The sequence below is a fragment of the Micromonospora solifontis genome (assembly GCF_003725545.1).
Taxonomy (GTDB): domain Bacteria; phylum Actinomycetota; class Actinomycetes; order Mycobacteriales; family Micromonosporaceae; genus Micromonospora; species Micromonospora solifontis.
The window spans coordinates 1-55993 of sequence record NZ_RJLN01000008.1 but is presented as its reverse complement, the minus strand read 5'-3'; the positions used below and the strand labels follow the sequence as shown (position 1 = coordinate 55993).

Genomic DNA, 55993 nt, shown 5'->3' with positions numbered 1-55993 from the left:
CGCCGCCCGGCCCGGGACCGGGCCCCCGTCTCACCCCGGGGCGTGCGACCATCCAGCACTGATGGACACCCCGACCACCCCCTGGCGGGCGCCGCTGCTGTGGCGCGCCGCGCAACTGCTCGCCCGTGCCGTCGTCGGCCTGCTCGCCCGCCTCGAGGTCACCGGAGACGTGCCGGACGCGCTGCGGCGCGGGCCGCTGATCCTGGCCGCGAACCACATCAGCCCCTTCGACCCCGTGGTGCTCGCCGCCGCCTGCCGGGCCCGCCGGATCCACCCGCGGATCATGGCCACCGGCGGGCTGTTCCGCGCCCCCGTGGTCGGCCCGCTGATGCGCCGCGCCGGGCACATCCGCGTCGACCGGGGCACCACCTCGGTGCACCAGGCCCTGGCGGTCGCCGCCGGGGCCGTCGCCGGCGGCTCGGTCGTGCTGGTCTATCCCGAGGGACGCATCGGCCTGGACCCCGGGATGTGGCCGGAGCGGGGCAAGACCGGCGCGGCCCGGCTGGCCTTCGCCAGCGCCGCCCCGGTGGTCCCGGTCGCCCAGTGGGGCTCGCACGAGGTGCTGCCGTACCGGACGCCCCGGGGCATGCTGCGCGGCCTCGCCCGGGCGATCGTGCGGCGGCCCGTGATCCGGGTGCATTTCGGCACGCCGGTGGCCCTGCGCGACCTGCACCCGGGCACCCCGGGGGCGGCCCGGCGGGCCACCGACCGGATCATCGACGCGATCACCGACGACCTCGCGCCGCTGCGCCCCGACGAGCCCGGCCGCCCCCGGCACGTCGACCCCGGCCGCCCGGTCGACACCAGCCGGTCGCACCGCCGCCGGCTGGCAGAATGATCAGATGCGCCGCCGTCTCGCCCTCGTCGCCCTGGTGCTGCTCGTGGTCGGCGGGATCGGGTACGCCGGGCTGCGGGCCGCGTACCACCGGGCCGCCAAGGACCAACGGGACGTTGCCGCGCTGACCGGATCGTCGCCGTGGCCGCGGGAGCAACTGCTGATCCCCGACGGGTCGGCCCGCCCCGGCAACGTCGCCTTCGTCAGCGACGACGGCTTGGAGGTGGCCTACCACCTCGACCCCGGCGACGGCCGCAGCGTGCCGGTGCTGTGGGGGCTGCGCGTCCCGCAACCGCGCACCGGGCTGCCCGAGGGGGTCGACTGCGGCTCACCCCGGCTGCGCACCTGCACCGACCTGGGCGGCGGCGAACTGCTGATGGTGACCCGCAAGACCGACAACAGCAACCCGTCGACCGCCCTGTACCGGGCCGACGGGGGCCGGGTGCGCTCGGTCGAGGTGCAGGGGCCGGACCCGGTCGAGGTCGACGCGCTGCGCGCCGCGCTGGACCGGGTGCACCGGCCCACCGACGCCGAACTGCTGGAGCTGCTGCGCCACGAGGGCTACCGGACCGACTGGAGCTGATGCCGCCGATTCGCCGCCGCGCCCGCCCGGACGGTGGGATCGTGGCCGCAGGAGGCACCCGTGAGCGCACCCACCGTGCTGATCACCGGCACGTCCAGCGGCATCGGGCTGGAGATCGCCGTGGGCGCGGCCCGCGCCGGCTGGCGCACCGTCGCCACCCTGCGCGACCCCGCCCGCGCCGGTCCGCTGCGCGCCGCCGCCGAGGCCGCCGGGGTCGCCGACCTGATCGAGGTACGCCGGCTCGACGTCGTCGACCAGGCCTCGGTCACGGCCTGCGTGGCCGACGTGGTGGCCGCCCACGGCCGGCTCGACGCGGTGGTCAACAACGCCGGCGCCGGCCACGTCGGCACCCTGGAACAGGAGACGGTCGAGGACGTCCGGGCGGTCATGGAGGTCAACTTCTTCGGCGTCCTGCACGTCACCCGGGCCGCCCTGCCGCACCTGCGGGCGGCCCGGGGCCGGCTGCTCACCGTCACCAGCGTCGGCGGGGTGATCGGGCAGCCGTTCAACGAGGCGTACTGCGCGGCGAAGTTCGCCGTCGAGGGATTCATGGAGTCCCTCGCCCCGCTGGCCGCCACGCACGGGGTCAGCGTCACCGTGCTCGAGCCGGGCGCGGTGGCCAGCGAGTTCGTCGCCAACGTCGGCATCGACCCGGAGGCCGCGATCGCCGCCGCCGGGGTGTACGGGCCGGCGCTGCGGGCGTACCTGACGCGCAGCGCGACCGCGTTCGCGGCCGCGCAGTCGGCCGCCGACGCCGCGGCCGTGGTGGTCGCCACGCTGACCGACCCGGAACCGGCCCCCCGGGTGCAGACCTCCCCCGCCGCCCGGCGGTTCGTCGCGGTCAAGCTGGCCGACACCGACGGGCTCGGGGTGGCCGCGCTGACCGCCGGCTGGCTGCGCGAACCCCCGGTCTGATCCCCCGGCACCGGCGAAGCGGCCATGCGGCCGGCGCCACGTCCGGCGGGGCGGACCCGCGGGCTCAGCCGGCGGCGGCCAGCCGTTCGTCGAGCGCGGCCAGGTCGGGCACGAACCAGACGTGGTCGTGCCGGTTGGACTCGGCCACCAGGGCCCGCAGCGCGCCGCTGGCCGCCAGGTGGGCCGAGATGTCGCCGACCACGACCAGCCGCAGCCGGTAGTTGACGAACTTCTGCATGACCTCCCCGGCGAAGCGGGTGCCCAGGGAGAAGAAGGCCGGGTCGAACCGGTCGGCCGGCACGGCCACGGCCGTGGCCCCGAGGAAGGCGGCGCCGATCAGGTCCAACGCGTCGCGCTCCGAGGCGATCGGCGGTCCGGCCGGGTCGCACACCAGCACCGGCACCCCGGCCCGGTCCTGCAGCACGTCAGGCATTCCCGGTCCCCCTTCCGGCGAGCAGGCCGTCCGGCCCGTGCAGCACGGCGTCGAGCAGGCGCAGCAGCTCGGCGGTGGCGGCCGCGTCGCCCAGGATCACGATCTTCATGCGGTGGCGCTCCTCGTCGTGGACGGTCTGCACCCGCAGCGGGCGCGCGGGGTCGTGGTGGGTGTTCGCACCGGCCAGCACGAGGGTGGCGAGCCGGTCGGCGGTCGCCCGGTCGACGCCGTCGAGCTGCGCGATGCTGGACACCTCCAGCCCGGCCGGGCCGGCCGGAGCGGCCGGGCCGGGCCGGCCGGTCAGCGCGTCGAGGTCGGCGCGGGCGATCCGGTACTGCTTGCCGATCCGCACCGCCGGCAGCCGGCCGGCGCGGATGTAGCCGCGCACGGTGCGCACGTGCAGCCCGAGCAACGCCGCGACCTGCTCGACCGAGTACATGTCATCACTCATCGTTCCCTATCGTACGCAGGATAGGGAACAATGGGGAAATTGGTTACGGCGACGTCGGCCGGTCACCCGGACGCCACCGGAGCGGGGCATACTTCGGCGCGTGCACCCCCGACACGACTACCTAGACGCCCCCGCGCCGCTGGCGTTCGCCCACCGCGGCGGCGCCGCCGACGGCTACGAGAACACCGCCGCCGCGTTCGCCCGGGCCGTCGCCCTCGGCTACCGGTACGTGGAGACCGACGTGCACGCCACCGCCGACGGCGTACCGGTGGTCTTCCACGACGCCACCCTGCGGCGGGTCACCGGCGAGCCCGGGCGCATCGCCGACCTGCGCTGGGCCGACCTCGCCTCGGTACGCGTCGGCGGCGCCGCCGTCGTACCCCGCCTCGACGAGGTGCTCACCGCCTGGCCGGAGGTCCGGTTCAACATCGACGTCAAGGCCGACGGCGGGGTCGAGCCGGCCGTCGACACGGTCGTGCGGGCCGGCGCCGGCGAGCGGGTGCTGCTCGCCTCGTTCAGCGACGCCCGGTTGGCCCGGCTGCGCGCCCTCGCCGGGCCGAAGGTCGCCACCAGCCTCGGCATGCGCGGGGTGGCCCGGCTGCGGATGGCCTCCCTGCACGGGCGGCCGCTGCGCCTGCCCCCGTCCGTGGTCGCCGCCCAGGTGCCCGTCCGGTACGGGCGCATCCCCGTGGTCGATCGGCGGTTCCTGGCGTACTGTCACCGGCTCGGGTTGCAGGTGCACGTCTGGACGATCGACGAACCCACCGAAATGCACGACTTACTTGATCTTGGTGTGGATGGCATCATGACCGATCACGTCGGCGTGCTGCGCGACGTCTACCGCAGCCGCGGCCACTGGGCCGCCTGAGCCAGAGGACCTCGATGGCCGAAACGGTCGCCCCCGCCGTCGCCGAGCCCGCCCACCCGGGCAGCACCCGTCGCGAACGCACCGGCTGGTACTTCTACGACTGGGCGAACTCCGCCTTCCAGACCACCGTGATCACGGTCTTCCTCGGGCCGTTCCTCACCACCGTCACCGAACTGGCCGCCGGCTGCGAACTGGGCGCGGACAGCTGCACCGGGTCCGTGCACCCGCTGGGCATCCGGGTCGCCGCCGGCTCCTACTACCCGTACCTGATCTCGCTGTCGGTGTTCCTCACCGTGTTCGTGCTGCCGGTGATCGGGGCGGTCGCCGACCGGTCGGTGCACAAGAAGCGGCTGCTGGCCGCCGCCGCGTTCACCGGCGCCGGCGCCACCATCGCGTTCGCGTTCGTCACCGGCGAGCGGTACCTGCTCGGCGGGGCGCTGTTCCTGATCGCCAACATCTCCTTCGGCGCCGCCGTCGTGGTCTACAACTCGTTCCTGCCGCAGCTCGGCGGCCCCGACGACCGCGACGCCATCTCCAGCCGCGGCTGGGCCATCGGCTACCTCGGCGGCGGGTTGCTGCTCGCGCTGAACCTCGTGGCGGTCACCATGCTCAGCGAGGAGGGCAACCCGCAGCGCACCCTCGACCTGGCCCGCTGGTCCATCGTCTCGGCCGGCGTGTGGTGGGCGGCGTTCACCCTGCTGCCGCTGCGCTGGCTGCGCGAGCACCCCACCGCCGAGGCGCTGCACGGCGGCGGCAACGTGCTCACCGACGGGTTCCGGCAGCTCGGCCGCACCCTGCGGGAGGTCAAGACGTACCCGCTGACGCTGTTCTTCCTGCTGGCCTTCCTGGTCTTCAACGACGGCATCCAGACCGTCATCACCCTGGCCAGCCAGTACGGCACCGAGGAGCTGCGCCTGGAGCAGAGCACCCTGATCGTGACCATCCTGCTGGTGCAGTTCCTCGCCTTCGGCGGCGCGCTCGCCCTGGGCGCCCTGGCCCGGCGCATCGGCGCGTGGAAGACCGTGCTGCTGTCCCTGGTGTTGTGGACCGGCGTCATCATCGCCGCGTTCCGGCTGCCCGCCGAGGCGCCGCTGCCGTTCATGATCCTCGGCGGCTGCATCGGCCTGGTCCTCGGCGGCAGCCAGGCGCTGAGCCGGTCGCTGTTCAGCCAGCTCATCCCCACCGGCAAGGAAGGCGAGTACTACGGCTTCTACGAGATCAGCGACAAGGGCACCAGCTGGCTCGGCCCGCTCGCCTTCGGCCTGGTGTTCCAGCTCACCTCCTCCTACCGGGTGGGCCTGGTCTCCCTGCTGATCTTCTTCGTGGTCGGCTTCGCGCTGCTGGCCGCCGTGCCGATCCGCCGGGCCATCGTCGCCGCCGGCAACACCCCGCCCCGGGTGCTGTAGGGGCCGGGGCGGCCCGCGGGTGGATCATCGCGGGCCGGATGCAGCGGCGTCGATCGGCTAGGCTGCCCCGACGTGACCGACGACGCCGCTGCCGCCCCGACCTGCCTGGCCCGCCCCCTGCCGGGGCCCGGGGACGACCGCGCCGGCGGCTGCGCCGCCGCCCGCGCCGTCGACGGCCGGCCGCTGCACGCCGCCGCGCTGAAGTTCTTCTGGGGACCGATGGACTGCGGCAAGTCCACGATGGCCCTGCAGATGAACTACAACCACGGCCGGCAGGGCCGCCGCGGCCTGGTCACCACGCGCATCGACCGCTCGCTCGGCCCGCAGGTCACCACCCGCATCGGCCTGGCCCACTCGGCCATCGAGGTCACCGACGCCCTCGACCTGCGCGACCTGGTCCGCGACGCGTGGGCCGAGGGGGTACGCGTCGACTACCTGATCTGCGACGAGGCGTCCTTCTACAACCTGGAGCACATCGAGCAGATGGCCGAACTGGTCGACAACTACGACGTCGACGTGTACGCCTTCGGCCTGGCCACCGACTTCCGCTCCTGCCTGTTCCCGGCCGCGCAGCGACTGTTCGAACTCGCCGACGAGGTGGCCCGCATCCAGGTCGAGGTGCTGTGCTGGTGCGGCCGGGAAGGGCTGCTCAACGCCCGGGTCGTCGACGGTCGGGTGGTCCGCGAGGGCGAGCAGGTCGTCATCGGGGACACCGTCGACACCGCCGACGTGCGCTACCAGGTGCTCTGCCGCCGGCACTACCGCTCCGGCGACCTCGGCCCGCGCGGCTGAGCGCACTCCGCCGGCACGTCCACCCCTGACACCGCGTCGACCAGGTAGACCTGCCGGCCCGCCCCGGGGATCCCAATCGTGCAGGGTGTGGAACATCGGCGACCCGGAGCCGCCGAGGTCGACCACGGTGGCGCCGGCGCCGGTCACGGCCCGCTCCAGCGCCGGTGGCGCGGTCAGGTCGATGCGGGTCACCACGCCGGGGGTCACCCACACGGGCACCCCGCCCAGCGAGCCGGACACCTGCAGGTGGTAGTGGCCGCAGAGGATCGCCCGCACGTCGGTGCCCGCGACCACGTCGGCGAGCCGCGCGGCGTCGCGCAGGTTGACCGAGGCCATCAGCGGCGACGAGGGCAGCGCGAGCGGCGGACGTGTGCCGACAGCCTAGGGGGCCAGCGGGAGGGCGCGCTGTCCCGGCGGGGTCAGAACGGGTCCCCGCAGACCCGCCACTTGCCGTTCTCCTGCACCACAGGCAGGTCCCGCTCCTCGCTGGCGCCGCCCTCGCGGGTCAGCCGCACCTTCACCGTGGCGCGCGGCCGCCCGCCCCGGGTGGCCACCGACACGTCGACGATCTCGTAGCCGCTGACCTGCGGCGGGGTGCGTACCCAGCTGCCGAAGCCGACCTGGCTCCACTTGTCGCGTGCGGTCCGGCACAGTTTCTCGTACGCCTGGTCGGTGTCCCCGGCGGCGACCTCCCGGAAGAACGTGTCCGCGGTCTCCCGGACCGGGCCGTTGGCCTGCAGCACCACCTGCACGTTCCAGACGGCGAGGCCGGCCACCCCGACCAGGCACATGCCGAGCCCGAGGGCGGCGGCCAACACGCCCGCGCGGGCCGGCCGGCGCCGCCGGGCCGGCCTGGTCCACCCCTGCTCCCTGCCCATCACCACCGACCGTAGAGACAGCGGCCGGCTCCCGCAGGCACTTGTGCCCGGCCGCCGGGTCCGGAAATCCGCGGCAGGTACCTGCCAGAAGGTGTCAGCTTCCCTGGCCAGGATGGGGGGCATGACAGTGCACGCCGACCTCGCGATGGTCAACCTCGACAGCTCCGACCCGGTCGCCCACGCGGCCTTCTACTCCCGCGTCCTCGGCTGGGAGGTCACCCACAGCCAGGCCGAGTACGCGATGATCAGCAAGGACGGGGTCTCGATCGGCTTCGGCCTGGTGCCCGGCTACACGCCGCCGGCCTGGCCGGACGAGACCGCCGGGAAGCGTTACCACCTCGACCTGTACGTCGACGACGTGACCGTCGCCGAGAAGGAGTTCGTGGTGGCCGGCGCGACCCGGCCGGAGTTCCAGCCGGGCGGCGAGCGGTGGACGGTGCTGCTCGACCCGATCGGGCAGCCCTTCTGCCTCTGCCCGCGTCCGCAGGGCTGACGGTGGGCCGGCTCGCCGGGCGGGCGTCCGTCCGGCGAGCCGCTCGCCGCCCCGGCTCACTCCCCGGCCGTCATCCGCAGGTAGTGCTGGTTGTACATGACGCCGAGGAGGTTGCCGAACGGGTCGACCACCGAGGCGGTCACGAAGCCCGGCCCCCGCTCGACCGGCTTCTCGTACGCCGTGGCGCCCAGCTCCAGCAGCCGCGCGAAGGCGGCCTCGACGTCGTCGACGTGCCAGTAGACCAGCGCGCCGCCCGGCCCCGCCGGCCCCGGCTGCGGGGCGAACCGGCGGTCGATGATGCCCAGCTCGTGCTGGTGCTCGCCGACCCGGAACTCGACGTACGCGGGCGTGCCCGCCACCGGCCGGGTGAAGTACGGCTCGATGCCGAGCAGCTCGCTGTACCAGCGGGCGGCGGCGGTGACGTCGTCGGCGAAGAAGCTGACGGTGGTGAGGCCTCGCAGCATCGGTGTTTCCCTCCTGGAAGTGGCGGACGTGACCGATCCTCCGCGGCAAAGTGGTCGTCTCCTGCGCACTTTCCGGGAGAATCTCGAGTCATGCGTGCCGACCGTCTGCTGGCTGTGCTGCTGCTCATGCAGACCCGGGGCCGGGTCACCGCCGCCGAGCTGGCCGGCGAACTCCAGGTGTCGGTCGCCACGGCCCGCCGCGACCTGGCGGCGCTGGCGGCGGCCGGCGTACCGGTGTACCCGCAGGCCGGGCGCGGCGGTGGCTGGTCTCTCGTGGGCGGGGCCCGCACCGACCTGAGCGGCCTGACCGCGGCCGAGGCGCAGGCGCTGTTCCTGCTCGCCGGCCCCGCCGCGGCGGTCTCACCCGAGGCCCGGGCCGCGCTGCGCAAACTGCTGGCCGCGTTGCCGCGCCCGTTCCGGGCCGATGCCGTGGCCGCCGGCGACGCCACCGTCGTCGACCCGGTCGGCTGGGGCGAGCGGGACCGGCCTCGACCGGCCACCGTCGACCTGCTGCGGACCGCCGTGGTCCGCCGCCGAAGGGTGCGCCTGCGCTACGCCGGCCGCGACCGGGAACCGACGGAGCGCCTGGTGGACCCGTGGGGTCTGATCGACAAGGACGACGTCTGGTATCTGCTGGCCGGCACCGACCGGGGCCGACGCACCTTCCGGGTGGACCGGATCGTCCGGGCCGAGGAGACCGACGAGCCCGCCCACCGCCCCGACGACCTGGTGCTGGCCGCCGCGTGGCAGGAGGTGGTCGAGGAACTGGAGCGGCGGCGCTCGCACACCTGGGCGACGGTGCTCATCCCGCGCCGGTTCGCGCCCGTCCTGCACGACCAGTTCGGCCGGCACTGCCACCCCGACGGTGAACCGGTCGACGGCCGCGCCCGGATCCGGCTCGCCGCGCCGACCCCCCGGGACATCGCCCGGCACCTGGCCGGCTGGGGTGAGCTGGTCGAGGTCGTCGAACCCCGGTCGGTCCGGGACGAGCTGGCCCGCATCGGAGTCGAACTCGTGGCCCGCTACCCCGGCCGCGGTCACGCCGGGGACATCACCTCGTAGAGGTTGCCGGCGTCGTCGCGGAAGAACAGGCCACGGGGACAGAGTGGATGGTCGGTGCGGCCGTTGTCGGGCGCGCCCGGCTCGCTGCCGTACGGCACGCCGCCCTCGCGCAGCCGGCCGAGGATCGCGTCGAAGGTGCTCGGGTCGACGTCGAAGGCCAGGTGGTGCCCCTCGGGCGCCGGCACGCTCATGAAGTCGAGGGTGAGCTGCTCGTTGACGCGTACCGGGGCGAAGTGGCCGTGCCGGCCGGCGGGTGGCAGCACCGGCAGGCCCATCACCTCGGCGAAGAACCGGGCGGCGGCGTGGTGGTCCCGGGCGGGGACGATCGTATGGTTGAGGGTGACGGTCACCGGTTCGCCTCCTCGGTGGTCGTGACGAGGGCGCCGTGCAGGAACAGGTCGACCAGCTCGGCGGGGGTGGGCGGGTCGCCCGGCAGCGGGCCGCGGCCGGGCAGCAGGACGGCGAGGAACAGCGCGGCGAGCCGGTCGGCCGGCAGCCGCAGCCGGTCCTGCTCGGGGGCGAGGAGGGCGGCCACGGCCGCCCGCACCGCGGCGGTCGACTCGGCCCGGCCCGATCGTGCGTCCGCGGGACCGTGGTCGGGCCGCGTGCGGGCTTCTCCGGGACCGTGCTCCGGGTGCGAGGGGGCCGCTCCGGGGCCGTGGTCGGAACGGGTGCGGGCCGCTGTCGGGTCCTGGTCCGGGTGCGAGCGGGTGTTACGGCGGGACCGTCCGGGGCGGCCGGCGGAGTGCGCGGCGGCGAGCACCGCGCCGAGCCGCTCCAGATGGGCGCGTAGAGCGGTGGCGGCGGCGGTGAGCCGGTTGGCAAGCGGCTGGTCCAGCCCGACGGAGGCGAGTTCGGCCAGCGCGGTGTCCGGGCGCAGCGCCTCGGCGACGCAGGCGTCGAGCAGGGCGTCCTTGTCGGCGAAGGCGCGGAAGACGGTCGCCTCGCCGATGCCGGCGGCCCGGGCCACCTGGGCGGTGGTGAAGGTGGCGCCCTGCGTGACGAGCAGCGGCAGCGCGGCCCGCACGATCATCGCCCGGCGCTGCTCCGGGCTCATTCCCGGCGCGCGGCGGCGGGTCAGGTCGGTGTCGGTCATGCCATCAGCATGCGGAGTGAGTACTCACTCCGTCAATCGGATTATCCGCGTCGGCGCGCCCGGGCGGCCCAGATGACGTACGCGGGGTCGCGGTCGAGGTTGTGCCGGTCCCGGTCGTAGCGGCGGGTGGTCCGCGGGTCGGCGTGCCCCATCGCGTCCTGCACGTCCTCCAGCGGCACCCCCTCGGCGCGGGCCGTGGTGGCGAACGCATGCCGCAGCGAGTGCGGCGACAGCTTCGCCCAGGCGGCGATGCCGGCGACCCGCGCGAGCCGGCGGACCAGCCGGAACACCGCGTGCCGGTCCAGCCGGGCGCCGGTCGCGGTGACCAGCAGCGGCCCGGTCAGCTCGGGCACGGTCACCGCCTGCGCGGCGGCCCGCGCGGCCAGGTAGGCGTCCACCGCGTAGGCGGTGCCGGGGGTGAGCGCCCGCCGGCGCACCTTGCCGCCCTTGCCGACGAACCGCACGCTGCGGTGCCCGCGCTCCGCGCCCAGGTCGGCCAGGTCAAGGGAGATCAGCTCGCCGACCCGCAGCCCCAGGTCCGCCAGCAGGGCGATGGTGGCGCGGTTGCGTGGCGCCGTCGGACCGGTGTCCGCCTCGGCCGCCGCCAGCAGCGCGTCCACCTCCTCCGGGGTGAGCCCGACGGTGGCGGAGTGGTCCCGGTCGACGCGCGGACGGTCGGCGCCGGCCACCGGATTGGCCTCCACCGCGCGCAGCTTGACCAGGAAGTCGTACCAGCTGGACAGGGCGGACAGCCGGCGGGCGACGGTGGCCGGGGTGAGCGGACGGCCACTGCGCACGCCCAGCGTGGACTCCAGCTCCCGGCCGTAGGCGTTGACGTCGAGGAAGCTGACCCGCAGCGGGTCCAGACCCCGGTCGGCGCACCAGCTCAGCCACCCGGCGACGTCCCGCCGGTACGCGTCGCGGGTGTGCTCCGACAACCGCCGGTTGCGCAGCCACGCCTCGGTGAAGTCGGCCGGCCCGCCGGGCAGCGCGGGGTGGGCCGAGGCGCGGGGCAGGACCTCCGGACGCAGCATGTGAGAAAGGCTCTCAGCCTTCAGGCGGAATCGCGACGAGGCGCGCCCGACGGGCATCACACCGTCTCCGCGGCCGGGCGCGGCGACGGCCGGCGCGCGCCCGGCCGACCGGGCGCGCACCCGCGCGGGTTACCGTCACGGCGTGCGTGCCAGCCGGCTGGTCTCCCTGCTGCTGCTCCTGCAGACGCGAGGGCGGATGACCGCCCAGGAACTCGCCGACGCCCTGGAGGTGTCGGTCCGGACCGTCTACCGGGACGTCGAGTCGCTGAGCGGCGCCGGTGTGCCGGTGTACGCCGACCGCGGGCCGGCCGGCGGCTACCGGTTGCTGGAGGGCTACCGGACCCGGCTCACCGGGCTGACCGCGCCCGAAGCCGAGGCGCTGTTCCTCGCCGGGATGCCCGGCCCGGCCGCGGAACTGGGGCTCGGCCCGGTGGTGGCCGCGGCCGAGCTGAAGGTGCTCGCGGCGCTGCCCGACGAACTGGCCGACCGGGGCGGCCGGATGCGGCAGCGGTTCCACCTCGACGCGCCCGGCTGGTTCCGGCATCCCGAACCCACCCCGCACCTGGCGGCCCTGGCCCGGGCGGTGTGGGAGGACCGGCTGGTGCAGATGCGCTACCGGCGCTGGCGGGCCCCGCGCGAGGTGACCCGGGTGGTCGCCCCGCTGGGCGTGGTGCTCAAGGCGGGGCGCTGGTATCTGGTGGCCCGCTGCGAGGAGCAGCTGCGCACCTACCGCGTCGGCGCGGTCCTCGACGTCGTGCTCACCGAGGAGCGGTACGCGCGCCCGGCCGACTTCGACCTGGCCGGGTACTGGCGGGAGTGGACCCAGCGGTACGAGCGGGACGTCTACCGCGCGCAGGCGCGGGTCCGGATGACCGTGGCGGCGCTGGAGTTCATGCCGTACGTCTTCCCGCCGGAGATGAGCCGGGGCGCCCGGGCGGCGGCCGGCGAACCCGACGAGCACGGCTGGCTGGAGACCACCGTGCCGATCGAGTCGGTGAAGCACGCGCACACCGAACTGCTCAAACTCGGCGCGGAGGTCGAGGTGCTGGAGCCGGCCGAGCTGCGGGAGCAGATCAGCGGCACGGTGCGGGCCCTGGCCCGGCTCTACCCGGAACCGGCGACGGGGGCGTCCGAACCGGACGCCCCCGGATGATCCCCGTCAGGCACTGGATCTCCCGGCCGGTGCCCGATCAGGCGCCGATCTCGCGGCGGCCGTTGCCGTTGGCGGTGGCGGTGACGCTGATCCGGCGCGGCTTGGCCCGCTCGGCGATCGGGATGCGCAGGGTCAGCACACCGTGCTCGTAGCCGGCCTCCAGCTTGTCGGTGTCGAGGGTGTCGCCGAGGAACAGCTGCCGGGTGAAGGTGCCCATCGGCCGCTCGGCCGCGACGAGCTCCACGTTGTCCCCGGTGGGCCGGCGGCGCTCGGCGCGGACGGTCAGCACGTTGCGCTCCACCGTGCAGTCGATGCTGTCCGGGTCGACGCCGGGCAGGTCGAAGGCGGCGTAGAAGTGGTCGCCGTCGCGGTAGGCGTCCAGGTGCATGACCGCCGGCCGGGCGGTGGTGCCGAAGAACTGCTCGGTGAGCCGGTCGATCTCGCGGAACGGGTCGGTACGCATCAACATGGCCGTGCCTCCTCGGTTCTCCTGGCCGAAGGTGTGAGGTTGAGTCGGGGTGACTCAAGTTCCGGTTTCTTGTTTAGCGCGTGAGGGCGGCGTCGTCAACCCGGGCCGGCAGGAGCTTCTCGAACCAGTGCTGGGCGTACCGGTCGTCGTTGTAGGCGGGGATCTCGGCGTAGCCGTGCCGGGCGTACAGGGCGCGGGCCTCCACCAGGTCCGTGCGGGTGTCCAGGCGGATCCGGTCCGCCCCGGCCGCGCGGGCGTACGCCTCGACCGCGCCGAGCAGCGCCGCTCCGCCGCCGGCGCCCCGGTGCCCGGGACGGACGTAGACCCGGGTGAGTTCCGCCCAGCCGGGCCGCCACCGCAGCCCGGCACAGCCGGCGAGCCGGCCGCCGCGGTGAGCCAGCAGGAGCAGCCCGGTGGGCGGCGCCAGGTTGTCGCTGGGCGACTCGGCGAGCGCGGCGTCCACCTCGTCGGGGCGTTCCGGCCGGCGGTGCCAGCGGCGGACCATCTCGGCCAGGTATTCGCGCAGCAGCAGGGCCGCGTCGGCGGTGTCGGGCCGGGTGGGCGTCGTCGTCCAGGTGGTCACCGTCCGATCCTCACCGGACGGTCAACGGCTCTTCCTGCTCAGGGTCGCCAGTAGACGTTGTGCTCGCGGGTCAGCAGCAGGTCGTCCACCAGGTAGCGGCGCAGCGTGACATGGTCGGCTTCGCCGCCGGCGCACCACGCCCGCAGCGCCTCGTCGACGGCCCGCTCCGGGTAGCGCACGCCGGCCTCGAAGGACCGCTCGGTGATGTGTTCGAGCAGCACCCGTCGCCGACCGCGCTGGGCGGGCAGGCGGGTCAGCCGGCCGTCGCGCAGGAAGGTGCGCAGCACCTTCTCCCGGGGGTCCGCCGCGGGAGAAGGGGCCGCCGGTTCGGCGGTGCGGGCGAACTCCCGTAGCCGCTCCCCGTCGACCCGCAGGGTGGTCCCGTGGTCGGCCACGATCTCGGCGTCGACGAGGCGGCGGACGGAGGTGACCACGTCCCGGGCGGACAGCCCGGTCCGGGCCGCGACGGCTGCGACGTCCCCGGCGCCTAGGACGATCGCGGCGAACACGGCACGGCGTCGGTCGTCGGCGAGTGCACCCGCCAGGGCCTGGAACTCATGACCGGCAGCCTGCCAGCCCGCCCGCCGGGCGGCCAGGCGTTTTCCGACGGGGTGCGGAGCCGGCGCGGCTCAGACGCCGGCGGGCGTGGCGGCGAATTCGACGTCGGCGGTGTCGACCGCGCCGGCCGTCCGGCCCGGAGCCGTGTGGTCACGCCAGTAGAGGTTGGTGTGGGCGATGACCTGCTCGGGCGGGGGCGCGCCGTACGCGGTCAGGTCCTCGGTGGTGTGCGCGTCGGCGACCAGGGTGGCGTCGTAGCCCCGGGCGAACGCGCCGTGCAGGGTCGAGCGGATGCACTGGTCGGTCTGCGCGCCGGCGACCACCAACCGGCCGATGCCGCGTTCGGCGAGCACCGCGGCCAGGTCGGTCTCCTCGAAGGCGTCCGGGTACGCCTTGTGCACCAGCGGCTCGTCGTCGCGCCGGGCCAGCTCCGGCACGATGCGCCAGGGCTCGCTGTCGCGGACCAGCTCGCCGCTGTGGTCGGCGACCCAGATCACGGCGGCGCCGGCGGCGCGGGCCCGGTCGACCAGGGTGGCGATGTTGGCGACCACCCGGTCCCGGTCGTGGGCGTGGTTCACCACGCCGTTCTGCACGTCGATGACGAGCAGGGCGGTGTGCGGTCGATCGAGGAGCGTGGTCATGGTGCCTCCTGAGGGTGCCTCGGCCGGTCCCACGGCCAGCCTAGAGCGGCCCACCGACATTCCGGGACGGCGCGGCGGGTGACCGCTCCGCGACCAGGGTGATCCGACGGAGCAGGTCGGACAGGAGCCGCCGCTCGTCCGGGGTCAGCGCGCCCAGCACCCGGTGCTCCTCGTCGCCGACCACCCCGATGGCGCGCCGCCAGTAGGCCCGGCCGGTGTCGGTGAGCTCGACGTCGATCCGTCGCCGGTCGACGGTGGACGGGATCCGCCGCACGAAACCCCGGCGGACCAGCGCGTCCACCCGGGCGGTGATCGAGGCGGGCGCCATCCGCAGGTCGGCGGCGATGTCCGAGGGGGCCGCCCGGCCGCCCCGACCGGCCAGGGCGTGCAGGGTGCCGTACTCCTTCTCCTGCAGGTCCAGCTCGGCCAGGGCCCGGTCCTTCACCGCGCGCAGGTGCCGGGTGAGCAGGGACATCCGCACCACCGCGCCCTCGACATCCGGGTCCAGGTCGGGCAGGACGGGCAGCCAGCGCGCGACGTGCTCGTCAACGGGATCACGCTCGGTCACCCGACCACCGTACGATGCCGGCATAATATTCGTTGTCTAAATATTCGATGTCGAAGTATTCTGCCGGCGTGACGCACCCGCTCCGCCTCCGGGCGTTCCGTCTGCTCTTCCTCGGCCGTACCGTCTCCGCCCTCGGCGACGCCGTGGTGCCCACCGCGCTCGCCCTGGCCGTGCTGCGCGCCACCGGATCCACCGCGGCCCTCGCCGTCGTGCTCGGCTGCGCGATGGTGCCCCGGCTGCTGCTGCTCCCCCTCGGCGGCGTGGTCGCCGACCGGTTCGACGCGCGGCGCGTCGCGCTCGCCACCGACCTGGTGCGCTGCGCCGCCCAACTCGTGGTGGGCGCCGAACTGCTCGGCGCGAACCCGTCCCTGACCCACCTCGCGGTGGCCTCCGCCGTCGGCGGCACGGCCTCCGCGTTCGCCAATCCCACCGCCGCGCCACTGGTCGCCGGCACGGTCGACGCCGACGGCCGGCAGCGGGCCAACGCGCTGATGGGCGTCACGCGCAACGCCAGCCAACTCGCCGGCCCCGCGCTGGCCGGCCTGCTCATCTGGACCGCGGGCCCGGGCTGGGCGTTCCTGCTGGACGCCGCGTCGTTCGCGGTCAGCGCCGCGCTGCTGTCGGTCATCCGCGTCCGCCACGTGCCCGTCCCGCACCACTCGCTCCGCGCCGACCTGATCCTCGGCTGGCGGGAGGTCCGCTCCCGCGACTGGTACTGGTACAGCCTGCTCGCCCACGCCGCGTGGAACGGCGCCGCCGCGGTGCTGCTCACCGTCGGCCCGGTGGTCGCCGTCGACCGCCTCGGCGGGGAGGGCGTCTGGGTGCTGCTCCAGCAGGTCGGCGCGGTCGGCCTGCTGGCCGGGTCGCTGCTCGCCGGCCGGGTCCGCCCGGCCCGGCCGGTGCTGCTGGGCAACCTCGCGCTCGCCACGTACGCGGCGCCGCTGCTGCTGCTCGCCGTCGCGGCGCCCGCCCCGGTGACCGTGACCGCCTACTGCCTCGCGCTGACCGCGCTGGGCTTCCTCAACCCGGTCTGGGAGACCGTGGTGCAGGGCCAGTTCCCGCCCGAGGTGCTGGCCCGGGTCACCTCGTACGACTGGCTGATGTCGCTGGGCGCCATGCCGCTCGGATACGCCCTCGCGCCGCTGGCCGCGCACGCCTGGGGGCCGCCGGCGCCCCTGGCGACGGCCGGGGTGCTGGTCCTGCTCGCCTGCGCCGGCACCGCCGCCGTGCCCGGCGTACGCCGGCTGGGCTGGCCGGCGAGCGTCCCGACCGGCCCCGTGGAACAGGTGCCGGCGGGACGCTGAGCCGACGTCGTCAGAGCCGGTGCCCGGTGGTGGCGTCCACGTGACCGGGCACCTCGTCGTGCCGGTCACCGACGCTCGACGTACCCGACGGCTCGAACATCAGGATCGACGCGCCGTCCGGGGCGGACGGCCGATGCTCCACCCCGCGCGGCACCACGTACACCGCGCCGCGCGGCAGCACCACCTCCCGCTCGACGCCGCCCACGCCATCGCGCAGGGCGATCCGCAGCTCGCCGTCGAGCACCAGGAAGAACTCGTCGGTGTGGTCGTGGGCGTGCCAGACGTGCTCCCCGGCCACCTTGGCGATCCGGACGTCGTAGTCGTTGACGGTGGTGACGATGCGCGGACTCCACAGCTGGTCGAAGCGCGCCAGGGCGGCGGCTAGCTCGACAGGTTCGTCTCTCATGCACCGATCCTCGCGCAGCCGACCCGGCGGGTGGGGACGCGGACCCTCAGCCGGACCGGCCGGTGGTGCCGGCCACCACCGGGTGCACCTCGAGCGCCGAACAACCGTCGGTGGACCACCGCAGTCGCACCGACCGGGTCTCGTCCGGCGCCGTGACCAGCAACGACGCGTACGGTTCGCACGCCCCGCCGTCGCCGGCGCGGAAGGCCAGCGCCTCGACCAGGGCGGAGGCGAGCTCACCCGGGGCGAGCAGCACCCGGGCGGGCTCGTCCCCCCGGATCCCGCCGAGGTAGCCGTGCGGGGTCCGCTTCGCGTGGGCCAGGGTCCGCCCGGCCCGGTCGAGGCCGTCCACGCCCGGGTAGCCCTGCAGCCAGCACGCCTGGTCACCGCGGTTCTGCAGGATGATCCGCACCCCCCCGGTGGCCGGACCCCGCCGCCGGCGTGGTCACCGTGATCTCCGGCGCGGCGGTGTCGCCCGCGTTCCGCAGCCGGGCAACGCCAGCACACCCACGAGCAGTAGGTACGCGCCGCCGGTGCGCGGCCGGACAGACAGGACAGCCATGACGGATCTCCGTTTCCCGTTGCGGGCCCGGGCCGGGGCCGAGTGCCCGGGACCGACGTGCCCTGTCGCCCCACACGCCTGAGCCCGGCATCCGGTTGCGCCACCGGCACGACGGTCGCCGACCCGACAGCATCCTCAGAGGAAGCGGTGCATGACGTGCAGCCCGAGCCGGCTCTGGGTGGGATGCGCGAACGCCTCCGGCACGGTGCCGATCACCGTGAAGCCCAGCCGCCGGTACAGCTCGACGGCCGCGGTGTTGCTCTCCACCACCGCGTTGAACTGCATCGCGGCATAGCCCTCCCGCGACCCGGTATCCCCGACCCGCACGGGGCCCCACGAGATGGCGCGGAGGGACGATGATGGATCCCGTGGCCGAACCCGTCACCGACCTCGACCGTCCCGGGCCGGCACCGTCCCCGGTGGACGGGCCCCCACCGCCGGGGCCACGTTCGACCGGGCCCTGGCTGGTGGGTGTGGCCGTCACCGCCGTCCTGCTGCTGCTCGCCGGCCGGTACGGCTACCACCGCGACGAGCTGTACTTCCTGCTCTGCGGCCGGCACCTCGACTGGGGCTACGTCGACCAGGGGCCACTCGTCCCGGCGCTGGCCCGGCTGGCCGACACCGTCGCGCCGGGCAACCTGGTGGTGCTGCGTACCCCGTCGGCGCTGATCGGCGGTGCGGCCGTGGTGCTGGTCGGGGCCACTGCCCGGGAGTTCGGCGCGGACCGGGCGGCGCAGCTGTTCGCCGCGCTCCTGGCCGCCACCGCCGGGATCGTGCTGGCCCCCGGCCACCTGCTCAGCACCACCACCGTCGACCTGCTGGTCTGGCTGGTCGCGGCGGGGTACGCGGTGCGGATGCTGCGCACCGGCGACACCCGCTGGGCGCTCGGCCTGGGTCTCGCGCTCGGCGTCGGCATGCTCAACAAGCTGCTGCCCGCCCTGCTCGGCGTCGGCCTGCTCGCCGGGGTGACGATCGCCGGCCCGCTCCGGCTGCTGCGGGACCGGTGGGTGTGGGCCGGCGCCGGGGTGGCCGCGCTGCTCGCCGTGCCCAACCTGGCCTGGCAGGCCGCCCACGGGTTCCCGCAGGCGTCGGTGGCCTCGTCCATCGCGGCCGGGGACAGCTCCTACAGCGGCCGGCTCGACGCGACGATGCTGCACCTGGTCATCATCAGCCCGTACGCCGTGCCGGTCTGGGTGGCCGGGCTGGTGGCGCTGCTGCGCCGGCCGGAGTGGGCGGCGTACCGGGCGGTCGGCTGGGCCTGGCCGGTGGTGTTCGCGATCGTGCTGCTCGTCGGCGGCAAGGGCTACTACGACGCGCCGCTGCTGCTGGTGCTCACCGCCGCCGGCGCGGTGGTGACGGCCGGCTGGGCGGCCCGGGGACGGGCGTGGGCCCGCCGGGTGCTGCTCGCCGCCGGCGCCGCGGTCACCGTCGCCGGCAGCGCCGTACTGCTGCTGCCCACCCTGCCGGCGGACCGGCTGCCCGGCTTCGTCGTCGACGTCAACTACGACGCGGGCGAGACCATCGGCTGGCCGGCGTTCGCCGACTCGATCGCCGCCGTGCACCGGGGCCTGCCCCCGGCGGAGCGCGCCCGCGCGGTCGTGCTCACCGGCAACTACGGCGAGGCGGGCGCCCTCGCCCGGTACGGGCCGGCCCGCGGCCTGCCCCGGGCGTACTCGGGGCACAACAGCATGGCCGACTTCGGCCGGCCGGCGGACGGCGCCGACGTGGTGATCGCCGTCGGCTGGGAGCGCGCCGACCGGCTGCGGGCCTGGTTCACCGAGGTGACCGAGGCCGGCCGGGTGGACCAGCGGGTCGCCGTCGACAACGACGAGAACGGGCTGCCGATCTTCGTGTGCCGGGGCATGCCGCGCCCGTGGTCCCGGATCTGGGACACCGAGGTACGCCGCGCCTCCTGACCGGCTTTCCGGTCACCGGCGCCGGCCCGAGCAGGTTCCGGGCGGCCTGAGCCGGCCCGCCATACTTGGCGCCATGCTCTGGGGTGTCAGCGGACCGCTCTTCCTGATCGACTACCTGACCGCGGTCGCCGTGGCCCTCGCGGTCGCCCTGGCGGTCCGCGAGCTGACCGGGCTGCGGGTCCGTGGCGCGCAGCCGGACACCGTCGAGCTGGCGTACCTGACCGACCGGGCGGGGCTGGCCTGCCAGGTGGGCGTGGCCACGCTGCACCGGGCCGGGGTGGTGCGCCGTGGTGAGCTGGCCACCCTCGCCGTGGACGGTCCGCCGCCGCCCCGCGCGTCCCCGCTGGTCCGGGCCCTGCACGCCGCGCTGCGCCGGCCGCAGACCTGGGCGGGCGTGCTCGCCGACCCCGCGGTGGGGCGGGCGCTGCGCCGGCTGGTGGGCCGGCTCGTCCGCGACGGCTGGCTGCTCACCCCGGCGCAGCGACGGCGGGTGGCCCTGGGCACCCTGCCCCTGTTCGGGGTCGCCGCGGTCGGGCTGGCCCGCCTGGTGGACAGCGCGGTCGAGGGCCGCGAGGCGGGCGGCCCCGCCTCGGTGGTGGGGCTGCTGCTGTGCTGCCTGGCCACCGCCCTCGGCGGCTGGTGGCTCTGTGAGGTGCCGGAGACCGGCGCCGCGGCTCGCCGGCTGCTGCGGCGGCTGCGCCGCCGGCACGCCGACCTGGACCCGCAACAGCGGCCGGCGTGGAGCGAACGCGGCACCGACGAGCTGCTGACCGCGATGTCCCTGTTCGGGCCGCGCCCGCTGCTGGCCGTCGACCCGCGTCTCGGGGAGCTGGTCGGCATCGACAGCGAGCGCACCCGCCCGGCCCCGCAGCGCAGGCTCTCCCGCGCCTGACGGTCCGGGTGCCGCGCGGGCGGCACCCGGCGCATCCGTCAGCGCAGCTGGTCGGCCTCGCGGATCACCCGGCCGAGGTCCCGCACCTCCGCGTCCTCGGTGGCGTCGGCCGCCCGGTCCGCGATCGCCGCCAGGTCACTCAGGCGGGCCTCCCCGCCGCCCTGCAGCGCCACCGCGAAGTACGCGGCCGCGTAGCAGGTGCGCAGCCGCGGCGACGCCTCGACGAAGTCCCGGTCCAGGTCGGCGACGGTCACCGACTCGTACGTCTCGGCCGGTTCCCGGTCCTTCGGGTCGGCCCAGCGCACCTGCACCCGGGCCACCCGGGCGGTGGCGGACACCCCGTCGGCGAGGCGGACGGCGTACAGCGCGGTGACGCTGTGCCCGGGGCCGACCTCACCGCCGTCGACCCGGTCGTCGCGGAAGTCCTCATCGGCGATGGCCCGGTTGTCGTAGCCGACGAGCCGGTAGGAGCGCACCGCGGACTTGTCGAAGGTGACCTGCACCTTGGCGTCGAGCGCGCGCAGGCTCAGCGTGGCGGGCAATTGCTGCACGAAGACCTTCCGGGCCTGGTCCCGCTCGCCCACGTACACCGCGAAGCCGTCGCCCCGGTCGGCGAGCTGCTCCATCAGCCGGTCGCCGTACTCGCTGCCGACGCCCACGCCGAGCAGCGCGATCTGCTTCTCCGCCTCGGCGCGTACCCGGCGCAGGATCGGCTCCGACTCGGTGCTGCCGGTGTTGGCCAGCCCGTCGGAGAGCACGATCACCCGGTTGGTCCGCCCCGGGCGGAACCCGTCGCGGGCCACCCGGTAGCCGAGCACCAGGCCGGCCTCCAGGTTGGTGCTGTCCTGCGGGCGCAGCGAGTCGATGGCGGTGTGCAGCGGCCGGGCGTCGGAGACCGGGGTCATCTCCCGGACCACCCGGGCCCGGGTGCTGAACTCGACGATGGCGATGGAGTCGGTGGGACGTAGCTGGTCCACCAGGGTGTGCAGGGCGTCCTGCACCAGGTCGAGCCGGCCGGGTTCACCCATCGACCCGGAGACGTCGATGACGAAGGTGAGCGCGGCGTCCGGGCGGCTGGCCCGGTCCTCGCCGCGGGTCTGCAGGCCGACCCGCATGATCCGCTCGTCCGCCTCGGCCCGGTGGGTCTCCGGCAGGCGGGCACCGTCGACGTGCACGGCGAAGCCGTCGCCGGCCGGCTCGGCGTAGTCCTGCCGGAACGAGTTCACGAACTCCTCCGGGCGCACCTCGGAGCGCTCCGGCAGCCGCCCGTCGCGGATGAGCCGGCGGGCGTAGCCGTACGACGCGGTGTCGACGTCGACGCCGAAGGTGGAGGCGGCGTCCTCCTCGGTGCTGGTGCCGTCCCCGCCCGGGCGGGGCGCCCCGTCGTACGGCCGGGCCGGCCCCTGGGCCGAGTCGGCGCCCCGCCCGGCGTCACCGGCGGTGCAGGCGGTGATGGTCATCGCGGCGGCCAGCACCACCGGCAGCAACAGCAGCGACCGTCTCACGTGGCTCATCGGATCCTCCCGGATGGACGAAGGGGCGGTGATCCGGGCGTCGCCGCGCCGGATCCGTCACGGTCATTGACGCAGGGGCGCCGGCGCGCGGCTCCCGCCGTGGCCGAGCCGAGACCCAAGCGTGAACGTCGTGACCGAGCCGTGCGGAAAGCGTGACCTGAACCGGTCAGCGGGGTGCCCGGCCCTGTGCTGCGTCGCCGCGCGCGGTGCGGCAGAGTAGGCCCCGAATCGGCAGCCGAGACGACCGGGAGGACGGCGACCGTGGAGGGCCCGAGCGGGGTGGTGTTCCCCCAGACCGGCGGTACCCGCAGCACCACCGCGCTGGGCCGGGCGGTGGTGGCCGACGCCCTGCGCGCGGTCGACCCGGTGGGCGCCCGCGCCGCCGAGCACGAGACGAACTGGCGGCACGGCTACCTCCATCACTTCCGCCGGCTGGTCGAGGCCGGTCTGCTCTCCCGCGACGCGGCGCTGACCGTCGCCCGCGACGGGCTGGCCTCCCTGCACGCCCGGATGCGCTACCTGCCCGCCGAGGGCGCGGAGGTCGACCTCGACCGGGTGTTCGACCTGGCGGACCCGGAGCCGCTGGCGACCGCCACCGTGACCGGCGCCGGCGAGGTGGACCGGGGGCTGTCGCTGCCGTACCGGGGACAGCGGCTGCGCGGCGACGACCTGCGCCGCCGCCTGGACGCCTGGGTGGACGCCGGGGTCATCGAGCCGAGCTGCGCCGAGGCGGTCGGCGCCGTGCTGGCCAACCCGGACTGGCTGGACCTGCGCGATCAGCGCATCGTGGTGCTCGGGGCCGGCGCGGAGATGGGTCCGCTGCCGTCCGTGCTGCGCTGGGGCGGCGAGGTGGTCGCGGTGGACCTGCCCCGTCCGGACATCTGGCGCCGGCTGCTGCGCACCGCCCGCCGCCACGGGGGTCGCCTGCACCTGCCGGTGCGCCCCGGCACCGCGGGCGACGACGCGGCCCTCGCCGCCGGGGCGGGCGCGGACCTGCTGCACCGCCTCCCCCAGGCCGCCGCCTGGCTGCGCGGCCTCGACGGGCGCCTCGTCCTGGGCAACTACGTGTACGCCGACGGCGCCACGAACGTGCGGGTCGCCACCGCGGTCGACGCGCTCACCGTCCACCTGACCGGCCGGCGCCCGGACGTCGCGCTGGCCTTCCTGGCCACCCCCACCGACGTGTACGCCGTCCCCGCCGAGGCGGTGGCCCACGCCGAACGCGGCTACGCCGCCCGGGGGCTGGCCCGCCGGTCACTGCGGGTGCTCTCCGGCGGCCGGCTGCTGCACCGCAACTACCCGCCGGATGCGGATTCCGGGATCAACGACAGCCTGGTCCCCCAGCAGGGACCCAACTACGCCCTGGCCAAGCGGCTGCAACGGTGGCGGGCGGCGGTGGCCCGGGACGCCGGGACGACGGTGTCGTTCACCGTGGCCCCACCGACCCGGACCCGCTCGGTGCTGCGCAACCGGGCCCTCGCGGCCGCGTACGCGGGCGCGCACCGGTTCGGCATCGAGGTGTTCGAGCCGGCCACCAGCAACACCCTGATGGCCGCGCTGCTCGTGCACGACCTGCGCACCGGGGGCGGCCCGGCGCAGGCGCATCCGTGGCGGGACGAGGCGTACGCGGCGGCGCACGGCGGCCTGTGGCGGGTGCCGTACGCCCCGCGCAGCGCCCTGGGCCTCGCGGTGCTGCTCGGCCTGGGCGGGGCGCGGGCCTGAGCGCAGGTTTCCTTGTCCCGGGCCCCGGGAAGGCAACCGCATGGCCGAGACCTTCGCAGATCAGGACCTGACCACCCTGCGGTCCATCGCGCGCGGTGCCGGCATACCGGACACCGAGCGCATGCCGCACGACCAGCTGGTCGACATGTTGCGCCGGGCCGGCCTGGCCGAACCGGACAGCCGGCCCGTCGACACCAGCCTCGCCGATCCCGGTGACCCCGGCGACGCCTCGGGCGTGTACCACGGCCGTGGCCTCGGGCGCCGGGAGTCCGCCGGTGGCCCGGCGGCGGAGAGCGGCTGGCCCGACCAGCCGACCGACGATCCCGCCCGACTGTCCGGGCTGCCCCGCAGTGACCTGACGCTGGGTGACGAGAGCACCGGCGGGCGCGCCGCCGAGGAGGCGGTCGGCGGCCGGCCCGGTCAGCCCCAAGTCCCGGACCTCGCCCAGGACGCACGCGGTGTGCAGGGGGAGATCCGCGACCCGGCGGGGCTGTCCGGGCTGCCCCGCAGCGACCTGACGCTGGGTGACGAGAGCACCGGCGGGCGCGCCGCCGAGGAAGCGATCGGCGGCCGGCCCGGGGAGTCCGGAACCGAGATCGACGACCGTACGCAGGGCTGAGCGACCACTGTGGGCCGCCCCGCCGAAGGGCGGCCCACGGAAGGTTTTCCGCCTACTCGTCCTGTTTCACACTCGACCGCATGTCTGTCGCGTCTATGACGCGACAGACATGGTTTTCCGGATATGCGAATAGTGAAACATTGCCACCGATCCTCGGTTTCCAAACCCGGGCAAAGCTCAACAACCGGCTCATAGCCGCGACCGGTGACTCTTCGCATGTCGCTCGATGGGCTGACCGGTGGCCGGGAGCCCGCCCCGCCCACCGTGCACTCCCCACCCGCTCAACCGGTGTTCCTCGACGTCACCGGCGTCCGCCGCCGCCGCATCCGCCGCGCGGGCGTGGTGCTCGCCGTCGCCTCGCTGACCTACCTCCCGATGGCCGCGAGCGCCCTGCTACCCGGCCCCGCGGCGCCGATGCTGCCCGGCCCCCTCTCGGTCGGAGCTGTACCGGGCAGTGGGACCACCGGCCGGCCCACCCCCACCCCGTCGGCACTCACCGAGCCCAGGGCGCTCCCGCGCGCACCGGCCACCGTGGACCGGCCCCCGCGGATCGCGGCACCCACGACGGCCCCTCCCGCTCCGGCGCTGCGCCCCGTCGTGCCCGGCCCGGGTGCCGCGGCCGCGGCCGACCGGCCCGCCGGCCCGCCGCCGACCCGCACCGGCACGCCGGCACCCCCGGCCGGTGAATCGGCGCCGCCGACCACCACCCCGCCCACCACGCCCGCAGCGGTCGTCCCCGACCCGACGCCGGCCGTGCCCAACCCCGGTCCGGGAGTGGTGGAATGACCCTCACGAGCCGTCGCGCCACCGGCCGCCGCGGGGGCGGCCGGGCGCTGCGGACCGGCCGGTTCATCTGCGCGTCCATGGTGCTGGTGGTCATCTGCGTGCTGCTGGTCGAGGCGTACGCCAACGCCCGCTTCCGGCCCGACCACGTACGCGGGGCGGAGGACCAGCTCACCGTCCCCGCGGCCGTGCTGAACGGCGGGCCGGTGCTCGACGTCCGGGGCGCCGAACCGCACTCCTACCGGCTGCCGCCACGCACCATCGCCCTCACCTTCGACGACGGGCCGGACCCCACCTGGACCCCCCGGATCCTCGACGTGCTGCGCCGGCACCGGACCCCGGCCACCTTCTTCGTGATCGGCTCGCAGGTGACCCGCCACCCGGACCTGGTCCGGCGGACCGTCGCCGAGGGACACGAGCTGGGCGTACACACCTTCACCCACCCGGACATGACCCTGCTGCCCGGCTGGCGGCGACGCCTGGAGTACACCCAGACCCAGCTGGCGATCGTGGACGCCGCCGGGATCCGGACCAGCCTGCTCCGCTTCCCCTACTCGTCGGTGCCCGGCGCGGTCGACGACGCGAACTGGCCGGTGATCCGCGAGGCCGCCCGGCTCGGCTACCTGACCGTGGTCAACGACCTCGACGCCGAGGACTGGGCCCGGCCCGGGGTGGACGCGATCGTACGGAACATGACCCCCGTCGGGGACGCGGGCGCCGTGGTGCTGCTGCACGACGCCGGCGGGAACCGCGCCGAGACCGTCGCCGCCCTGGACCGTTTCATTCCCCTGATGCAGGCCCGCGGCTACACCTTCACCACGGTGAGCGGGGGCGTGAGCGCCACGCCGTCCGGCGCCCCCGCGTTCACCGGCAACGTCCCGGCCTCGACCGTCGACCGCTGGCGGGCGGCACCAGTCCGCTGGGCGATCCAGGTGGCGGACCTGACCCTGCGTGGCCTCGCCGTGCTGTTCGTCGTGGTCGGGGTGCTCATCCTGATCCGTACGCTGCTGCTCCTGCTCGCCCACCGGCTGGCCCGGCGCAGGCGGGCCCACCGGTGGCCCTGGGGGGTGACGACCGCACCGGTGTCGGTGATCGTGCCGGCGTACAACGAGCGGGCCGGCATCGTCGCCACCGTGCGCTCGCTGGCTGCCGGCGACCATCCCGACATCGAGGTGATCGTGGTCGACGACGGGTCGACCGACGGCACCGCCGACCTCGTCGAGTCACTCGGCCTCGACGGTGTACGCGTGATCCGCAAACCCAACGGAGGCAAGGCGACCGCCCTCAACACCGGCATCCTGTACGCCTCGCACGACATCATCGTCACCGTCGACGCGGACACCGTCTTCGAACCCGACGCCATCCGCCGGCTGATCGAACCCTTCACCGACCCGCGGATCGGCGCGGTCGCCGGCAACGTCAAGGTCACCAACCGGCACCGGCTGCTCGGCAAGTGGCAGCACATCGAGTACGTCATCGGCTTCAGCCTGGACCGCCGGTTCTACGAGATGCTGGGGTGCATCCCGACGGTGCCCGGCGCGATCGCGGCCTTCCGGCGCCGAGCCCTGACCACGGTCGGCGGGTTCAGCGGCGACACCCTCGCCGAGGACACCGACGTCACCATGGCGGTGCTGCGCGCCGGGTGGCGGGTGGTCTACCAGGACCGGGCCCGCGCCTGGACGGAGGCGCCGGCGTCGCTGGGCGACCTGTGGCGGCAGCGCTACCGCTGGAGCTACGGCACGCTGCAGGCGATGTGGAAGCACCGCGGCGCGGCGCTCGACCGGGGCTCCTCGGGCCGGTTCGGCCGGTTCGGGCTGCCCGTCGTCGCCCTGTTCGGGGTGCTGCTGCCGTTGCTCGGCCCGGTGATCGACCTGCTCGCCGTGTACGGCCTGTTCTTCATGGACACGACGAAGACCGCCCTCGCGTGGGGCGCGATGCTGCTGGTGCAGGCGCTGACCGCGGCGGTGGCGTTCCGGCTCGACCGGGAGCCGCTGCGTCCACTGCTCGCCCTGCCGGTCCAGCAGTTCGCCTACCGCCAACTGATGTACCTGGTGCTGGCCCGGTCGGTGGTGACCGCGTTGACCGGCGTTCGGCTGGGCTGGCGCAGGGTCAAGCGGGCGGGTGACGTGGCGTACGACGCTCCCGCCGCCCGGCGGACCGACGCCGCGGGAGGCGGTGGCCGGGACCGCTGGTTCGACACGTTGCGGGCGCTGGCGTTGGGGCGGGTCATCGCGTACCACATGTTCGGCGCCGCCTGGCTGAGCTTCGTCTTCCCGGCGATGGGGGTGATGTTCGCCCTGGGTGGCTCGCTGATGGCCGCCTCGCTGGACCGCACCCCGCACCGCGCCGTCAGCGGTCGGCTGCGTCGGCTGCTGCCCGGCCTCTGGGCGTTGGGCATCGTGCTGGTGCCGCTGATGCTCTGGCACGGCTGGACCGACCGGCCGGCCTGGCCGGCCCTGCTGAGTTGGCTGGTCCCGCTGCTGCAGCCGCCGGGCAGCGAGTGGGCCGCGGACGTCACCGGGGTGCTCTGGTATCTGGTGACGTACCTGTGGTTCGTCCTGCTGTCCCCCGCGGCGCTGGCGCTGTACCGGCGCTGGCCCGTGTGGTCGGTGCTCGTCCCGCTCGCGGGTGTGGTCCTCCTGCAGACCGCCGCGCCGCCGCTGGGCGACCCGGTGAACTCGGTGCTGACCGACCTGGCCACCTTCGGTGCCTGCTGGCTGTTGGGCTTCGCGCACCGCGACGGTCGGCTGCGGCGCCTATGGCCGTGGTCCCTGCTGATGCTGGTGGCGTTGTGCCTGACCGTCGCGCTCGGCTGGATCGCCACCCACCCGGGCGAGGGGCTCGATCTCAATGACATCCCGGTGGCGCAGGCGTTCTGGTCGTTGGGCATCGTCCTGGTGCTGATGCGGGCCGCGCCCCCGATGGGGTGGCTGGGCCGGGTCCGGCCGCTCGACCGCCTGGTGACCGGGTTGAACAGCCGCGCGCTGACCATCTACCTGTGGCACAACGCGGCCATCGCGGTGTGCTTTCCGGTCGGCCACCTGCTCGGGATCTGGCGGTTGGGCCAGTGGGGCTACCTGACGGTCGCCCTGATGATCCTCGGCGGCCTGGTGCTGGCTCTCGGCTGGGTCGAGGACCTCAGCGCCCGCCGTCCGGCACGCCTGCTGCCCTGGCCGCGCCTGGCGCGGGCGGTCCCACCGGCGCCCGGGCCGCTCGACGGGCCCACCGACCCGAGCCCGCGGGAGGCGATGGCTGAACGTTGAGACATGAACATGAGCCACGCCGGGAGAAATGGTCATAATAGGTTAACTTTTCTCATAGAATTCCCCTCACCACTCTTCACGGTCCACATCGGGCAGGGCACCCGCCCGACGGAGACGCCGACGAGCGTCGTTCCACGCGCCAGGCCGCCACGGCACGGCTCCGGACATCCACCGGGTCCGCGCGTGCCGCCGCGGCGGAAAGACGGTGATTGGGGTGATCACCGCGGCCGGCACGGGCCTCGCCCTCCTACAGGCCCGTGCCGGCCACCCCGCCGCCGCAGACCCCGCCATCACCCAGCCGACCCCCGGGGCCACCGGGATGAGAGGAGACGAGATGTGGCGTCCACCGACACCCGTCGAACAGGAGCTGTGGAACGCTGTCGTCGCCGGGGTCCGGGCGGCCAACCAGGCGGACCGCGACGGCTTCCAGGCCGCCGTACGCCGGCTGTCCCGACTGCCCCGACCCTGGACACCGCAGGTGCTCCACGACACCGCCGACCTGCTGGTCGAGGAATGGGACCCGGACGGCCGGTATCCCTGGCCGCTGCTGGCCGCGCAACTCGACCACGTCGCCGGGTGGCTGCCCGAGGCCGAGCCGCGGCTGCTCGCCGCTCTCCTGGACGGCGGCGGCCTGCCCGCCGCCGGCGCTCCCGAGGACACCGCCGACATCCGGCTGCGCCTGCTGCTGGTCGCCCTGCTGGCGAACGTCGCACGGGTGGGTGTCGGCGCCTTCGTCGACGTCGCCCTGGCCGGCAACAGCGGGCGCACCCCGCGCCGCTTGTCCGGAACCGTGCCGCACTGCCGCCCGGGCCGCTGACCGCCGGCACCCTTCTTCGCCGTCCACTCCCCGGCGCGCCGCTGCGGGATTGTCGGGCGCGCGGTCAGCGCCGCGCTTCCAGCGCGGGGCTCGGCTCCAGCATCAGCGGTGCGCCCTCCCGGTTGAGCAGGTAACGCGCCGCCGCCATGAGCAGTTCCGGCGAATCGCGAAAGCCGCCGAGACCGGCGTCGCAGGGACCGCAGAGCAGGCCGCGGACCCGCTTCGAGTCGTCGCAGCGATCGACAACCAGCCGGAAGGGCTCGGCGTTCGGCGTGCCGTCCAGTCGCGGCCTGCCCCTCGAACCCACCTTGATCTCACTTTCGTGGATACCGCAGATGGCGCAGCGGGAGCCCTGGGCCTCTCGCCGGGCGTCGTACTCCTCCGGCCTGATCCGGTAGAGGGACCAGAGGTTGTCGGTGCGGACCTTGCCCGGGTTGCCCCTGCGGTGCTTGTGGTTGTTGGCGCGGGCGTACTCGCGGCACGGGGCGCAGGACCGCAGTTCGCGGCCGCGCTTCAGGAAGCTGTCGAGGGGTCTCGTCTTGTCGCACCGGACACACACCTTGGACACCGCGCAACAGTATCAATTCTGTTGTTAACCAAGAACTGTCATTATGATGTAGCTGCGTTTCGCCCCTTTTGTCGGCCCATCTAAGTGGATTGTTGTTTCCGGTAATCCGATAAATGGCGCTGCAGCCGAGGCCGCTCGTTTGGTCGCTGCTCATGCCGCATGTCGGCCCCGCGCTTGGGTAGCTGACCCAGCCCGCCAAATATTTGATCTTGGGGCGGGTGGAGACAATGCGTCGTATTGCCCCGGCATGATGCGCGCCGGGCTGCCTCTGGCCACGGGCTGGCTAGAGGGCTACCGAGCCGGTGATACGCGAATCAGCAGCATGTGCGAGTTTCAGATGGCGGCGAAGGGTCGAGCTCGCAAGTCCGACAAACCGAACTTATATCAGAGCGTGGCCGTAGGTTCGCGCACTGTAGTCGATCCGTTTGGGCCGCGCGGCCCCTGCGGAATCGGCCTTGATTGCCGTCGCGGTGCGTTCGAGTCTGCTTGCGAGAAGCGGCTCGCGAGGCCTGCCAGCACGCGCGAGCCGCCGCTCACGTCCCGTCCCATCCCGGGTCTCATCCAGGAGGAACCATGCAACGGACGTATCCAAGGGTAGTGCCGCGCCTGCTGATGGCGCTCGTGGCGGCGATCGCGTGCGTCATCGCCGCCACGCCATGGAGCGCGGCCAAGGCGGCCCCGGCGAAGCAGCCCGTCGTCAGCGTGGCCGGATTCAGCAGCGTGCTGACCCTCGACGGCCAGAGGGCACCAGGCACCTCGGGTGCCACGCCGATGGCCTTCCCACCGACGGGCAGTCATGCCTTCACCCCGCAGGCACCGTCATGGTCGTTCGGTGACGGTAACGGCAGCGGCTCCGAGCAGATCACCTACGGCAGCACGCTGAGCGAGGCATGGGGCTACCAGCTGTCGTCCTACATGCGCTCGATCATCGTCGGGAACGTCACCGAGAACGCTGATCTGTACTGCGGCAGCTCCAAGGTGACCAACTACGGCCAGCACATCGTCGCCCCCACCTACGTGTTCCACGGCAGCCGGGGCAGCCTGACCACCTCGTGCTCCTACCACACCATCATCACGTTCGCCTTCCGGCACAACGTCGGCGGCGGCGGCAACGGCACGCTCACCGCCCAGTGGAACTGGGTCATCACCTGGGTGTGACCCAGCGGCCTGCAATCCGTGGGGGCCGGGCACGGCAGGTGCCGTGCCCGGCCCCCGTCGGATCGGTACCGTTGCGTCTATGAGCGACGAGGGCCTGCAGGACACCGGCGTGGTGAGAACCTGGCACAACGAAGAGGGCTGGGGAACTGTCGCTCTCGATCACGTCGATCTGACCGCTTGGGTCCACTTCAGTGCGATCGTCGCCGGGCCGACCGAGTACCGGAGCCTGACGCCGGGCCAGCGGGTGCGGTGCCACTACGAAATTCCAGGCCAGGACGGTTACCCCGCCCGGGCAGTCGAGGTCACTGCCCTGTGACCGGAGCCGTCGCGGTTGCGTCCGCGCCCATGCTCTAATCCGAAAATGACCATGCCGCACGTCTCGGCATGGTCATTTTCGGATTAGGTAGATCCAATCCTGCCTGGCTTCGCGCCGGAACGACGGGTCAGCCGACGGCGTCGCGGTCGTGGAGGCCGAGGGGTTCGAGGTCGTCGTCCTCATCGCCGTCGGTGTCGGGCGCGGCGGGGTCGTAGAGGTCGGGGTAGCGCAGGGCGTCGGGGCCTTCGTCCTAGTCGAGCCGGTCGGGCCATTCGCGGTGCTCGGCGATGGTGACTGCGCGGGTGGCGGCGCGTTCGTCGACGGAGACGCGTTCCATCGTCTCGTCGTAGATGAGGAAGTGGCCGCGGTAGTCGCGGGCGAGGTTGAGGTCGTCGTGTTCGTCGCCGAGCACGACGGTGACGACCTTTCCGGTGTAGCCGTCGTCGCCGAGTTCGACGCAGACCATGATCGGCGCTTCGTACCGTACCCACCTGCGCATGCGTCATCCTTCGTGTCGGCCCGGCCGGGTGTCGTGGTCAGCGTATCGACGGGTGTCCCGGCCGGGTGTGGTGGGCGGATCGCCGTCTGCCAGGGTGTCGTGGTGCGCCGGGAATGGGAACTCGATGACCTGATCGCGTCGTGGACGCTGGTCGAGGCTGATCAGGAGCTGCTGGCGCAGCTGCACGGCCACGGCCGGTTGAGCTGCGCATTGATGGTGAAGTTCTTTGAGATTGAGGGCCGATTCCCGCGCCATGTCGGCGAGGTGCCCCCGGCCGCGGTCGACTATGTGGCCCGGCAGTTGGGCTGGGCCGCCGACGCGCCGGTGGGGTTCGCGGTGACCGGTCGCAGCGCGGAGCGGTACCGGACGATGATCCGCGACGCGTTCGGGTTCCGGGTGTTCACCCGCGGCGACGAGGACAAGATGATCGCGTGGCTGGCCGAGCAGGTGTGCCCGAGCGAGTTGAACGAGGACCGGCAGCGGGAGGCCGTGCTGGCCCGCTGCCGGGCGGAGAAGGTGGAGCCGCCCGGGCGGATGGACCGCATCATCGGCGCGGCGAACCGCGTGGCGGACACCCAGTTCTGCCGGGTCACCGTGTCTCGGCTGCCCGCCGATGTCGTGGCGGCGCTGTGGGCCACGCTCGGTGACGAGCCGACCGGCGTCGAGTCTGGTGGCGGCCAGGTCGACGCCGAAGCCGGCCTGGACGACGTGGAGGTCGGTGATGACGGCGAGCGCAGCTTCTTCAACGAGTTGAAGCAGGATCCGGGCCGGCTGGGGTTGGAGACGCTGCTGGCCGAGATCGTGAAGCTGCGCCGGGATCACCCGCCGGAGGTGAGTCTGACTCTTCTCGCGGTGCTGTGCTGGTGCCGGCTGACGGAGATGACGGACTCGCTGGTGGAGTTGTTCATCGACCTGGTGCGGATGATCAATACCCGGGCGGAGCGGCGGGTCGAGCGGCAGCAGATCGCGGAGTTCCGGCGGGTGTCGGACAAGGAGAACGTGCTGTTCAAGCTGGCCGGGGCGTCTATGGCGTGCCCGGACGGTGTGGTGCGTGACGTGGTGTTCCCGGCGGTCGGTGAGCAGACGCTGCGCAACCTGGTCGCGGAGGCGAAGGCCACCGAGTCGCTGCGGCGGCAGCGGGTGCGTACGGTGCTGGCCAGCTCGTACTCGCACCACTACCGCACGATGCTGCCGAAGCTGCTCGACGCCCTCGAGTTCCGGTGCAACAACACGACGTACCGGCCGGTGATGGACGCGGTGGAGCTGCTGCACCGGTACAAGGACCGCGATGGCCGCGCCACCCACTACGAACGTGCCGACCGGGTGCCCCTGGACGGGGTGGTCCAGGCGCAGTGGCGGGCCGCGGTCGTCGACGAGCGCGGCCGCATCGAACGGATCCCGTACGAGCTGTGCGCGTTGCAGGCGCTGCGCGACGCCCTGCGCCGCCGCGAGATCTGGGTCGTCGGGGCGCGGGCGTGGCGTAACCCGGAGACCGACCTGCCGGTCGACTTCGAGGTGCACCGCGATGTGCACTACACGGCGATCGCGCAACCGACCGACCCGACCGAGTTCGTGAGCGCCCTGCGGACCCGGCTGGATACCTCCCTCGCCAAGTGGGCCGAGGCGATGCGCACGGGTACCGCCGGCACGAGCGTCGGCACCCGCAAGGGGCAGGTGTGGATCTCGGTGTCGAAGCAGCCCGCCCAGCCCGTCCCGGCGAACCTGGACGCGGTCAAGGACGAGGTGACCCGCCGGTGGGGTGTGGTCAGCCTGCTCGACCTGCTCAAGGAGGCCGACTGGCTGACCGGCCTGCACGCCGAGTTCACGTCTATCGCCACCCGTGAGCACCTGGCCCCGGGTGAGCTGCGCAAGCGGCTGCTGCTGGTGCTGTTCGCCCTGGGCACGAACATCGGCATCAAACGAATCGTCAACGCCGGCGACCACGGCGTCACCGAGGCGCAGCTGCGCCGCACGCGGCACCTGTTCGTCAACCGCGACGGCCTGCGCCGGGCCATCGCCGCGGTGGTGGGGGAGAACCTGCGCGGGCGTGACCCGCGCTGGTGGGGCGACGGCACCGCCTGCGCGTCGGACTCGAAGAAGTTCCGGTCGTGGGAGTCGAACCTGATGACCGAGTGGCACGCCCGCTACGGCGGCCCCGGCGTGATGATCTACTGGCACGTCGAACGCAAGAGCGTGTGCGTGTATTCGCAGCTCAAGACCTGTTCCTCCAGTGAGGTGGCGGCGATGATGGAGGGCCTGATCCGGCACGCCGCCGACGTCGACTCGCAGATCACCGCGAACTACACCGGCACCCACGGCGCGCCGGTGGTCGGGTTCGCGTTCACGCACCTGCTGGGCTACCGGCTGCTGCCCCGGCTGAAGAACATCGGCGCCGCCCGCCTGTACCGCCCGGCCGACGGCGCCACCTACCCTGGCCTCGAGCCGGTGCTGACCCGGGCGATCAACTGGGACCTCATCACCCAGCAATACGACCAGATGATCAAGTACGCGCGGGCGTTGCAGCTCGGCACCGCAGAGGCCGAACAGATCCTGCGCCGGTTCCACGCCCGCGGCCCAAAGCACCCCACCCTCACCGCGATCGAGGAACTCGGCCGCGCCGTGCGGACGGCGTTCATCGCCGACTACCTCGCCGACCCCGCGCTGCGCCGAGAGATCCACGAAGGGCTCCAGGTCGTCGAGCAGTGGAACTCGGCGAACGTGGCCATCCACTACGGCCGCGAAGCCGAACTGCCCGGCGCCGACCGGGAAGCGCAGGAAATCTCCATGCTCGCCCTGCACCTGCTCCAGTCCGCGCTCGTGCTGGTCAACACCCGCATGGTCGACCGAGTCCTCGACGACCCGGACTGGGCCGGCCGGCTCACCGAGCACGACCGGCGCGGGCTGACCCCGCTGTTCTGGTCCAACGTCGCCCTACACGGCACGTTCACGCTCGACCTGGACAAGAGGCTGGACTACGACCGCAGGCACCCAGCTGAACCGGGCCCGGTACAGCAGTAGGCCTCCGGCAGGGCTCCAGCGCCAGCCGCCACCCGATCGGCCCACGGCATCGGGGACGATCACGCCACGGCCGTCGTCGCGGCGGCCCGGGTACGCTCCAACACCCGGTACACCGTCTGCCGCGACACCTCGAACAGCTCCGCCAGCTCGGCGACGGTGTGCTCCCCGGCGGCATACAGCTTGAGCAGATGCGCCTGCCGGGCGGCCGACAGCTTCGGCGCCCGGCCCTTGAGTTTGCCCTTGGCCCGGGCGATGGCCATGCCCTCCCGGGTCCGCATCCGCAGCAGGTCGACCTCGAACTCGGCGAAGGTGGCCAGAATGTTGAAGAACATCTTGCCCATCGGGTCGGTCGGGTCGTAGACCATCGTGCCCAGCTGCAGCCGGATGCTGCGCGCTGCGAGGGAGTCACCGATCTGCCGGGCGTCCGGCACGGACCGGGCAAGCCGGTCCAGCTTGGGCACCACCAGGGTGTCGCCGGTCCGCACGGCGGCGAGGGCCTGGTCCAAGCCAGGCCGGTCTCGGGTGGTGCCGGAATACGTCCGGTCGAGGTAGATCCGCTCGGCCGGCACCCCAAGGTCGAGCAAGATCTGCCGGTTTGCTTCCAGGTCCTGCTTGTCATTGGAGCAGCGGGCATATCCGATCAGCACAGCGGTCACGGCCGCAGCGTAACGGATAGCCCCCCATCACCGGACAGATCACCGGACACCCTATCTGTGACAACGCCCGTCGCTGGTAGGCGCGTTTCGCGCCACGGCCCGTGTCCGTTGAGGGTTCGGCTAACGGACACCCCGACGGCCAGCATCACTCAAGATCGAATATATGGCGGGCTGGGGCAGCGACCCAAGCGCGGGGCCATGTCGCGGCCTCGCCGGCCACGGATGCCTCGGACTGCCGCAGACCGAGGTTCCGGCCGGGCCGGCCGGGCGGGACGCGCCGGGGCCGACAGGTGATCGAGTCCGGTTGCGGCATGGCGGGCTGTTCCTGGCGGCGTGTGGACCGGGATGCGACACGTCGAGGACCACGGCGGCCGGGGCCTTCCGGCGACGGGGGTTGCATGGGCGACGACGTTCGGTAAATACTTACTGCGTGAGTGACAGCCGGGCCGCCCTGCTCGACGCCGCGGCGGAGGAGTTCGCCCGCACCGGGCTGCACGGCACCCGGGTGCAGGCGATCGTCAAGCGCGCGGGCGTCAACGAGCGCATGATCTATCACCACTTCGGCAGCAAGGAGGGGCTCTACGCGGCGGTCATCGACGAGCAGCGCGCCGGGCTGGGATCCGCCTGGGCGCCGGTGCTGGAGCGGGCCGCCGCGCTCGGTCCGTACGACGGGATGCGCGCCGCCTTCGCCGGGTTCTTCGACATCCTGCGCTCCCGACCCCGACTGCTCGCGCTGATGCTGCACGAGTCGCTCAGTGGGGCCCGGTCGCTGTCCCTGCCCACCGCCGACCAGCTTCCGAAGGCCATCCGCGAGCTGTACGAGCGCGGCCAGCAGGACGGGGTCTTCCGGGCCGACTGCCCGTTCGAGGTCGCGTACGCCACCGCCATGGGTGCGGTGGTGTCGTGGCAGATCTTCGCTCCCCCGTTCGCGGCCGCGGCCGAGCCCGCCGGTGGCCCCGCGCTGCGGGACCGGGTGGTCGGGCAGTTGCTGGACGGTATGACCGGGCCCGTTCCGGGTCGCTGACTCCCCCACCCAGGGCGTAGGCGGCGCAGTCGCACCGGCCGCAGTAAGCATTTACCGCAGACGTGAGGAGTGGACGGGGATGGACCAGACCGTGCAACCGCCGGCACCCGCCGGCATCCCGCGGGACCTGCTCCGGCTCGTCGGGGTGGTCATGCTGGGCGCGTTCGCCGTACAGCTCGACGCCACCATGACCAACGTCGCGGTCAACACGTTGCTCCGCGAATTCGACACCGGCCTGTCCACCATCCAGTGGGTGGGCACCGGCTACCTGCTCGCGATGACCACGATGATCCCGCTGACCGGCTGGGCCGCCGACCGGTACGGCACCCGGGCGCTCTGGACGTTCAGCCTGGCCGGGTTCCTGCTCGGCTCGCTGCTGTCGGGGTTCGCCTGGTCCGCCGGCAGCCTGATCGCGTTCCGGGTGGTGCAGGGGGTCGGCGGCGGCATGCTCGTACCCCTGGCGCAGACCATCCTCGCCCAGGCCGCTGGGCCCGACCGGCTCGGCCGGGTGATGGCCGCCATCGGCATCCCGGCCATGCTCGGCCCGGTCCTCGGCCCGGTCCTCGGCGGGCTCATCGTCACCGACCTGAACTGGCGCTGGATCTTCTTCGTCAACGTGCCGGTCTGCCTGGCCGGGCTGCTGCTGGCCCGACGGGTGCTGCCCGACGCCCGGCCCGCCGGCGCCGCGCCACTGGACCTGCTCGGCCTGGCCCTGCTGCCGCCCGGCTGCGCCGCCGTGGTCTACGGCCTCGCCGAGGCCGGCCGGTACGGTCGCTTCGACGACCCGGCGGTGCTCGCCGCCCTCGGCCTCGGACTCGCCCTGCTGGTCGGCTTCATCCTGCACGCCCTGCGCGCCCGGCGGGAGCCGCTGATCGACCTGCGGCTGCTCGCCGACCGGGCCTTCGCCGCCTGTGCGGCGGTGGTGTTCCTCTCCGGCATCGCGCTGTTCGGCGCGATCATCCTGCTGCCGCTCTACCAGCAGCAGGTACGGGGGGCGTCCGCGCTGCACGCCGGGCTGCTGCTCGCCCCGCAGGGCGTTGGCATGGCGGTCGGCCTGATCACCGCCGGGCGCCTCACCGACCGGATCGGTCCCCGGCCGATCGTGCTGGCCGGCCTGGCGGTGGCCGCCGTCGGGACGCTCACCTACACCCGGGTGACCGCCGACACCAGCCAGCTGCTGCTCGCCGGTGTGCTCGTGGTCAGCGGCGTCGGCATGGGCGCCACCATCGTGCCGGTGCTGGCCAGCCCGTACCGGGGGCTGGCACCGTCGGCGATCGCCCGGGCGACCAGCGCGATCCGGATCTTCCAGCAGCTCGGCGGGGCGTTCGGCGGGGCGGTGCTCGCGGTCGTCGTGCAGCGGCAGCTCGCCACGCACGTCCCGCCCGGGCAGCTCGACCCGGTCGGGCGGGCCGCCGCGTTCGGGGCCACGTTCTGGTGGGTGCTCGGCTTCACGCTGGTCGCCGTGCTGCCGGCGCTGATGCTGCCGGTGACCCGGCCGACCGACGCCTGACGGTGCCGCTGGTGGGACCACCGGCTCGGGGGTGGTGGTCCCACCAGCGGCACCGTCAGCGCCGCCGCCAGGGCAGCCGCCAGCGCCGCGCCGGCCGGGCCACGACGGTGGGCGCGGCCGCCGGGGCGGCGGTCCGCTCGGCCGCCGTCCGTTCCCGGTCGGCGCGCCACCGGCGTACGGCGTCGTCGGCGTTGACCGGGCGGACGGCCACCCGCGGCCCGGTCGGGGTACGCAGCCAGGCCACGATCTCGCGGTTCAGGTCGGCGACGCAGGCCCGCACCGACTCCTCGGTGGGCAGCTCGCGCACCTCGTCGGGGAGCCGCTCGACACGGCGCCGCAGCAGCAGCGGGGTGGGCAGCAGCAGGTCCGTGGGGAGCTGCTCGCGCTCCAGGAAGCTCTTGATCCACCACGACTCGTCGTAGGGCAGGTCCCGCCCGGGGATCGGCTTGCCGGCGCCGGGCAGGTTGTCGAACTCGCCCCGCTCCTGTGCCGCCCGGATCTGCGCCTCGACCGCGGCCTCCCAGCCGTACGTCACCGCCGTCACCTCCCGCGCCCACCGTATCCGCCGGTCCCGACCCCTGCTCAGCGCAGCCGACGGACGGCTCATTCCCCAGCGGCGGGCGGCGGCGACCCGGCGTACATTCCTGCTGGACGGGCGAGGGGAAGGAGCAGCGGCGTGCGCGACTGGCTGACCTGGCTGGGTGTCGCGGTCGCCTGCCTGCTGGCCAGCTGGGCGCTGCTGGTGCTGCTGGCCCGGCGGCTGCCGCCGGGCATCCTGCGGGATCTGGCCGCGTTCATCCCCGACTGTCTGACCACCGTGCGCCGGCTGCGCAAGGATCCGCGGGTGCCGCGCCGGGCGAAGGTGGCCGTGGTCGTCGCCGGGCTCTGGGTGGCCAGCCCGATTGACCTGATCCCCGAGTTCCTGCCCGTCATCGGCCCGCTCGACGACATCGTCGTGGTCGCCCTGGCGCTGCGGTACGCCGGCCGGCAGGTGCCCCGGCAGGTGCTGCTCGACGCGTGGCCCGGCGAGCCGCGGCTGCTGCTGCGCCTGCTCGGCCCGGCAGCGGATTGACCTCGCCGTGCCGGCCGCGGGTCAGCGGTTGAGGTAGGCGACCAGGCCGCCGAGTTCTTCGTTGGCGATGAACACCGACCGTACGTTGATGATGGCTTCCTCGGCGTGGGCGGGGCAGCCCCACGCCGAGTCGCCCCACGAATCGGCGAGCTTGATCTCGGCCGGCGCGGTGCAGCCGGCGGAACCGCCGAGCTGGCAGCGCTCGGGGCGCGGGGTGGCGGCCTGCGCGGCGGCGGCGGCGCGCATCCGGGCGGCGAGTTCCGCGGCGGTGGCGGCGCGCTGCTCGGCCTCGGCGCGCAGTTCCCGCTCCGCGCGCACCACCTTGGCCAGCTCGTCGTGGGCTGCCCTGGCTCGTGCGTCGGCGGCCGCCTTCGCCTGTTCGATGTGGTGGCGTTCGATGGCCAGGGCCGCGGTGCCGGTGAAGATCCGGGCGAGGGCCAGGTCCGTGTCCTGCGGGACGCGCGGGGTGCGGTGGTACATGGCGAAGGTGCCCAGCAGGCTGCCGTCCCGGGCCAGGATCGGCGTGGACCAGCAGGCGGCCAGTCCGGCCCGCTCGGCCAGGTCCCGGAAGTCGGTCCAGAACGGGTCGGTGGCGATGTCGGTGACGATGACCGGTTCCCGCCGGTGGGCGGCGGTGCCGCAGGAGCCCACGCCTTCACCGGTGGCGATCCCGTCGATGGCCTGGTTGTAGAAGTCGGGCAGGCTGGGCGCGGCGCCGTGGCGCAGGTGCCCGCCGTCGGAATCGGCGAGCAGGACGGAGACCAGCACCTCCTGCGGCGCGAGATTCTCGATACAGCGGGCCATCCCGTCGAGCACCTCGGTCAGCGGCGCCTGACGGGCGATCTGCTCCAGCAGGGCCCGGTGTTCGGTCATCAGCCATTGGGCGTGCTTGACCTGGGTGGTCTCCACGCCGATCACCCGGATCCCGGTCACGGTGCCGTCGGCGTCCCGGCGCGGCTCGTAGGTGAAGTCGAAGTACGTCTCCCGGGCGTGCGGGCCGGCGCCCAGCACGACCCGGACGTCCCGGCCGGTGTAGGGCTCGCCCGTGCGATAGACCTGGTCCAGTAGCGCGATGAAGCCCTGGCCGGCCAGTTCGGGCATCAGCTCCTGGAGTGCGACCCCGGTACGGGCCCGTTCCTCGCCGATGGCGGCGAAGAACGCCGGGTTCGCCGCCTCCACCAGGTGGGTGGGCCCCGCGAGCGACGCGAACACGGCGGTGGACTGCCCGAACAGTGCCCGCAGATCCTCATCCGCTCCCTGTCCGGCGACCGCCGGATCCGCAGCAGTGGGCCGCTGGCCTGATACCGCCGTCATGTTGTGGTCTGCCTCTCGTCTGCGGACGATCCGCGGTTTCTCGTCGCGCCCGTACCCACTCGAGGCGCCGGTCATGCCGGCGAGCGTAACGGACCGGCCCCGCCAGGGCAGACCACCGGGCACGGTGCGGGCACGGGGTGGTGCCGGTCACCCCCGTCGTTGGCGGGCCGGGCGGCCGGGCCGGCGTAGGGTCCCGGGTGAGGTCGACCCTGGGGAGGACGGGTGGTCACGCTCGGCGCGGTGGTGGGTATCGCCCTGGTGGCGTTGGGTCTGGTGCTCACGCCCGGACCGAACATGGTCTACCTGGTGTCCCGGTCGGTCACCCAGGGTCGCCGGGCCGGGCTGGTCTCGCTGCTCGGGGTGGCCGTCGGCTTCCTGGTCTACCTGGCCGCGGCGGTCGCCGGGATCGCCACGGTCTTCGTGCTGGTGCCCCCGCTGTACCTGGCGGTGAAGCTGGCCGGGGCGGCGTACCTGCTGTGGCTGGCGTGGCGGACGCTGCGCCCGGGCGGCACCTCGGCGTTCACCCCGGCGCCGCTGCCGCCGGACCGGCCGCGGCGGCTGTTCACCATGGGGCTGGTCACCAACCTGTTGAACCCGAAGATCGCGATCCTGTACGTGTCGCTGCTGCCGCAGTTCATCGAGCCGGCGCGCGGTCACCTGGCGGTGCAGAGCCTGCTGCTCGGGCTGACCCAGATCGGCATCGCGCTGACCGTGAACGGGCTGATCGTGCTCACCGCCGGCAGCGTGTCGGCGTTCCTGACCCGCCGACCCGGCTGGGCGAAGGTGCAGCGGTACGTGATGGGCAGCGTGCTGGCCGGTCTGGCGATCCGGATCGCCGCGGACCGGTCCCGCGCCGTGGTCGCCACCTCCTGACCGGGGTCACCGCGGAAGCTCGCGGAGCACGGCCACCCCGCCGGCCGCGACGGTGACCGCGTCGTCGACCGGCTCGTCGGTGATCAGCTCCAGCCCGGCGGCCGGGACGCGCTGCGGCCGGTCGGTGTGGTTGAGCAGGAACAGCCAGCTGCGGTCGCCGTCGCGGCGGCGTACCGCCTCGATCCCGGGCGGCGCCTGCGGGCAGACCGGGGTGACGCCGGCGAGGCGGGCGGCCTCGGCGAGCAGCCGCTGGTAGGTGTCGTCGTCGGGGCGGGTGGAGACGTACCAGGTGAGGGCGGCGCCGACCCGGTGCCGGGTGACCGCGGGCAGCCCGTCCAGCACGCCGCCGAGGTATTCGTCGACCGGCTCGGCCCCGGCGAGGCGCACCGTCTCCGACCAGATCCGGCCGGTGCCGCCGCCGGTCAGCGGCACCCGGTCGTCGTCGGCCAGCGGGTGGAACTCCTCCACCCGAACCCCCAGCAGGTCCCGGTACGCCCCGGGGTAGCCGCCGAGGCGGATCCGGCCGTGCTCGTCGGCGACCCCGCTGAGCCAGGTGACCAGCAGGTGAACGCCGGCGCGGACGTGGTCGCGTACCCAGTCCACGGTGGCGTCGGAGGCCAGGTAGAGCGCGGGCAGCACGAGCAGCCGGTGGCCCGCCGGCGGGTCCCCGGGCGACACCACGTCGCAGGCGATCCCGGCGCGCCACAGCGCCCGGTGCGCGGCGGCCACCTCTGCCCGGTGGTCGAGCCCCCGCGCCGGCATCCCCGGGTGGCGCAGCGCCCAGTCGCTGGCCGCGTCCCAGCCGATCGCGACGGCGGCGTCCACCCGGCCGGCGCCGGTTTCGGCGAGCCGGCCGAGCACCTCGCCGAGGCGGACGGCCTCGCGGAACACCCGGCTGTCCGGGCCGGCGTGCGGCACCAGGGCCGAGTGGAAGCGTTCCGCGCCGCCGACCGGGGCGCGCCACTGGAAGAACATCGCCCCGTGTGAGCCCCGCGCGACGTGGGCGAGGCTGTGCCGGGCCATCCGTCCTGGCTCCTTGGTGTGCATCCGTCCGGTGGTGTGGATCTGGTTCGGCGCGCTCTCCATCAGCAGCCAGGCCGGTCGCCCGCCGCGCCGTGCCCAGCCGCGGGCCAGGTCGGCGGCGAGCGCGGTCTGCTCCTCCGCGCCGCCGTCCACCGCGGACGGGTAGTGGTCGATGGCGACCAGGTCCACCTCGGAGGCCCAGCGGGCGTGATCCACCGGCACCCAGTCGCCGAGCACGTAGTTGGTGGTGACCGGCACCGCCGGGTTCGCCGCCCGCAGCAGGTCCCGCTGCTCGACGTACGCGGCCAGCAGGGTGTCCGACCAGAAGCGGCGGAAGTCGAGCAGCTGGCCGGGGTTGGCCAGGTACTGCGTCGCGCGCGGGCCGGCGATCTGCGCCCAGTCGGAGTAGTGCTGGCTCCAGAAGCTGGTCACCCAGGCGGCGTTGAGCGCGTCGAGGTCGCCGTACCGGTCGGCGAGCCAGCGGCGGAACGCCGCGTCGGCGTGCTCGCAGTGGCAGGTGGTGCCGTACTCGTTGTGCACGTGCCACAGGGCCAGCGCCGGGTGGTGGGCGTACCGGTCGGCGAGGACGCCGGCGATGCGGCGGGCGGCGGACCGGTACGCCGGCGCGGCGGCGCAGTAGGTGTCCCGGCTGCCGTGGTGCAGGCGGACGCCGTCGGCGGTGACCGGCAGCGCGCCCGGGTGGGCCAGGGAGAACCACGGCGGCGGCGAGGCGGTGGGGGTGGCCAGGGCGACCCGGATCCCGTTGTGGTGCAGCAGGTCCAGCACCCGGTCCAGCCAGTCGAAGGTGTAGCGGCCGGGGGCCGGTTCGAGCCGGGACCAGGCGAACACCCCCACGGTGACCAGGTTGACGCGGGCCCGGCGCATCAGCGCGACGTCCTCCCGCCACACCTCGGCCGGCCACTGCTCCGGGTTCCAGTCGCCGCCGTAGCAGAGCCGGCCACCGTCCCACACATCTTTAGTTGGCATCGCATTCAAAGTAGGAAGAGCGTCGAGGCAAGTCAATGGCCCACAACGTTGACAGTTAGTTGGGGCTCCAAAGAAACTGGCGGGACCGCCCGTGCCGCCTCTGCGAGGAGACGCCCCATGCCGTACCGCCCGCCCCTGGTCCCGTACGAGACCTTCGTGGCCGATCCGCCCGACCTGCCGGTCCGCGGCCCCGGCGAGGAAGGCGCCGACGACGTCACCCGGGCCGAGGTGGCCGGCACCGACCCGCACGGGGTCACCCTCACGGCGCACACCTCCGGCGGCGGCACCCTGGTCGCGCGGGTGGAGGCCGCCGGCGCGGGCGTGCTCCGGGTACGGCTCGCCGAGGACCTGGCGGCCCGCAGCCGCTCCGCCCGCGCGCTGCCGCTGGTCCACCCCCGACCGCACCCGGCCGTGGTCACCGTCGACGACACGTACGTCCACGTCGACGCCGGCGGGGTGGTCGCCGAGATCCGCCTCCACCCGTGGGGGCTGCGCTTCCTCGCCCCCGACGGCCGGCCGCTGCTGGCCACCGACGGCGGCACCCGGGACATCAGCGGACGGCGACGCACCCTGCCGCTCGGCCGCTCCACGGTCGACGGTGTCCCGGTCGCCTGGCACGAGAGCTTCGTCGCGCCCGGCGACGAGCGCTTCGTCGGTTTCGGGGAGAAGTTCACCCCGCTGGACAAGCGGGGCCAGCGTCCGCTGATGTGGAACTTCGACGCCTTCGGCGGGGAGTCCGACCGGTCCCACAAGAACGTGCCGTTCTACCTCTCCGACCGGGGCTACGGCTTGCTGGTCGACAGCGGGTTGCCGGTGCAGTTCGACGTCTGCGCGTCCACCCACAGCAGCGTGCAGGTGCTGGTGCCGGACGACCTGCTCGACTACTACGTGCTGGCCGGGCCGACCCCGGCCGAGATCCTCGACCGGTTCGACGGCCTGACCGGACGGCCGTACCTGCCGCCCCGCTGGGCGTTCGGGGCGTGGATCTCCTCCGGCTTCTACCCGGACAGCCAGCAGCGGGTGCTGGAGCGGGCCCGGCTGATCCGCGAGCGGGACATCCCCTGCGACGTGCTGCACCTGGACTGCTACTGGCAGGTCGCCGGGCGCTGGTCGGAGCTGCGCTGGGACGAGCAGGCGTTCCCCGACCCGGCCGGGATGCTCAAGACCCTCACCGAGCAGGGCTTCCGGGTCTGCCTCTGGATGAACCCGTACCTGATGACCGACAGCCCGCTGTACGCCGAGGCGGAAGCCGCCGGCTACTTCCTGCGCCGCGCCGACGGCACGACGTACGTCGCCGACGTCTGGCACGGCAGCTACCCGGTCAGCGCCATCGTCGACCTCACCAACCCGGCGGCGGTGCGCTGGTTCCAGGGCCTGCTGCGCCCGCTGCTCGAGCAGGGCGTCGCGGTGTTCAAGACCGACTTCGCCGAGGGGGTGCCCGCCGACGCCGTGGCGCACAACGGGATGACCGGCGTCGAGCTGCACAACGTGTACGCGTTGCTGTTCAACGACGTGGTCGCGGCGGTCACCGAGGAGGTCGCCGGGCACCGGACGGTATGGGCGCGCTCGTCGTACCTGGGCGGGCAGCGGCACAGCGCGCAGTGGAGCGGCGACGTCAACGCCACCTGGCCGGGCCTGGCCAGCACCCTGCGCGGCGGCCTGTCCCACGGGCTGTCCGGGGTGCCGTTCTGGAGCCACGACACGGGCGGCTTCCACGGCACCCCGGAGGCGGATCTGTACGTCCGGTGGACCCAGTTCGGTGCGCTGTCGCCGCTGGTCCGGCTGCATGGCACCACCAGCCGGCTGCCGTGGGACTTCCCACCGGAGGCGGAGCGCCACGCGGTGGCGGCGCTGCGGCTGCGCTACCGGCTGCTGCCGTACCTCTGGTCGGCGGCGGTGTCGGCCGCCCGGACCGGGGCGCCGATGCTGCGGGCGCTGCTGGTTGACACGCCGGACGACCCGAGCGCCTGGGCCACCGACCTGGCCTACCGGCTCGGCACCGACCTGCTCGTCGCGCCGGTGCTGGACCCGTCCGGGCGGCGCGACGTCTACCTGCCGAGCGGCGACGACTGGCTCGACGCGGCCACCGGGGAACGGCACCCGGGCGGCCGGCACCTGCGGGTCACCGTGCCGCTGCACCGGCCGCCGCTGTTCGTCCGCCACGGCGCGCTGGTGCCGATGGTGGCCCCGGCCGGCACCGTCGCCGACGGGCCGTTCCGGGACGTCACGCTGGTCGCCTGGGGTGGGGTGAACGGCCGCACGGTGGTACGGGACGTCACCGGCGACACCGAGATCACCGCGACCCGCGACGGCGACACCCTGCGGGTCCGCGTCGACGGCCCGCTGGACGTCCGCCGGGTGAGCGTGGTCGGCGCGGACGGGCCGCGCCGGGTCCTGCTCGACGGCACGGCGGTCCCGGTGACCCCGTTCGAGCCCTGGTTCCCGGTGTGAGCAGCCCGATGCGCGGGATCGGTGGTGTGCGGACCCCGCCGGAGCGGATAGAGTTAGTTGGGGATCTAGCCGAACAAGCCGAACGTCGACGATCCCTGCCACAGGACACCCGGCGGCGGCCGGTCCAGGCCGGCCGGGGAGGTGGGCGATGATGAGGGCCGCACCACCGGGACCGGGACCCTCGGCGCAGGAAGCGGGCAGCTCGTGATCAGCATCCACACACCACCCCAGGCGACCGATCTCGGCGACGTACGGGTGGCCAACCGGGCCGTGGTGCTGCGGCACGTCCGCCTGCACGCACCCTGCTCCCGGGCCGACATCGCGGCGCACACCGGGCTCAACAAGGCCACCGTGTCCAGCCTGGTCACCGAACTGATCGACCGGCGCCTGCTGCGCGAGACCGGGCTGACCGAGAACCGGGTCGGCCGGCCGGCCACCATGCTGGCCCTCGACGGCGCCCCGTACGCGGGGCTGGGCCTGCAGATCGGCGCCGACGAGCTGGTCGTGGTCGCCGTCGACGTCGGCGGTAACCGACTGCTCACCTGGCGCCGCGCCTTCGCCGCCGCGACCGCCGCCCCCGGCCAGACCGGGCAGGCGCTCGCCGCGCTGGCCCGCCGGGCGATCAACCGGGTCACCGGGCAGGGCCGGACCGTGCTCGGCCTCACCGTCGGCGTGCCGGGGCTGGTTGACGCCGACGGCGGTGTCCCGCTCGCGCCCGCGCTGGGCTGGCGGGACGTGCCGCTCGCCGCCGAGCTGCGCCGCGCGCTGCGCGACCCGGGCTTCACCGTCGGCGTCGACACCGACGCCAATCTCGCCGTGCTGGCCGAGCAACGGCATGGCGCGTACGCCGGCAACGCCGACCTGGTCCACCTCACCGGCGGGGTGGCGGTCGCCGCCGGCCTGGTCAGCGGCGGCCAACTGCTGCGCGGCGGCCGGGGCTTCGCCGGCGAGGTGGGCCATGTGCCGCTGGACCCGGCCGGGCCGCCGTGCGCCTGCGGCCGGCGCGGCTGCCTCGCCGCGCTCACCGGCGTGGACGCCGTGGTCCGCCGGGTGCTGCCCGACGCCGGCCAGGGCGGCCCGGTCACCGACTACCTGCCGGAGATCGACCGGATCCAGGCCCTGGCCCGCGCCGGCGACGACCCCACCCTGGCCGGCCTCGCCGAGGTCGGCCGGCACCTCGGCCACGGAGTGTCCGTCCTGGCCAACCTCCTCGACCCCCAGGTGGTCGTGGTCGGCGGGCACTTCGCCGCGCTGGCGCCCTGGCTGCTGCCGGCCGCCCGCGCCGAGCTCGCCGCCCGCACCCTCGCCCCGCAGGCCGGCGGCTGCCGGCTGGAGGCCAGCACGCTCGGCTCGGCGGCCAGCGCCCTGGGCGGCGCCACCGCCGCCCTCGCGACCGTCGAGGCGGGACGGTTGCCGGCCGCGTGACATCGCCGGCCCGGCTCCGTCCAGGCCGGACGGCACGCGGGCCTTGACCGGACCGGTGTCCGGGTGCCAACCTCGGTACGGCCACTCCGGCACAGGGCAGTCGGGGCGGCTTTTCTTCCCGCGGTTGTCGAAGCGCTTCACCAGCGTCCGGGCCGACGACCGCCCCCTCCACCATGCGCGCCGCCACTCGTCACGACGGTCGTCGAAGCGCTTCGACCCGCCGCCGGGCCGCACCGCACGCCCTACGGAAGGCACCTCGCCATGACCGACCGCACCCCCCACCGCCTCGACGACCTGCTGGCCCGACTCACCCTGCCGGAGAAACTCGGCCTGCTGCACCAGTGGCAGCCACCCGTGCCCCGACTCGGCCTGCCCCCGTTCCGCACCGGCACCGAAGCGCTGCACGGCGTCGCCTGGCTCGGCCCGGCGACCGTCTTCCCGCAGGCCATCGGGCTGGCCGCGACCTGGAATCCCGAGCTGATCCGGGCGGTGGGGGCCGCCGTCGGCGACGAGGTACGCGCCAAGCACCAGGCCGACCCGGAGCAGGTCGGCCTGAACGTGTGGGCGCCGGTGGTCAACCCGCTGCGCGACCCGCGCTGGGGGCGCAACGAGGAGGGCTGGTCGGAGGACCCGTGGCTGACCGGCCGGCTGGCCACCGCGTACGCCCGGGGGCTGCGCGGCGACCACCCGACCCGGCTGCGCACCGCGCCGACCCTCAAGCACTTCCTGGGCTACAACAACGAGACCGACCGGGCCACCACCTCCAGCGACCTGCCGCCCCGGGTGCTGCACGAGTACGAGCTGCCCGCCTTCCGGGCCCCGCTCGCCGCCGGCGCGGCGGTGGCCGTGATGGCCTCCTACAACCGGGTCAACGGGGTGCCGGCGCACCTGAGCCCGCTCATCGAGGGCGAGCTGCGCGGCTGGGCCGACGAGGACATCATGGTGGTCGGCGACGCCGGGGCGGTCGGCAATCTCGCCGGGGTGCAGGCTCACCTGCCCGACCATGTGGCGGGCTTCGCCGCCGCGCTGCGCGCCGGAATCGACAGCTTCACCGAGGACGACCGGGACGGCGCGCCCACCGTGGCCCGACTGACCGAGGCGCTGCACCGCGGGCTGATCACCGAGTCCGACGTGGACCGGGCGGTCCGGCGGCTGCTCGGGGTCCGGCTGCGCCTGGGTGACCTGGACCCGCCCGCCGAGGACCCGTACGCCGAGGTGCCGGCCGACGTCATCGACTGCCCGGCGCACCGGGAGCTGGCCCGGGAGGCGGCCCGCCAGTCGGTCGTGCTCCTGCGCAACGACGGCCTGCTGCCCCTCTCCCCCACCGGGACGCCCCGGGTCGCCGTGCTGGGCCCGCTCGCCGACGCGGTCCACGAGGACTGGTACAGCGGCACCCTGCCGTACGCGGTCAGCGCCTACGCCGGGCTGGCCACCCGGCTGCCCGAGGTGACCACCCACCCCGGCACCGACCGGATCACCCTGCGCCTCGGCGACCGGCACGTGCGCTGCCCGGACACGACCGAGGGCGGGCCGCTGACCCTCGGCGGCGACGCCACCGCGTTCGACGTGCACGACTGGGGGCAGGGCGTGGTCGCGCTGCGCGCGGTCGGCAACGGCCGGCAGGTCGGCGTGCGGGACAGCGGCGAACTGGTCAACGACCGGCCGGGTCCGGGCGGCTGGGTGGTCCAGGAGACCTTCCGCTTCCACCACCGCCCCGACGGCACCGCGCTGCTGCACCACCTGGCCACCGACCGGTACGTCACGGTGGACGCCGACGGGCGGCTGGTCGTCGGGGCCGACGCGTCGGCCGCGGCCGCGTTCACCGCCGAACTCGTCGCCGACGGCGCCGCCGAGGCGGCCGCCCTGGCCGCCGCCGCGGACGTGGCCGTGGTCGTGCTCGGCAACCACCCCATGGTCAACGGCCGGGAGACCGAGGACCGGCTCGATCTGGCCCTGCCGGGCGGGCAGGAGGCGCTGCTGCGCGCGGTGCACGCCGCGAACCCGCGCACCGTGCTGGTGGTGACCAGCAGCTACCCGTACGCGGTGGGCTGGGCGCAGGAGCACCTGCCGGCGGTGCTGTGGACCTCGCACGGCGGCCAGGAGCACGGCAACGGGCTGGCCGACGTGCTGCTCGGCGACGTCGACCCGGGCGGCCGGCTCACCCAGACCTGGTACGCCGACACCGCCGACCTGCCCGACCTGCTCGACTACGACATCATCGGCGCCGACGCCACCTACCTGTACCACCGGGGCGAGCCGCTGTACCCGTTCGGGCACGGGCTCAGCTACGCCCGCTTCGAGTACGCCGACCTGCGGGTGGGCGCGGCGGCGGTGCGCGCCGGCGAGGAGGTCGAGGTGAGCGTCACGGTCACCAACACCAGTCGCCGCGCGGGCACCGAGGTGGTGCAGCTCTACACCCGGCAACGCCGCTCGCGGGTCAAGCAGCCGCTGCGGCAGCTGCGCGACTTCGCCCGGGTCACCCTCGATCCGGGGGTGAGCGCGCGGGTCACCCTGCGCCTGCGTACCGACGAGCTGGCCTGGTGGGACGAGACGGCCAGGGCGATGGTGGTGGAGGACGCCACCCACACGCTGCTGGTCGGCCGCTCCGCCCGGGACGTACGGCTGGTCGGCGCGATCACCGTCACCGCCGCCACCCCGGCCGGGGTGCCCGCCGTCGGCCGGTTCGGGGCCGTCCGATGAGCGCGCAGCGGCGAGCGGATCATCAGCACGGCGGCGCCGAGCGGTGCGAGGTGCCGGCATGAGCGGCCGTACCGCCGGTGACCAGGTCACCATCGCCGACGTCGCCCGGCACGCCGGGGTCGCCGCGAGCACCGTGTCGTACGTGCTCAGCGGCAAACGGACCATCTCGGCCACCACCCGCGACCGGGTGCTGGCCAGCGTCCGCGCCCTCGGCTACCACCCCAACGCCGGGGCCCGTGCCCTGGCCAGCCGCAGGGCGAACGTGATCGCCCTGGTGCTGCCGCTGCGCACCGGCATGCAGGTGCCGGTGGTGATGCAGTTCGCCACCGCGGTGGTCACCACCGCCCGCCGCCACGACCACGACGTGCTGCTGGTCACCTCCGACGAGGGGCCCGCGGGGCTGCGCCGGATCGCCGGCAGCGCGATCGTCGACGGCGTCCTGCTGATGGACGTGGAGCTGGAGGACTCCCGGGTGCCGCTGCTGCGGGAGCTGGCCCTGCCGAGCGTGCTGATCGGGCACCCCACCGACACCACCGGACTGGCCTGCGTGGACCTGGACTTCCAGCGCGCGGGCGAGCTGTGCGTCGCGCACCTGGCCGCGGCCGGGCATCGCCGCGTCGCCCTGCTCGGCGCCCCGGCCGCCGTCTACGCCCGGGGCACCGGCTTCGCCCACCGCACCCGGACCGGCTTCCTCGCGGCCGCCGACCGGTTCGGCGTCGACGCGGTGGCGCTGCCCTGCGAGGAGGGGCCGGCGGCGGTCCGCCGGGACCTGGAGTCCCTGCTGGCGCGCCACCCCGACGTCACCGGGGTGGTGGTGCAGAACGAGTCGGCGGTCGGCCCGGTGCTCGCCACGCTGCCGCTGCTGGGCCGCCGGGTGCCGCAGGATGTCGCCGTGGTGGCCATCTGCCCCGACCAGTTCGCCGGGCAGTCGGGGCTCACCTGCGTACCGGTCCCCGCCGAGGAGGTCGGCCGGCAGGCCGTGACCCTGCTGATGCGGCGGCTGCACGACGAGCCGGTGCCGGAGGTGACGCTGCTGGAGCCCCGGCTGACCGTCCGGGACAGTAGCGCCGGAGCCGGCCGGTGACCCGTCCGGGCACCGCACCGGGGGCCGGGGGCGGCCGCCGGTGCGGTCAGAGATTGTCCGGCTGGTGCAGGGCGGGGTGGTGCTCGCCCGGCGCGGCGTACCAGGCGGCCCGGTCGGCGCGCAGCGCGGTGGTGATCCGCAGCCGGGACCAGTCATCCAGCTCCGGCAGGTCGTCCGGGGCGAACCAGCCGACCGCGAGGGACTCCTCCCCGTCCACAGTGGGCGCGCCGCCGACCGCCCGGCAGTGGAACCAGACGTTGAGGTACTCGCAGACGTCGCCGTTGGGGTAGACGACCGGGTGGGTGGCGACCCCGCCGATCCGCTCGATCTCGACCGTGATGCCGGTCTCCTCGTACACCTCGCGCAGCAGCGCGTCGGTCGGCTGCTCGCCGGGGTCGACCACGCCGGCCGGGACGGACCAGCGCCCGTTGTCGCCCCGGCGGGCCAGCAGCAGCCGCCCGGCGGCGTCGGTGACCACGCCGCTGACGCCGTAGAGCATCAGCAGGTCGTGTCCGATGTGGCGGCGCATCCGGGCGATGTACGGCGACAGCGGCATGCCGGCACCCTACCGGGGGGTGTCGCGGTGCCGCCGGACCATGCCGGCGGCCAGCGGCGCGCCGTCGAGGTCACCGGCGGCGATCCGCCCGGCGACGGTACGGCGCACCAGGCGGTCGGCGAGGGCGGGCGCGTGCCGGGCCAGGGCCAGCTCGACGCGTCCCCGGGCGGTGGTGGCCACGTCCCGGGGAGCCCGGCGGGCGGTGGCGGCCCGCAGGATCGCGGCGATCACGCCGTCCACCGGTTCCAACCGGGACACCCCGCTCAGCGACAGCCCGGCCTGGGCGGTGCTGTCGTGGATCGGTGAGGCGACCATGCTGGGGTAGACGACGCTGACCCCGACGTGGGTACCGACCTCGTGGCGCAGCGCGTCGGCGTACGCCACCAGGGCCCGTTTGCTCACCCCGTACGCGGCGGCGAGGGGCAGCGGCAGCACGGCCATCCGGCTGGCCACGAAGACCACCCGGCCGCGGGCGGCCTCCAGCGCGGGCAGCGCCGCCGCCGTGGTCCGCCAGGCGGCGAGCAGGTTGACCTCGAGCTGCTGCCGGACCACCTCGTCGGGGGGCAGCTCGGCGGGGGCGGGCCCGCCGACGCCGGCGTTGTTGACCAGCAGGTCCAGCCCGCCGAGCCGGTCCACGGCCGCGGTGACCGCCGCCGGCACCGCGGCCGGGTCGGTCAGGTCGCAGCCGAGCACCGGCACGTCGGCGTCCTCGTCCGGGTGCAGGTCCAGCCCGACGACCCGGGCGCCGGCGGCGGTGAGCGCGGCGCCCAACTGTCGCCCGAAGGTGCCCCGGGCCCCGGTGACCAGCACCCGCCGTCCCGTGAGCGCGCTCATGCCGGCACCCCCGTCCGCCGCCGCCCGGCGGCCAGTTCCCGCTCCAGCTCGGCCAGGTACGCGTCGAAGTCGACCCGCATGTGCGGGCGGCGCTGCCCCCAGCGGGTGGTGGCGGCGCGCAGCTCGGCGCGGCAGGCGGCGGCCTGCCGGGCCGCGTCGGGGGGCGCCCAGGTGCCGGCGAGCCGGCCGGCGACCAGCCGGGCCTGCGCCTCGACCAGCGGGAACGCCGCCCCGGTGGACTGCATCAGCCCGACGAAGGCCAGGCCGGGGGCGTCGAGGTGGAAGACGTGCCGGTACAGCGGCAGCCGGTCGGCGCCGTCGCCGAGCAGGGCGGGGTCGAGGAACGGCACCTCCACCCGGTAGCCGGTGCACCAGACCACCAGGTCCACCTCGTCGGCGCGGCCGTCGGTGAACTCGACCCGGGTCCCGGCGAACCGGGCGATGCCGGGGCGGGCCTCGATCTCGCCGTGGGTGAGCCGGGACAGCAGCCCGTCGGAGAGGGTGGGGTGGTCCTGGAGGAAGCCGTGCGTCGGGGCGGGCAGCCCGTACCGGCTGGGCGGGCCGACGGTGGCGGTGAGCATGGTCTGGCTGATCCGCTGCCGCAGCCGCCAGGGTAGCCGGCGGGCGAGCGACCCGTTGAGGGTGTCCGACGGGCGGCCGAGCAGGTACTTGGGCACCACCCAGACGCCGCGGCGCAGCGACAGCAGGGTGCGGGTGGCCGCGTACGAGGCGTCCACGGCGATGTCCATCGCCGAGTTGCCGCCGCCCACGACCAGGACCCGCCGGCCGGCGAGCTGCTCCGGCCCCCGGTAGTCGTGGCTGTGCAGCTGCTCCGCGGCGCACTGGCCCGGGTGGCCGTCGGGCAGCTTCGGCACCCGGTTGTGGCCGTTGGCGACCACCACCGCCTCGACGTCGACGCGGACCGGGCCGTCGGGCCCGGTGGCCTGCACGGTCCAGGTGTCGTCGGCGGCGCGGACCACCCGCTGCACGGTGTGCCGCAGCCGGACGTCCTCCCGCAGCCCGAACCGGTCGGCGTAGTCGGCGAGGTAGCCGGCGATGCGGGCGTGGTCGGGGTAGTCGGGCCAGTCGGCGGGCATCGGGTGGTCGGCGAACTGGGTGCGGCTCTTGCTGGTGTTCAGGTGCAGCGTCCGGTACGCGGGCGAGCCGGGCGCCCCGTACACCCAGAGGCCGCCGACGGTGTCGGCGGTGTCGAACGCCACCGCGGGCACGCGCGCGTCGCGCAGCGCCTTGAGGGTGGCCAGGCCGGCCGCCCCGGCGCCGATCACCGCCACCCTGGGCCGTGCCGTCATGACCGCCTCCTTAATCCAACGCCCGATGGATAATGCCCAGCGGGACGCCGACCGTCAAGAGCCGGCCGGCGGATACAGCGCGTCGAGCAGGCGGTGCACGAAGGCGCGGAACTCCCGCCGCTCCCGGGCCCCGGCGCCGCCGTGCGCGGCCAGGGCCACCACGTGCCCGTGCACCGCCCAGACCAGGCTGCGCACGGTGACGTGCGGGGTCGGCTCGACCAGCGCGCCCCGCTGCGCCGCGGCGGCGAGCAACTGCTCGACCAGCCCGTACAGCGGGGCCGCGTACCGCTGGTCGAGTTCGCCGTGCCGGTGCGGCTCCAGCCAGCGGCGCAGCCACAGCGCGGTGGTCTCCGGCCGGTCCTCCAGGAAGTCCACGAAGACGTCGACCAGGTCGTGCAGCGCGCCCAGCGCCGCGCCGGGCCCCGCCGCCAGGGCGGCCCGGGCCCGCTCGCCGGCCGCTTCGAGGACCTCCCGCTCGGCGGTGAACACCCGGGCGAAGCAGGCGTCGTACAGTTGCGCCTTGGTGCCGGTGTGGTGCGCGACGGTGGCCACGTCGACGGCCGCGGCGGACGCGACGTCGCGCAGGCTGACCGCGTCGAAGCCCCGTTCGGCGAACAACGCGGTGGCGGCGGCCAGCACGAGGTCACGGGTCGGTCGCTGGTCGTCGCGGCGGGGCCGGCCCGGCCGCCGGCGGGGCATGGTCATCCCGCCATTGTTCCCCCTACAATCCATCATCCGTTGGATTGGTGGGGCGGCACGCCCGGGGAGGACACACATGACCGGGCTCGACGGCGAAGTCACCCTGCGGCGCGGCCCCCTGTTCGGCTTCGCCGCCGGCTCGCTCGGCATGGGCGTCTGGGTCACCGTCCCCGGCCTGCTGCTGCTCTACTTCCTCACCGACGTGCTGGCCGTGGCGCCCTGGCTGGCCGGGCTGACCCTGCTGCTGCCGAAGATCGCCGACGTGGTGCTGCACCCGTGGGTCGGGCACCGCAGCGACGTCGAGCAGGCCCGCCGGGGGCACCGCCGCCGGCTGCTGCTGGCCGGTTGCCTCCTGCCACTGGCCTTCGCCGGGCTCTTCGCGGTGCCCGGCGGGCTCACCGGCGCGGCCGCCGCCGGCTGGGTGGCGCTGCTGTTCATCGCCGGGAACCTGCTGTTCGCCGCGTACCAGGTGCCCTACCTGGCCACCCCGGCGGACCTGCGGATCGGCTACCACGAACGCACCCGGCTGATGGCCTTCCGGATGATGGTCCTGACCGTCGGCATCCTGCTGTCCGGGCTGCTGGCACCGCTGCTGACCGGCGGCGACACCCCCACCCGCGGCGGCTACCTGCGGATGGCCCTGCTGCTCGGCGCCGGAACGCTCGCCGCCATGCTGGTCGGGGTCGGCGGGATCGACCGGCTGCGCCGGGCGGCGGCCGCGCCGGCCGCCGCGCACGCCACCGGAGGCTGGCCGGCGCTGGCGGCGAGCCTGCGCGACCGGCAGTTCCGCTGGCTGGTCGCCGCGTACCTGGCCATGTCGACCACCACCCACCTGGTCCTCGCCGGCGTGCCCTACTACGCGCGGTACGAGCTGGGCCGCCCGAAGCTCACCACCGTGCTGGTGGCCGCGTTCGTCGCGCCGGCGCTGCTGGTCACCCCGGCCTGGCTGGCGGTGGCCCGCCGGGTCGGCAAGCAACGGGCGCTGCTGGCCGGGCAACTCGCCTTCGCCGCCGGCGCGCTGGTCCTCGCCGTCGGCCGGCCCGCCGGCCTGCCGGTGCTGATCACCGCCGTGGCGGTGCTCGGGACCGCGTTCGCCGGCATGCAACTGCTGCCCTTCTCGATGCTGCCCGATGTCATCCGCGCCGCCGGCGCCGCCCGCGCCGGCACGTACACCGGGGTGTGGACGGCCACGGAGGCGACCGGCGGCGCACTCGGCCCGTACGCCTACGCCCTCTGCCTGGCCGCCGGCGGGTTCGTCGCCTCCGCCGCCGGGGAGACGGTCACCCAGTCCCCGGCGGCCCACGCGGCCATCCGGTACGGCTTCGGTCTGCTGCCCGCCGCCGTGATGCTGGTCGCGGTGCTGATGCAACGCCGGTACACCCTGGACCGCGTGGCCCGCGCCGAGTCCGCGGCCGCCCACTAGACTTCGCCCCCGATGGACGCCCAGCCCGCCCCCGAGACCCGCCCCTGCGCGCACTGCGGGCGCGACGTGCCGCAGCGCGCCGGCGCCGGCCGGCCGTTCCGCTACTGCCGGGACAACGACGGCGCCTGCCAGCGCGCCTCCCGCAACTCGCGAATGCGTCACCGCAACGCCCCCGGCCTGCCCGGCCAGGTGGCCCGCACCTGGGAGGCGGTGGACCGGCTCGACCAGATCGTGGAGACCCTCACCGAGGCGCTGCACGCCGAGCTGTCCCCCACCGGGGTGGAACGGCAGCTCGCCCAGCTGCGCGCCGAGACCGCCGCGCAGGTGGCGGCCGCGCACGGGGAGCGCGACGAGGCCCGCCGGGCCGACCGGAAGAGCGCCGTGCAGGGCAAGCGTGTAGACCTCGGCGCCTG

Annotated in this window: 53 protein-coding genes and 3 pseudogenes; 30 read left to right on the top strand and 26 right to left on the bottom strand. The window is 74.5% G+C overall.

The genetic code is table 11. The features are described 5' to 3' along the window. Positions 1–61: 61 nt before the first annotated feature. The 3 genes from EFE23_RS04775 to EFE23_RS04765 are packed head-to-tail and all read left to right on the top strand — an operon-like array spanning position 62 to position 2333. A complete protein-coding gene (locus EFE23_RS04775; RefSeq protein ID WP_123239656.1) occupies positions 62–838 on the top strand; it encodes a lysophospholipid acyltransferase family protein in 777 nt (258 codons plus the stop codon). Between the two features lie 4 nt (positions 839–842). Beyond that, on the top strand, positions 843–1418 hold the full coding sequence (locus EFE23_RS04770; RefSeq protein ID WP_123239655.1) for a hypothetical protein: 576 nt from the start codon (positions 843–845) through the stop codon (positions 1416–1418). A 60-nt stretch (positions 1419–1478) separates the two neighbouring features. Further along, positions 1479–2333, top strand: coding sequence for an SDR family NAD(P)-dependent oxidoreductase (locus tag EFE23_RS04765; protein ID WP_123239654.1), 855 nt, complete (start codon positions 1479–1481; stop codon positions 2331–2333). Between the two features lie 64 nt (positions 2334–2397). Here the strand turns inward: EFE23_RS04765 and EFE23_RS04760 are convergent, their stop codons facing one another. Together EFE23_RS04760 and EFE23_RS04755 are read right to left on the bottom strand one after the other, a co-directional pair. Beyond that, positions 2398–2766 (bottom strand): DUF4180 domain-containing protein, encoded by a 369-nt coding sequence (locus EFE23_RS04760; RefSeq protein ID WP_123239653.1) that lies wholly within the window; start codon positions 2764–2766, stop codon positions 2398–2400. Further along, positions 2759–3217 (bottom strand): helix-turn-helix domain-containing protein, encoded by a 459-nt coding sequence (locus tag EFE23_RS04755; RefSeq protein ID WP_233600865.1) that lies wholly within the window; start codon positions 3215–3217, stop codon positions 2759–2761. Before EFE23_RS04755 ends, EFE23_RS04760 begins: the two co-directional genes overlap by 8 nt. 100 nt (positions 3218–3317) lie before the next feature. Here EFE23_RS04755 and EFE23_RS04750 point away from each other — a divergent pair, with 100 nt between their 5' ends. From EFE23_RS04750 to EFE23_RS04740, 3 genes are all read left to right on the top strand, one after another. Continuing rightward, positions 3318–4085 (top strand): glycerophosphodiester phosphodiesterase family protein, encoded by a 768-nt coding sequence (locus EFE23_RS04750; RefSeq protein WP_233600864.1) that lies wholly within the window; start codon positions 3318–3320, stop codon positions 4083–4085. Between the two features lie 14 nt (positions 4086–4099). Continuing rightward, on the top strand, positions 4100–5491 hold the full coding sequence (locus EFE23_RS04745) for an MFS transporter (protein WP_123239650.1): 1392 nt from the start codon (positions 4100–4102) through the stop codon (positions 5489–5491). Positions 5492–5563: 72 nt separating this feature from the next. Continuing rightward, positions 5564–6283: a thymidine kinase gene (locus EFE23_RS04740; RefSeq protein WP_123239649.1), complete on the top strand. Its 720-nt coding sequence runs from the start codon at positions 5564–5566 to the stop codon at positions 6281–6283. 419 nt (positions 6284–6702) lie between these two features. Here EFE23_RS04740 and EFE23_RS04730 read toward each other — a convergent pair whose 3' ends face one another. Continuing rightward, complete coding sequence (locus EFE23_RS04730; protein WP_123239647.1) at positions 6703–7161, bottom strand: Rv0361 family membrane protein; 459 nt, start codon at positions 7159–7161, stop codon at positions 6703–6705. Positions 7162–7282: 121 nt separating this feature from the next. Between EFE23_RS04730 and EFE23_RS04725 the strand changes: the two genes are divergently transcribed. Next, on the top strand, positions 7283–7654 hold the full coding sequence (locus EFE23_RS04725; protein ID WP_123239646.1) for a VOC family protein: 372 nt from the start codon (positions 7283–7285) through the stop codon (positions 7652–7654). Positions 7655–7710: 56 nt separating this feature from the next. Here the strand turns inward: EFE23_RS04725 and EFE23_RS04720 are convergent, their stop codons facing one another. Then, complete coding sequence (locus EFE23_RS04720; RefSeq protein ID WP_123239645.1) at positions 7711–8118, bottom strand: VOC family protein; 408 nt, start codon at positions 8116–8118, stop codon at positions 7711–7713. A gap of 90 nt (positions 8119–8208) precedes the next feature. Here EFE23_RS04720 and EFE23_RS04715 point away from each other — a divergent pair, with 90 nt between their 5' ends. Beyond that, a complete protein-coding gene (locus EFE23_RS04715) occupies positions 8209–9180 on the top strand; it encodes a helix-turn-helix transcriptional regulator (RefSeq protein ID WP_123239644.1) in 972 nt (323 codons plus the stop codon). Here EFE23_RS04715 and EFE23_RS04710 read toward each other — a convergent pair. Genes EFE23_RS04710 through EFE23_RS04700 form a run of 3 tightly spaced genes read right to left on the bottom strand, consistent with a single transcriptional unit; the run spans position 9156 to position 11310 of the window. Continuing rightward, positions 9156–9530 (bottom strand): VOC family protein, encoded by a 375-nt coding sequence (locus EFE23_RS04710; RefSeq protein ID WP_123239643.1) that lies wholly within the window; start codon positions 9528–9530, stop codon positions 9156–9158. The two genes, EFE23_RS04715 and EFE23_RS04710, sit on opposite strands and share 25 nt — an antisense overlap. Next, positions 9527–10276, bottom strand: coding sequence for a TetR/AcrR family transcriptional regulator (locus EFE23_RS04705; RefSeq protein ID WP_199736928.1), 750 nt, complete (start codon positions 10274–10276; stop codon positions 9527–9529). The genes EFE23_RS04710 and EFE23_RS04705 overlap by 4 nt, the downstream gene beginning before the upstream one ends. Before the next feature lie 41 nt (positions 10277–10317). Beyond that, positions 10318–11310: a tyrosine-type recombinase/integrase gene (locus tag EFE23_RS04700; protein WP_123239642.1), complete on the bottom strand. Its 993-nt coding sequence runs from the start codon at positions 11308–11310 to the stop codon at positions 10318–10320. 142 nt (positions 11311–11452) lie between these two features. On the opposite strand from EFE23_RS04700, the gene EFE23_RS04695 reads away from it, so the two are divergent. Beyond that, a complete protein-coding gene (locus EFE23_RS04695) occupies positions 11453–12463 on the top strand; it encodes a helix-turn-helix transcriptional regulator (RefSeq protein WP_123239641.1) in 1011 nt (336 codons plus the stop codon). A 37-nt stretch (positions 12464–12500) separates the two neighbouring features. Here EFE23_RS04695 and EFE23_RS04690 read toward each other — a convergent pair whose 3' ends face one another. The 5 genes from EFE23_RS04690 to EFE23_RS04670 form a co-directional block, all read right to left on the bottom strand. Then, positions 12501–12932, bottom strand: a complete 432-nt coding sequence (locus EFE23_RS04690) for an Hsp20/alpha crystallin family protein (RefSeq protein WP_123239640.1) — start codon at positions 12930–12932, stop codon at positions 12501–12503. Between the two features lie 73 nt (positions 12933–13005). Beyond that, positions 13006–13515: a GNAT family N-acetyltransferase gene (locus tag EFE23_RS04685; protein ID WP_233600863.1), complete on the bottom strand. Its 510-nt coding sequence runs from the start codon at positions 13513–13515 to the stop codon at positions 13006–13008. A 38-nt stretch (positions 13516–13553) separates the two neighbouring features. Then, on the bottom strand, positions 13554–14024 hold the full coding sequence (locus EFE23_RS04680; protein ID WP_233600862.1) for a DUF2087 domain-containing protein: 471 nt from the start codon (positions 14022–14024) through the stop codon (positions 13554–13556). A gap of 120 nt (positions 14025–14144) precedes the next feature. After that, the gene (locus tag EFE23_RS04675) at positions 14145–14714 is read right to left on the bottom strand and encodes a cysteine hydrolase family protein (protein WP_123239638.1); all 570 of its coding nucleotides are present in this window, start codon (positions 14712–14714) and stop codon (positions 14145–14147) included. 40 nt (positions 14715–14754) lie between these two features. Beyond that, positions 14755–15282: a MarR family winged helix-turn-helix transcriptional regulator gene (locus EFE23_RS04670; RefSeq protein ID WP_123239637.1), complete on the bottom strand. Its 528-nt coding sequence runs from the start codon at positions 15280–15282 to the stop codon at positions 14755–14757. 68 nt (positions 15283–15350) lie between these two features. Between EFE23_RS04670 and EFE23_RS04665 the strand changes: the two genes are divergently transcribed. After that, positions 15351–16586 (top strand): MFS transporter, encoded by a 1236-nt coding sequence (locus EFE23_RS04665; protein ID WP_199736927.1) that lies wholly within the window; start codon positions 15351–15353, stop codon positions 16584–16586. A gap of 10 nt (positions 16587–16596) precedes the next feature. Here EFE23_RS04665 and EFE23_RS04660 read toward each other — a convergent pair whose 3' ends face one another. From EFE23_RS04660 to EFE23_RS04650, 3 genes and pseudogenes are all read right to left on the bottom strand, one after another. Further along, a complete protein-coding gene (locus EFE23_RS04660; protein ID WP_123239635.1) occupies positions 16597–16992 on the bottom strand; it encodes a cupin domain-containing protein in 396 nt (131 codons plus the stop codon). 46 nt (positions 16993–17038) lie between these two features. After that, positions 17039–17404, bottom strand: coding sequence for a DUF4232 domain-containing protein (locus EFE23_RS04655; RefSeq protein ID WP_123239634.1), 366 nt, complete (start codon positions 17402–17404; stop codon positions 17039–17041). A 285-nt stretch (positions 17405–17689) separates the two neighbouring features. Next, a pseudogene (locus EFE23_RS04650) lies at positions 17690–17854 on the bottom strand (GNAT family N-acetyltransferase); the annotation flags it as partial. Between the two features lie 68 nt (positions 17855–17922). Between EFE23_RS04650 and EFE23_RS04645 the strand changes: the two are divergent. After that, a complete protein-coding gene (locus tag EFE23_RS04645; RefSeq protein ID WP_123239707.1) occupies positions 17923–19470 on the top strand; it encodes an ArnT family glycosyltransferase in 1548 nt (515 codons plus the stop codon). 73 nt (positions 19471–19543) lie between these two features. Next, complete coding sequence (locus EFE23_RS04640; RefSeq protein ID WP_123239633.1) at positions 19544–20362, top strand: TIGR04222 domain-containing membrane protein; 819 nt, start codon at positions 19544–19546, stop codon at positions 20360–20362. A 38-nt stretch (positions 20363–20400) separates the two neighbouring features. Here the strand turns inward: EFE23_RS04640 and EFE23_RS04635 are convergent, their stop codons facing one another. Then, complete coding sequence (locus tag EFE23_RS04635; protein WP_123239632.1) at positions 20401–21876, bottom strand: vWA domain-containing protein; 1476 nt, start codon at positions 21874–21876, stop codon at positions 20401–20403. A 261-nt stretch (positions 21877–22137) separates the two neighbouring features. Between EFE23_RS04635 and EFE23_RS04630 the strand changes: the two genes are divergently transcribed. From EFE23_RS04630 to EFE23_RS04610, 5 genes and pseudogenes are all read left to right on the top strand, one after another. Then, positions 22138–23598 carry a hypothetical protein gene (locus EFE23_RS04630; RefSeq protein ID WP_123239631.1) on the top strand — a complete coding sequence of 487 codons (1461 nt, stop codon included), beginning with the start codon at positions 22138–22140 and terminating at the stop codon, positions 23596–23598. Positions 23599–23638: 40 nt separating this feature from the next. Continuing rightward, positions 23639–24049, top strand: a pseudogene (locus EFE23_RS04625) (hypothetical protein); the annotation flags it as partial. 384 nt (positions 24050–24433) lie between these two features. Next, positions 24434–25003 carry a hypothetical protein gene (locus tag EFE23_RS04620; RefSeq protein WP_123239630.1) on the top strand — a complete coding sequence of 190 codons (570 nt, stop codon included), beginning with the start codon at positions 24434–24436 and terminating at the stop codon, positions 25001–25003. Then, positions 25000–28263: a glycosyltransferase gene (locus EFE23_RS04615; RefSeq protein WP_123239629.1), complete on the top strand. Its 3264-nt coding sequence runs from the start codon at positions 25000–25002 to the stop codon at positions 28261–28263. The genes EFE23_RS04620 and EFE23_RS04615 overlap by 4 nt, the downstream gene beginning before the upstream one ends. Positions 28264–28597: 334 nt before the next feature. Further along, entirely contained in the window at positions 28598–29080 is a 483-nt protein-coding gene (locus tag EFE23_RS04610) for a hypothetical protein (protein ID WP_123239628.1), read from the top strand. 64 nt (positions 29081–29144) lie between these two features. Here EFE23_RS04610 and EFE23_RS04605 read toward each other — a convergent pair whose 3' ends face one another. After that, positions 29145–29648 carry an endonuclease domain-containing protein gene (locus EFE23_RS04605; protein ID WP_123239627.1) on the bottom strand — a complete coding sequence of 168 codons (504 nt, stop codon included), beginning with the start codon at positions 29646–29648 and terminating at the stop codon, positions 29145–29147. 597 nt (positions 29649–30245) lie between these two features. Between EFE23_RS04605 and EFE23_RS04600 the strand changes: the two genes are divergently transcribed. Then, positions 30246–30806, top strand: coding sequence for a hypothetical protein (locus EFE23_RS04600; protein ID WP_123239626.1), 561 nt, complete (start codon positions 30246–30248; stop codon positions 30804–30806). Positions 30807–30885: 79 nt separating this feature from the next. After that, on the top strand, positions 30886–31122 hold the full coding sequence (locus EFE23_RS04595) for a cold shock domain-containing protein (RefSeq protein ID WP_123239625.1): 237 nt from the start codon (positions 30886–30888) through the stop codon (positions 31120–31122). Between the two features lie 250 nt (positions 31123–31372). Here EFE23_RS04595 and EFE23_RS04590 read toward each other — a convergent pair whose 3' ends face one another. Continuing rightward, positions 31373–31621 carry a hypothetical protein gene (locus EFE23_RS04590; protein ID WP_123239624.1) on the bottom strand — a complete coding sequence of 83 codons (249 nt, stop codon included), beginning with the start codon at positions 31619–31621 and terminating at the stop codon, positions 31373–31375. A gap of 102 nt (positions 31622–31723) precedes the next feature. On the opposite strand from EFE23_RS04590, the gene EFE23_RS04585 reads away from it, so the two are divergent. Continuing rightward, positions 31724–34639, top strand: coding sequence for a Tn3 family transposase (locus EFE23_RS04585; RefSeq protein WP_123239706.1), 2916 nt, complete (start codon positions 31724–31726; stop codon positions 34637–34639). A gap of 59 nt (positions 34640–34698) precedes the next feature. Here EFE23_RS04585 and EFE23_RS04580 read toward each other — a convergent pair whose 3' ends face one another. Continuing rightward, the gene (locus EFE23_RS04580; protein ID WP_123239623.1) at positions 34699–35295 is read right to left on the bottom strand and encodes a recombinase family protein; all 597 of its coding nucleotides are present in this window, start codon (positions 35293–35295) and stop codon (positions 34699–34701) included. 430 nt (positions 35296–35725) lie between these two features. Between EFE23_RS04580 and EFE23_RS04575 the strand changes: the two genes are divergently transcribed. Then, a complete protein-coding gene (locus EFE23_RS04575; RefSeq protein ID WP_158675831.1) occupies positions 35726–36319 on the top strand; it encodes a TetR/AcrR family transcriptional regulator in 594 nt (197 codons plus the stop codon). A 79-nt stretch (positions 36320–36398) separates the two neighbouring features. Then, entirely contained in the window at positions 36399–37829 is a 1431-nt protein-coding gene (locus EFE23_RS04570) for an MDR family MFS transporter (RefSeq protein WP_123239621.1), read from the top strand. Positions 37830–37884: 55 nt separating this feature from the next. Here the strand turns inward: EFE23_RS04570 and EFE23_RS04565 are convergent, their stop codons facing one another. Next, positions 37885–38364, bottom strand: a complete 480-nt coding sequence (locus tag EFE23_RS04565; RefSeq protein ID WP_123239705.1) for a DnaJ family domain-containing protein — start codon at positions 38362–38364, stop codon at positions 37885–37887. 141 nt (positions 38365–38505) lie between these two features. Between EFE23_RS04565 and EFE23_RS04560 the strand changes: the two genes are divergently transcribed. Continuing rightward, positions 38506–38901: a YkvA family protein gene (locus tag EFE23_RS04560; protein WP_123239620.1), complete on the top strand. Its 396-nt coding sequence runs from the start codon at positions 38506–38508 to the stop codon at positions 38899–38901. Positions 38902–38922: 21 nt separating this feature from the next. Here EFE23_RS04560 and EFE23_RS04555 read toward each other — a convergent pair whose 3' ends face one another. Beyond that, complete coding sequence (locus tag EFE23_RS04555; RefSeq protein WP_233600861.1) at positions 38923–40113, bottom strand: GAF domain-containing protein; 1191 nt, start codon at positions 40111–40113, stop codon at positions 38923–38925. Positions 40114–40437: 324 nt separating this feature from the next. On the opposite strand from EFE23_RS04555, the gene EFE23_RS04550 reads away from it, so the two are divergent. Then, a complete protein-coding gene (locus EFE23_RS04550) occupies positions 40438–41088 on the top strand; it encodes a LysE family translocator (protein WP_123239618.1) in 651 nt (216 codons plus the stop codon). 6 nt (positions 41089–41094) lie between these two features. On the opposite strand, the gene EFE23_RS04545 is transcribed toward EFE23_RS04550, so the two are convergent. Continuing rightward, positions 41095–43098 (bottom strand): beta-galactosidase, encoded by a 2004-nt coding sequence (locus EFE23_RS04545; RefSeq protein ID WP_123239617.1) that lies wholly within the window; start codon positions 43096–43098, stop codon positions 41095–41097. A gap of 117 nt (positions 43099–43215) precedes the next feature. On the opposite strand from EFE23_RS04545, the gene EFE23_RS04540 reads away from it, so the two are divergent. The 4 genes from EFE23_RS04540 to EFE23_RS04525 all read left to right on the top strand — a co-directional run bounded on the left by EFE23_RS04540 (position 43216) and on the right by EFE23_RS04525 (position 50758). Next, complete coding sequence (locus EFE23_RS04540; protein WP_123239616.1) at positions 43216–45549, top strand: TIM-barrel domain-containing protein; 2334 nt, start codon at positions 43216–43218, stop codon at positions 45547–45549. A 204-nt stretch (positions 45550–45753) separates the two neighbouring features. Beyond that, positions 45754–46974, top strand: a complete 1221-nt coding sequence (locus EFE23_RS04535) for an ROK family transcriptional regulator (protein ID WP_123239615.1) — start codon at positions 45754–45756, stop codon at positions 46972–46974. Between the two features lie 261 nt (positions 46975–47235). Then, complete coding sequence (locus tag EFE23_RS04530; RefSeq protein ID WP_123239614.1) at positions 47236–49674, top strand: beta-glucosidase family protein; 2439 nt, start codon at positions 47236–47238, stop codon at positions 49672–49674. Between the two features lie 58 nt (positions 49675–49732). Further along, positions 49733–50758, top strand: coding sequence for a LacI family DNA-binding transcriptional regulator (locus EFE23_RS04525; RefSeq protein WP_123239613.1), 1026 nt, complete (start codon positions 49733–49735; stop codon positions 50756–50758). Positions 50759–50804: 46 nt separating this feature from the next. Here EFE23_RS04525 and EFE23_RS04520 read toward each other — a convergent pair whose 3' ends face one another. Genes EFE23_RS04520 through EFE23_RS04505 form a run of 4 tightly spaced genes read right to left on the bottom strand, consistent with a single transcriptional unit; the run spans position 50805 to position 54157 of the window. After that, positions 50805–51314 (bottom strand): NUDIX hydrolase, encoded by a 510-nt coding sequence (locus EFE23_RS04520; protein ID WP_123239612.1) that lies wholly within the window; start codon positions 51312–51314, stop codon positions 50805–50807. A 9-nt stretch (positions 51315–51323) separates the two neighbouring features. After that, entirely contained in the window at positions 51324–52148 is an 825-nt protein-coding gene (locus tag EFE23_RS04515; RefSeq protein WP_123239611.1) for an SDR family NAD(P)-dependent oxidoreductase, read from the bottom strand. Continuing rightward, the gene (locus tag EFE23_RS04510) at positions 52145–53458 is read right to left on the bottom strand and encodes a flavin-containing monooxygenase (RefSeq protein ID WP_123239610.1); all 1314 of its coding nucleotides are present in this window, start codon (positions 53456–53458) and stop codon (positions 52145–52147) included. Before EFE23_RS04510 ends, EFE23_RS04515 begins: the two co-directional genes overlap by 4 nt. Before the next feature lie 54 nt (positions 53459–53512). Further along, entirely contained in the window at positions 53513–54157 is a 645-nt protein-coding gene (locus EFE23_RS04505; RefSeq protein WP_123239704.1) for a TetR/AcrR family transcriptional regulator, read from the bottom strand. A gap of 76 nt (positions 54158–54233) precedes the next feature. Between EFE23_RS04505 and EFE23_RS04500 the strand changes: the two genes are divergently transcribed. Together EFE23_RS04500 and EFE23_RS04495 are read left to right on the top strand one after the other, a co-directional pair. Further along, entirely contained in the window at positions 54234–55580 is a 1347-nt protein-coding gene (locus EFE23_RS04500; RefSeq protein ID WP_123239609.1) for an MFS transporter, read from the top strand. A 12-nt stretch (positions 55581–55592) separates the two neighbouring features. Further along, positions 55593–55993 (top strand): annotated as a pseudogene (locus EFE23_RS04495) (hypothetical protein); the annotation flags it as partial.

Excerpts from the sequence above, each read along its gene's own strand:
- EFE23_RS04500 (WP_123239609.1), top strand. The coding sequence starts at position 54,234 with ATGACCGGGCTCGACGGCGAAGTCACCCTGCGGCGCGGCCCCCTGTTC.
- EFE23_RS04705 (WP_199736928.1), bottom strand. The coding sequence starts at position 10,276 with ATGACCGACACCGACCTGACCCGCCGCCGCGCGCCGGGAATGAGCCCG.
- EFE23_RS04660 (WP_123239635.1), bottom strand. The coding sequence starts at position 16,992 with ATGAGAGACGAACCTGTCGAGCTAGCCGCCGCCCTGGCGCGCTTCGAC.
- EFE23_RS04635 (WP_123239632.1), bottom strand. The coding sequence starts at position 21,876 with ATGAGCCACGTGAGACGGTCGCTGCTGTTGCTGCCGGTGGTGCTGGCC.
- EFE23_RS04775 (WP_123239656.1), top strand. The coding sequence starts at position 62 with ATGGACACCCCGACCACCCCCTGGCGGGCGCCGCTGCTGTGGCGCGCC.
- EFE23_RS04725 (WP_123239646.1), top strand. The coding sequence starts at position 7,283 with ATGACAGTGCACGCCGACCTCGCGATGGTCAACCTCGACAGCTCCGAC.
- EFE23_RS04525 (WP_123239613.1), top strand. The coding sequence starts at position 49,733 with ATGAGCGGCCGTACCGCCGGTGACCAGGTCACCATCGCCGACGTCGCC.
- EFE23_RS04615 (WP_123239629.1), top strand. The coding sequence starts at position 25,000 with ATGACCCTCACGAGCCGTCGCGCCACCGGCCGCCGCGGGGGCGGCCGG.
- EFE23_RS04700 (WP_123239642.1), bottom strand. The coding sequence starts at position 11,310 with ATGCTGCGTCCGGAGGTCCTGCCCCGCGCCTCGGCCCACCCCGCGCTG.
- EFE23_RS04760 (WP_123239653.1), bottom strand. The coding sequence starts at position 2,766 with ATGCCTGACGTGCTGCAGGACCGGGCCGGGGTGCCGGTGCTGGTGTGC.
- EFE23_RS04770 (WP_123239655.1), top strand. The coding sequence starts at position 843 with ATGCGCCGCCGTCTCGCCCTCGTCGCCCTGGTGCTGCTCGTGGTCGGC.
- EFE23_RS04545 (WP_123239617.1), bottom strand. The coding sequence starts at position 43,098 with ATGCCAACTAAAGATGTGTGGGACGGTGGCCGGCTCTGCTACGGCGGC.
- EFE23_RS04595 (WP_123239625.1), top strand. The coding sequence starts at position 30,886 with ATGAGCGACGAGGGCCTGCAGGACACCGGCGTGGTGAGAACCTGGCAC.
- EFE23_RS04510 (WP_123239610.1), bottom strand. The coding sequence starts at position 53,458 with ATGACGGCACGGCCCAGGGTGGCGGTGATCGGCGCCGGGGCGGCCGGC.
- EFE23_RS04505 (WP_123239704.1), bottom strand. The coding sequence starts at position 54,157 with ATGCCCCGCCGGCGGCCGGGCCGGCCCCGCCGCGACGACCAGCGACCG.
- EFE23_RS04675 (WP_123239638.1), bottom strand. The coding sequence starts at position 14,714 with ATGACCACGCTCCTCGATCGACCGCACACCGCCCTGCTCGTCATCGAC.
- EFE23_RS04610 (WP_123239628.1), top strand. The coding sequence starts at position 28,598 with ATGTGGCGTCCACCGACACCCGTCGAACAGGAGCTGTGGAACGCTGTC.
- EFE23_RS04570 (WP_123239621.1), top strand. The coding sequence starts at position 36,399 with ATGGACCAGACCGTGCAACCGCCGGCACCCGCCGGCATCCCGCGGGAC.
- EFE23_RS04715 (WP_123239644.1), top strand. The coding sequence starts at position 8,209 with ATGCGTGCCGACCGTCTGCTGGCTGTGCTGCTGCTCATGCAGACCCGG.
- EFE23_RS04590 (WP_123239624.1), bottom strand. The coding sequence starts at position 31,621 with ATGCGCAGGTGGGTACGGTACGAAGCGCCGATCATGGTCTGCGTCGAA.
- EFE23_RS04540 (WP_123239616.1), top strand. The coding sequence starts at position 43,216 with ATGCCGTACCGCCCGCCCCTGGTCCCGTACGAGACCTTCGTGGCCGAT.
- EFE23_RS04640 (WP_123239633.1), top strand. The coding sequence starts at position 19,544 with ATGCTCTGGGGTGTCAGCGGACCGCTCTTCCTGATCGACTACCTGACC.
- EFE23_RS04520 (WP_123239612.1), bottom strand. The coding sequence starts at position 51,314 with ATGCCGCTGTCGCCGTACATCGCCCGGATGCGCCGCCACATCGGACAC.
- EFE23_RS04620 (WP_123239630.1), top strand. The coding sequence starts at position 24,434 with ATGTCGCTCGATGGGCTGACCGGTGGCCGGGAGCCCGCCCCGCCCACC.
- EFE23_RS04515 (WP_123239611.1), bottom strand. The coding sequence starts at position 52,148 with ATGAGCGCGCTCACGGGACGGCGGGTGCTGGTCACCGGGGCCCGGGGC.
- EFE23_RS04755 (WP_233600865.1), bottom strand. The coding sequence starts at position 3,217 with ATGAGTGATGACATGTACTCGGTCGAGCAGGTCGCGGCGTTGCTCGGG.
- EFE23_RS04745 (WP_123239650.1), top strand. The coding sequence starts at position 4,100 with ATGGCCGAAACGGTCGCCCCCGCCGTCGCCGAGCCCGCCCACCCGGGC.
- EFE23_RS04720 (WP_123239645.1), bottom strand. The coding sequence starts at position 8,118 with ATGCTGCGAGGCCTCACCACCGTCAGCTTCTTCGCCGACGACGTCACC.
- EFE23_RS04730 (WP_123239647.1), bottom strand. The coding sequence starts at position 7,161 with ATGGGCAGGGAGCAGGGGTGGACCAGGCCGGCCCGGCGGCGCCGGCCG.
- EFE23_RS04690 (WP_123239640.1), bottom strand. The coding sequence starts at position 12,932 with ATGTTGATGCGTACCGACCCGTTCCGCGAGATCGACCGGCTCACCGAG.
- EFE23_RS04530 (WP_123239614.1), top strand. The coding sequence starts at position 47,236 with ATGACCGACCGCACCCCCCACCGCCTCGACGACCTGCTGGCCCGACTC.